43 protein-coding genes and 2 pseudogenes (2 of these 45 cut by a window edge) are annotated in these 57,671 nt (G+C 63.6%); 35 read left to right on the forward strand and 10 right to left on the reverse strand.

Annotated elements, in window-relative coordinates:
- The 3 genes and pseudogenes from IEX78_RS00850 to IEX78_RS00855 form a co-directional block, all read left to right on the forward strand.
- Nucleotides 1–9,687 (forward strand): annotated as a pseudogene (locus IEX78_RS00850) (non-ribosomal peptide synthetase); its annotated part reaches 10,974 nt to the left of the window's first position; the annotation flags it as partial.
- Nucleotides 9,661–10,512: a thioesterase domain-containing protein gene (locus tag IEX78_RS24835; RefSeq protein ID WP_444543785.1), complete on the forward strand. Its 852-nt coding sequence runs from the start codon at nucleotides 9,661–9,663 to the stop codon at nucleotides 10,510–10,512. The pseudogene IEX78_RS00850 and the gene IEX78_RS24835, both read left to right, overlap by 27 nt.
- Nucleotides 10,509–11,285: an FkbM family methyltransferase gene (locus IEX78_RS00855; protein ID WP_188826780.1), complete on the forward strand. Its 777-nt coding sequence runs from the start codon at nucleotides 10,509–10,511 to the stop codon at nucleotides 11,283–11,285. Before IEX78_RS24835 ends, IEX78_RS00855 begins: the two co-directional genes overlap by 4 nt.
- Before the next feature lie 15 nt (nucleotides 11,286–11,300).
- Here the strand turns inward: IEX78_RS00855 and IEX78_RS00860 are convergent, their stop codons facing one another.
- The 3 genes from IEX78_RS00860 to IEX78_RS00870 form a co-directional block, all read right to left on the reverse strand.
- Nucleotides 11,301–12,962, reverse strand: coding sequence for a substrate-binding domain-containing protein (locus IEX78_RS00860; RefSeq protein WP_188826781.1), 1,662 nt, complete (start codon nucleotides 12,960–12,962; stop codon nucleotides 11,301–11,303).
- Between the two features lie 102 nt (nucleotides 12,963–13,064).
- Nucleotides 13,065–13,310 carry a WhiB family transcriptional regulator gene (locus tag IEX78_RS00865; protein WP_188826782.1) on the reverse strand — a complete coding sequence of 82 codons (246 nt, stop codon included), beginning with the start codon at nucleotides 13,308–13,310 and terminating at the stop codon, nucleotides 13,065–13,067.
- The gene (locus IEX78_RS00870) at nucleotides 13,307–13,837 is read right to left on the reverse strand and encodes an HNH endonuclease (protein ID WP_229683619.1); all 531 of its coding nucleotides are present in this window, start codon (nucleotides 13,835–13,837) and stop codon (nucleotides 13,307–13,309) included. The genes IEX78_RS00865 and IEX78_RS00870 overlap by 4 nt, the downstream gene beginning before the upstream one ends.
- Nucleotides 13,838–14,205: 368 nt before the next feature.
- Here IEX78_RS00870 and IEX78_RS00875 point away from each other — a divergent pair, with 368 nt between their 5' ends.
- From IEX78_RS00875 to IEX78_RS00985, 23 genes and pseudogenes are all read left to right on the forward strand, one after another.
- Entirely contained in the window at nucleotides 14,206–16,383 is a 2,178-nt protein-coding gene (locus IEX78_RS00875) for a malate synthase G (protein WP_188826784.1), read from the forward strand.
- 957 nt (nucleotides 16,384–17,340) lie between these two features.
- Complete coding sequence (locus IEX78_RS00880) at nucleotides 17,341–17,667, forward strand: hypothetical protein (protein ID WP_188826785.1); 327 nt, start codon at nucleotides 17,341–17,343, stop codon at nucleotides 17,665–17,667.
- 398 nt (nucleotides 17,668–18,065) lie between these two features.
- Nucleotides 18,066–19,043, forward strand: coding sequence for a helix-turn-helix domain-containing protein (locus tag IEX78_RS24045; protein ID WP_229683620.1), 978 nt, complete (start codon nucleotides 18,066–18,068; stop codon nucleotides 19,041–19,043).
- A complete protein-coding gene (locus IEX78_RS00890) occupies nucleotides 19,043–19,606 on the forward strand; it encodes a DUF6036 family nucleotidyltransferase (protein WP_188826786.1) in 564 nt (187 codons plus the stop codon). Before IEX78_RS24045 ends, IEX78_RS00890 begins: the two co-directional genes overlap by 1 nt.
- A gap of 727 nt (nucleotides 19,607–20,333) precedes the next feature.
- A complete protein-coding gene (locus tag IEX78_RS00895) occupies nucleotides 20,334–20,690 on the forward strand; it encodes a hypothetical protein (RefSeq protein ID WP_188826787.1) in 357 nt (118 codons plus the stop codon).
- Between the two features lie 162 nt (nucleotides 20,691–20,852).
- On the forward strand, nucleotides 20,853–21,407 hold the full coding sequence (locus IEX78_RS00900) for a MarR family winged helix-turn-helix transcriptional regulator (protein ID WP_229683621.1): 555 nt from the start codon (nucleotides 20,853–20,855) through the stop codon (nucleotides 21,405–21,407).
- 295 nt (nucleotides 21,408–21,702) lie between these two features.
- A complete protein-coding gene (locus IEX78_RS00905) occupies nucleotides 21,703–22,674 on the forward strand; it encodes an ABC transporter substrate-binding protein (protein ID WP_188826788.1) in 972 nt (323 codons plus the stop codon).
- A 1-nt stretch (nucleotide 22,675) separates the two neighbouring features.
- Nucleotides 22,676–23,467 (forward strand): ABC transporter permease, encoded by a 792-nt coding sequence (locus IEX78_RS00910; protein ID WP_188826789.1) that lies wholly within the window; start codon nucleotides 22,676–22,678, stop codon nucleotides 23,465–23,467.
- Nucleotides 23,443–24,366 carry an ABC transporter permease gene (locus IEX78_RS00915; RefSeq protein WP_188826790.1) on the forward strand — a complete coding sequence of 308 codons (924 nt, stop codon included), beginning with the start codon at nucleotides 23,443–23,445 and terminating at the stop codon, nucleotides 24,364–24,366. Before IEX78_RS00910 ends, IEX78_RS00915 begins: the two co-directional genes overlap by 25 nt.
- The gene (locus tag IEX78_RS00920) at nucleotides 24,359–25,177 is read left to right on the forward strand and encodes an ABC transporter ATP-binding protein (protein ID WP_188826791.1); all 819 of its coding nucleotides are present in this window, start codon (nucleotides 24,359–24,361) and stop codon (nucleotides 25,175–25,177) included. The genes IEX78_RS00915 and IEX78_RS00920 overlap by 8 nt, the downstream gene beginning before the upstream one ends.
- On the forward strand, nucleotides 25,177–26,025 hold the full coding sequence (locus tag IEX78_RS00925; RefSeq protein WP_188826792.1) for an aspartate dehydrogenase domain-containing protein: 849 nt from the start codon (nucleotides 25,177–25,179) through the stop codon (nucleotides 26,023–26,025). The genes IEX78_RS00920 and IEX78_RS00925 overlap by 1 nt, the downstream gene beginning before the upstream one ends.
- A 237-nt stretch (nucleotides 26,026–26,262) precedes the next feature.
- A complete protein-coding gene (locus tag IEX78_RS00930) occupies nucleotides 26,263–27,810 on the forward strand; it encodes an aldehyde dehydrogenase (protein WP_188828150.1) in 1,548 nt (515 codons plus the stop codon).
- 14 nt (nucleotides 27,811–27,824) lie between these two features.
- Nucleotides 27,825–28,166 (forward strand): RidA family protein, encoded by a 342-nt coding sequence (locus IEX78_RS00935; RefSeq protein ID WP_188826793.1) that lies wholly within the window; start codon nucleotides 27,825–27,827, stop codon nucleotides 28,164–28,166.
- Between the two features lie 41 nt (nucleotides 28,167–28,207).
- Nucleotides 28,208–28,726, forward strand: a complete 519-nt coding sequence (locus IEX78_RS00940; RefSeq protein WP_188826794.1) for a cupin domain-containing protein — start codon at nucleotides 28,208–28,210, stop codon at nucleotides 28,724–28,726.
- A 136-nt stretch (nucleotides 28,727–28,862) separates the two neighbouring features.
- Nucleotides 28,863–29,846 carry a VOC family protein gene (locus IEX78_RS00945; RefSeq protein WP_188826795.1) on the forward strand — a complete coding sequence of 328 codons (984 nt, stop codon included), beginning with the start codon at nucleotides 28,863–28,865 and terminating at the stop codon, nucleotides 29,844–29,846.
- Between the two features lie 5 nt (nucleotides 29,847–29,851).
- Nucleotides 29,852–30,673 (forward strand): alpha/beta fold hydrolase, encoded by an 822-nt coding sequence (locus IEX78_RS00950; RefSeq protein ID WP_188828151.1) that lies wholly within the window; start codon nucleotides 29,852–29,854, stop codon nucleotides 30,671–30,673.
- Nucleotides 30,670–31,410, forward strand: a complete 741-nt coding sequence (locus IEX78_RS00955) for an SDR family oxidoreductase (protein WP_188826796.1) — start codon at nucleotides 30,670–30,672, stop codon at nucleotides 31,408–31,410. Before IEX78_RS00950 ends, IEX78_RS00955 begins: the two co-directional genes overlap by 4 nt.
- A 53-nt stretch (nucleotides 31,411–31,463) precedes the next feature.
- Nucleotides 31,464–32,252 carry an SDR family oxidoreductase gene (locus tag IEX78_RS00960; RefSeq protein ID WP_188826797.1) on the forward strand — a complete coding sequence of 263 codons (789 nt, stop codon included), beginning with the start codon at nucleotides 31,464–31,466 and terminating at the stop codon, nucleotides 32,250–32,252.
- A gap of 46 nt (nucleotides 32,253–32,298) precedes the next feature.
- Nucleotides 32,299–33,974: pseudogene (locus tag IEX78_RS00965) on the forward strand (thiamine pyrophosphate-binding protein).
- A gap of 4 nt (nucleotides 33,975–33,978) precedes the next feature.
- A complete protein-coding gene (locus IEX78_RS00970) occupies nucleotides 33,979–34,551 on the forward strand; it encodes an alpha/beta fold hydrolase (RefSeq protein WP_188826798.1) in 573 nt (190 codons plus the stop codon).
- 10 nt (nucleotides 34,552–34,561) lie between these two features.
- Nucleotides 34,562–34,789 (forward strand): recombinase-like helix-turn-helix domain-containing protein, encoded by a 228-nt coding sequence (locus tag IEX78_RS00975; protein WP_188826799.1) that lies wholly within the window; start codon nucleotides 34,562–34,564, stop codon nucleotides 34,787–34,789.
- 1 nt (nucleotide 34,790) lies between these two features.
- A complete protein-coding gene (locus tag IEX78_RS00980; protein ID WP_188826800.1) occupies nucleotides 34,791–35,867 on the forward strand; it encodes a Rieske 2Fe-2S domain-containing protein in 1,077 nt (358 codons plus the stop codon).
- Nucleotides 35,868–35,952: 85 nt separating this feature from the next.
- Nucleotides 35,953–37,083: an FAD-dependent monooxygenase gene (locus IEX78_RS00985; RefSeq protein ID WP_188826801.1), complete on the forward strand. Its 1,131-nt coding sequence runs from the start codon at nucleotides 35,953–35,955 to the stop codon at nucleotides 37,081–37,083.
- 370 nt (nucleotides 37,084–37,453) lie between these two features.
- Here IEX78_RS00985 and IEX78_RS00990 read toward each other — a convergent pair whose 3' ends face one another.
- Nucleotides 37,454–37,771 (reverse strand): hypothetical protein, encoded by a 318-nt coding sequence (locus tag IEX78_RS00990; protein WP_188826802.1) that lies wholly within the window; start codon nucleotides 37,769–37,771, stop codon nucleotides 37,454–37,456.
- A gap of 653 nt (nucleotides 37,772–38,424) precedes the next feature.
- On the opposite strand from IEX78_RS00990, the gene IEX78_RS00995 reads away from it, so the two are divergent.
- Nucleotides 38,425–38,778: a hypothetical protein gene (locus tag IEX78_RS00995; protein ID WP_188826803.1), complete on the forward strand. Its 354-nt coding sequence runs from the start codon at nucleotides 38,425–38,427 to the stop codon at nucleotides 38,776–38,778.
- Nucleotides 38,779–38,803: 25 nt separating this feature from the next.
- Here IEX78_RS00995 and IEX78_RS01000 read toward each other — a convergent pair whose 3' ends face one another.
- From IEX78_RS01000 to IEX78_RS01015, 4 genes are all read right to left on the reverse strand, one after another.
- Nucleotides 38,804–39,145, reverse strand: a complete 342-nt coding sequence (locus IEX78_RS01000) for a helix-turn-helix domain-containing protein (protein WP_188826804.1) — start codon at nucleotides 39,143–39,145, stop codon at nucleotides 38,804–38,806.
- A gap of 169 nt (nucleotides 39,146–39,314) precedes the next feature.
- The gene (gene metG, locus IEX78_RS01005) at nucleotides 39,315–41,048 is read right to left on the reverse strand and encodes a methionine--tRNA ligase (RefSeq protein WP_188826805.1); all 1,734 of its coding nucleotides are present in this window, start codon (nucleotides 41,046–41,048) and stop codon (nucleotides 39,315–39,317) included.
- Nucleotides 41,049–41,128: 80 nt separating this feature from the next.
- Entirely contained in the window at nucleotides 41,129–42,031 is a 903-nt protein-coding gene (locus tag IEX78_RS01010) for a YcaO-like family protein (RefSeq protein WP_188826806.1), read from the reverse strand.
- Nucleotides 42,032–42,038: 7 nt separating this feature from the next.
- Nucleotides 42,039–43,049: an aKG-HExxH-type peptide beta-hydroxylase gene (locus tag IEX78_RS01015; protein WP_188826807.1), complete on the reverse strand. Its 1,011-nt coding sequence runs from the start codon at nucleotides 43,047–43,049 to the stop codon at nucleotides 42,039–42,041.
- A 455-nt stretch (nucleotides 43,050–43,504) separates the two neighbouring features.
- On the opposite strand from IEX78_RS01015, the gene IEX78_RS01020 reads away from it, so the two are divergent.
- Entirely contained in the window at nucleotides 43,505–44,110 is a 606-nt protein-coding gene (locus tag IEX78_RS01020; protein ID WP_188826808.1) for a 2'-5' RNA ligase family protein, read from the forward strand.
- On the opposite strand, the gene IEX78_RS01025 is transcribed toward IEX78_RS01020, so the two are convergent.
- Nucleotides 44,067–45,392, reverse strand: a complete 1,326-nt coding sequence (locus IEX78_RS01025) for an NsdA family TPR-like regulatory protein (RefSeq protein WP_188826809.1) — start codon at nucleotides 45,390–45,392, stop codon at nucleotides 44,067–44,069. The genes IEX78_RS01020 and IEX78_RS01025 overlap by 44 nt on opposite strands.
- 499 nt (nucleotides 45,393–45,891) lie before the next feature.
- On the reverse strand, nucleotides 45,892–50,733 hold the full coding sequence (locus tag IEX78_RS01030; protein WP_188826810.1) for a DEAD/DEAH box helicase: 4,842 nt from the start codon (nucleotides 50,731–50,733) through the stop codon (nucleotides 45,892–45,894).
- Between the two features lie 486 nt (nucleotides 50,734–51,219).
- Here IEX78_RS01030 and IEX78_RS01035 point away from each other — a divergent pair, with 486 nt between their 5' ends.
- The 7 genes in view from IEX78_RS01035 to IEX78_RS01065 are tightly spaced (at most 5 nt apart) and all read left to right on the forward strand, a layout consistent with a single transcriptional unit that may run on beyond the window.
- Nucleotides 51,220–52,062: an MlaE family ABC transporter permease gene (locus IEX78_RS01035; protein WP_188826811.1), complete on the forward strand. Its 843-nt coding sequence runs from the start codon at nucleotides 51,220–51,222 to the stop codon at nucleotides 52,060–52,062.
- A 1-nt stretch (nucleotide 52,063) separates the two neighbouring features.
- Nucleotides 52,064–52,927 carry an ABC transporter permease gene (locus tag IEX78_RS01040; protein WP_188826812.1) on the forward strand — a complete coding sequence of 288 codons (864 nt, stop codon included), beginning with the start codon at nucleotides 52,064–52,066 and terminating at the stop codon, nucleotides 52,925–52,927.
- A gap of 5 nt (nucleotides 52,928–52,932) precedes the next feature.
- A complete protein-coding gene (locus tag IEX78_RS01045) occupies nucleotides 52,933–54,369 on the forward strand; it encodes an MlaD family protein (RefSeq protein WP_188826813.1) in 1,437 nt (478 codons plus the stop codon).
- On the forward strand, nucleotides 54,366–55,388 hold the full coding sequence (locus IEX78_RS01050) for an MCE family protein (RefSeq protein WP_188826814.1): 1,023 nt from the start codon (nucleotides 54,366–54,368) through the stop codon (nucleotides 55,386–55,388). The genes IEX78_RS01045 and IEX78_RS01050 overlap by 4 nt, the downstream gene beginning before the upstream one ends.
- Nucleotides 55,385–56,389, forward strand: coding sequence for an MCE family protein (locus IEX78_RS01055; RefSeq protein WP_188826815.1), 1,005 nt, complete (start codon nucleotides 55,385–55,387; stop codon nucleotides 56,387–56,389). The genes IEX78_RS01050 and IEX78_RS01055 overlap by 4 nt, the downstream gene beginning before the upstream one ends.
- Nucleotides 56,389–57,474 carry an MCE family protein gene (locus IEX78_RS01060; protein ID WP_188826816.1) on the forward strand — a complete coding sequence of 362 codons (1,086 nt, stop codon included), beginning with the start codon at nucleotides 56,389–56,391 and terminating at the stop codon, nucleotides 57,472–57,474. The genes IEX78_RS01055 and IEX78_RS01060 overlap by 1 nt, the downstream gene beginning before the upstream one ends.
- On the forward strand, nucleotides 57,471–57,671 hold the 5' end (the start) of the coding sequence (locus IEX78_RS01065) for an MCE family protein (protein ID WP_188826817.1). The gene runs 876 nt beyond the window's last position; 201 of the gene's 1,077 nt are visible here — the first part of the coding sequence; the start codon lies at nucleotides 57,471–57,473; the stop codon falls past the right edge of the window. The genes IEX78_RS01060 and IEX78_RS01065 overlap by 4 nt, the downstream gene beginning before the upstream one ends.

Below are 57,671 nucleotides of genomic sequence, written 5' to 3' on the forward strand. Positions count from 1 at the left end.
CACGTGCACTACGAGATGGACACCACGTCGCGGGTGTTGCAGGTGTCGGCGCCAGCGTTCGACGCGACGCTGATGGAGTCGCTGATGGCGCACACCGCGCGCGCGGCATTGGTGATCGCGCCGCCGGACGTGTACGCCGGGCAGCCGCTCGCGGATTTCCTTGCCGATCACCAGATTTCGCACGCGTTCCTCACGCCCGGGGTTGCGGCGACGGTGTCGCCCGCTGGGCTGGACGCGTTGCGGATGGTGACTGTCGGTGGTGAGGCGTTGCCCGCCGAACTGGTTGAGACGTGGGCTGGGCCCGCGCGTCGCTTCCACAATGTGTACGGGCCGAGTGAGGCGACGATCGCGGTGAGCATCAGCGCGCCGCTGCGGCCGGGCGACCCGATCACGATCGGCGCGCCGATGGTCGGGGTGCACGCGGCGGTGCTGGATCAGCGGATGCGACCGGTGCCCGTTGGGGTGGTTGGCGAGCTGTATGTGTCGGGCAAGCCGGTCGCGCGTGGGTATGTGAACCGGCCCGCGATCACGGCAGGCGCTTTTGTCGCGAATCCCTTTGGACCGCAGGGAAGTCGGATGTATCGCACGGGTGACCTCGTGCGGTGGACGCCGGAACACACGCTTGAGTACGTGGGGCGCGCCGATTTCCAGGTGAAGATTCGCGGGCAGCGGGTTGAGTTGGGTGAGATCGACGCGGCGTTGCTCGCGTGCCCGGGAGTGGTGCGCGCGGTGACGGTGAGTACGCGTGGGTCAGCTGGTCAACCGCTCTTGGCCGCGTATGTGGTTGCCGCCGACGGGGTTTCGGTCGATATAGCCGGAGTGCGTGAGCAGTTGGCGGCGCGGCTGCCCGAGCATATGGTGCCCGCGTCGGTGACGGTGCTTGATGCGTTGCCGATGTCGGCGACCGGCAAGATCGACCGACGCGCATTACCGGAACCTGTTGTGGACGAGGTTGTTTCGGTGGCGCCCGCCGAGACGGCCGACGAGGAAACGATCGCTGGCGTCTTCGCTGACGTGCTTGGCGTTGAGGTGGTCGGCGTTGATGAGTCCTTCTTCGCCCTGGGTGGCGACTCGATCATGTCGATTCAGTTGGCGTCGCGATTGAAGTCGGCGGGCATCGCGGTCACCGCACGCGACATTTTCGAACACCGCACGGTGCGTGGGTTGGCCGCGGTGGCGGCGGATGCGCGTCGCGTGAGCTTGGCTGAACTGCCTGGTGGGGGAGTGGGCGAAGTCGCGCCGACCCCGATCGTCGCGTGGTTCCTCGGCCGTGGCGGCGGCGACCGCTTCGCGCAGTCGGTATTGGTCGAATTGCCCGCCGACGCACCGGTTTCGCAGGTGGTGGAGACGGTACGCGCGGTGGTTGACCACCACGATGTGTTACGGGCGCGGGTTGCGTCGGGTGGGCTGGTTGTTGGGCCGGTGGGTTCGGTTGACGTGGACTCGCTGGTGACGACGCGGACGTTCTCGCGCGAAAATGCGCCGGGCACACCGGGTTTCGCAGCCGTGGCAGAGGAGGCGCTCGCGGCGGCGACTCAGCGGCTTGATCCGGCCGCTGGCGTGATGGTCCAGGTGGTTCGGCTGGTGCCGGAGGCTGCGGTCGGTTCTGGGCCGGGGAGTGCTGTGGTCGACGGGCTCGTCGGGGAGCTGTCCGCAGCGGCGGGTTCGCGGGCGGAAGGTCGCGCGCTGATCGTTGTTCATCACCTTGCGGTGGACGGCGTCTCATGGCGAATCCTGTTGCCGGACTTCGTCAGTGCGTGGCAGCAGCTTGTTGACGGGCAGACGGTTGAGTTGCCGCCGGTGGGGACGTCGATGCGGACCTGGGCCGACGCGCTGACTGCGGCGGTGCCATCAAGACGGGGCGAGGCCGAGTTCTGGGCGGCGATGGGGGAGCGGGCTGAGCCGCTGCTTGGGCGGGCCGAGTTCGACCCCGCGCTTGACGTGCAGGGGAGTGTCGCGCAGACGAGTCTGCGGTTGCCGGTCGCGTTGAGTACCACCCTGCTTGGCGAAATGGGGCGCGTGGTGCGCGGCACGGTGGACGACGCGTTGCTTGCCGGGCTGGTGCGGGCGCTTGGTCGGTGGCGGCGTGCGCATGGGCGCGGCGAACACGATGGCGCGCGGATTCTGCTCGAAAGTCATGGGCGCACCGAACAACTCGTTCCCGGCGCTGACCTTTCGCGCACGGTTGGGTGGTTCACGAGTGCGTACCCGGTTGACTTCACGGTCGGCCCTGATGGCGACGCGCGTGCTGCGGTGAAGGTCGTCAAAGAGCAGTTGCGTGCCGTGCCGGATAACGGCGTTGGCTACGGGATGTTGCGTTACCTCGATCCAGAATCTGACCTGGCCGGGGGTGTGCAGCCGCAGGTGAGTTTCAACAACCTGGGTCGTGCTGGCGTCGACTTGAGCGCGCTCAGTGGTGTCGCGTGGGTACCTGCGAGCGAGGAATTCGACCGCGAGGGCGCCTTCGACCCCGACATGCCCGCAGCCGCGCCGCTGACCGTCGACGTCAGCGTGGTCGACACCACCGACGGCCCGGCGATTTCGGGTCGCATCGGGTACGCGACCCGGCTCTTCGACGCTCAGGAGATCGAGGATTTCGCCGCCGAATGGACGCGGGCGCTTGTGGAGATCGTGGAAGTGGTTGAAGCGGAACAGGATTGGGGCCTAACCCCATCGGACGCCCCACTAGTCACGCTCACCACCACTGACCTTGAGATGTTCGCGGACCGCTACGGCCCCCTCGACGAAGTGTGGTCGCTTGCCCCACTACAAACGGGCTTGCTGTTCCACGCCGAACTGGCCGAGGGCGACCTGGACGTCTACACCGCGCAGTCGACAATGACGTTGACGGGCCCGCTAGACGCGCCCCGCTTGCGCCGCGCGGCCGAAGCATTGCTGCACCGCCACCCGAACCTGCGTGCGGCCTTCGCACGAACAGCTGAGGGAGGCTTGGCGCAGGTCGTCCCGGCTGAGGTTGACGTGCCGTGGCGCACGGTGAGGAGTCTGGACGGGGACGTGGCCGACGCTGCCGACGCGATCCTCGCTGCCGAGCGTTCCCTCCCGTTCGATCCCGCCGACGCCCCGCTCGTGCGGTTCGTGCTCGTTGAAACCGGTCCCGACGAGCATCAGTTGATCATCACCGCGCATCATCTCCTGCTCGACGGGTGGTCGCTTCCGCTCATGCTCCGCGACCTCGTCACGCTCTACGCCGTCGACGGTGCCGCTCTTCCGCCCGCGCCGTCCTACGGCGACTACCTCTCCTGGCTCGGGCAACGCGACCTCACCGCCGGAATCGAGTTGTGGCGCAACGAACTTGCTGACGTCGACGAACCCACGCTCATCGGGGCGACCGGCGTCGACACCACCGTCGACGTGCCCATCGACCTCGCCGTCGACCTGCCTGCCGACGTGACCGCCGCGCTCGTCGACCTGGCGCGAACCACCGGCGTGACGATGTCCACCATCGTCCAATTCGCTTGGGGTACGGTACTTTCCGCGCAACTGGGGCGCGACGAGGTGGTGTTCGGCGAAACCGTGTCGGGCAGGCCAGCCGACCTCGCCGGGGTGGAATCCATGATCGGCCTCTTCATCAACACGCTGCCCGCGCGAGTCCGGGTGCGGCCCGACCAAACCATCGCGCACGCGCTGCGCGAGCTCCAGCACGACAAGACGCGACTGCTCGAACACCATCACGTTGAACTGTCGAGCATCCTCGGCGCGCTCGGGCGCGGGCAGCTTTTCGACACGCTTGTCGCCTTCGAGTCCTACCCGGTCGACAGCACCGGCATGGGCGACACCGCCATCGACGGCGTGCGCGTGACCGACGTGACCGGCACCGATGCCGCGCACTTCCCCATCACCGTGCAGGCGCACCACACCGACACGCTGCACGTGCGCGTCCGCTACCAGCCGTCGCGCGTCGCCGAAGCGATCGCCGCCGGGATGGCTGACCGTGTTGAGCGAGTGTTGCGCGCCATCGCCAGCGACAGCACCAGCCGTGTCGGCGACCTCGACCTCCTGTCGCCCGCCGACCGCGCGGCGCTCGCCCCAGCACGTGGCCGTCGCGGCGAACCGGCGGAACCGTTGATCGACTTGCTGCGGCGAGGACTTGCGACGCGGCCCGACGGCATCGCGGTGACCGGCGGAGTTGATTCGCTCGCGTTCGCGGAATTGTCAACGCGCGCACGGCAACTCGCTGTGCACCTGCACACCAAGGGTGTCGTGACCGGCGACGTCGTCGGCGTCGTGATGCCTCGCTCAACCGAACTCATCACCGCGATCTGGGCGCTTGCCGAACTGGGCGCGGCCCCGGCGTTGCTCGACCCCCGCAACCCCGCCGAACGACTGGCGGTGATGCTCGCCGACAGCGGGGCAGAGCAGGTACTCACCGTGGCCGATGTCGTGCGGCAACTTTCGGCCGATTCCGCCGCAAACATGTCCGGCCTCAGCGAAGTTGGGGCTGCGGCCACCGTCTCCGGCTCAGGCGACGTCGGTGCGAACGCGACCGACATTGACGACGTCCCGGGCTCAGGCGGCGCCAGTGCGAACGCGACCGGCATTGACGACGTCCCCGGCTCAGGCGGCGTCAGTGCGAACGCGTCCGGCACTGACGTCCCCGGCTCAGGCGACGTCGGTGCGAACGCGACCGACACTGATGCGACCGGTGAGGCTTCGGCAGGCCCGCACACCGTAAGCGCGGCGCGGCGACGTACTGAGCAACGCGGGTTCGATTTCAGCGAGGTCGCCGCAGGTACGCACACTGTGAGCACCGCGGCACCCGACGGGCGCTGGTCCCTTACCGTGCTCGACGACCCCGCCACGGCCGTCGCCCTTGCCGCCCTTCAGCCAACCCCCGCCGACCTGCGCACGCGTGCGGTACACCCCACCGACATCGCCTACGTCATCTACACCTCCGGCACGACCGGGGCACCCAAGGGCGTCGCGGTCACCACCTCCGGGCTCGCGAATTTCGTCGCCGAGCAACGGGAACGGTACGCCGTGGTACCCGACTCGCGCGTACTCCAGTGCGCCGCACCAGGATTCGATGCCGTCATGCTCGAAATCCTCATGGCACATCCAAATTCGGCCGCGCTCGTGATTTCCCCACCGCAGGTGTACGCCGGTGCCGAACTCGAAGAGCTCATCACCGAACACGCCGTTACGCACGCGTTCCTCACCCCGACCGTGCTCGCGACGATGTCGCCCGACAACATCGCGGACCACCTCAACGTGCTCGTCGCCGGCGGCGAAGCCGTGTCGCCCGAACTCGCCACCACATGGGCACCGGGCCGCGCCCTGCACAACGGGTACGGGCCGACCGAAACCACGATCATGGTCGCCATCAGTGACGCGCTGTCGCCAACGGAACCGGTGACGCTCGGCGGACCGATTCGCGGCATGTCGGCGATGGTCCTCGACCACCGACTGCGCCCTGTGCCGCCCGGCGTCACCGGCGATCTGTACTTCAGCGGCAACCAACTCGCGCGCGGTTACCTTGGCAGGCCAGCGACCACCGCGACCGCGTTCGTCGCCAGCCCCTTCGACCCCGGCACCCGCATGTACCGCACCGGCGACCGCGCCCGCTGGACCGCCGACCACACCATCGACTACCAGGGTCGCGCCGACCACCAAACCAAAATCCGAGGTCAGCGCATCGAACTGGGCGAAATCGAAGTGGTGCTCGCCGACCTGGCAGGCGTGCGCCGCGCGGTGGTTGGCCTGCGCACCGACGACGTTGGCGTGGACCACCTGGTTGGTTACCTGGTTGCCGACGACACCCCGGCCAGCGTTACCCCGGCCGATATCCGCACCGCCGCACGACGTCGACTCCCCGCGCACATGGTTCCCGACGTCTGCGTCTTCGTCGATGACCTCCCGCTCACCACCACCGGAAAGCTCGACCGGGCCGCGCTGCCGACACCGGACTTCGTGACGGCCGACTACCGCGCTCCTGTCGGTCCAACCGAAGAAGCCGTCGCCACCATCTGTGCCGAAGTGCTTGGTACAGCGCGAACGGGCATGGGCGACAACTTCTTTGACCTAGGCGGCAATTCACTCACCGCGACGCGCCTCGCCGCCCGACTAGGCACTGTCCTTGGCGTTCGCGTCGCCGTCCGCGACATTTTCGAGAACCCGGTTCTGGCCGACCTTGCCGAAACCCTCAGCACCGCAACGCAACACGATCGCCCGCCGCTCACCCGGCGCACCACCGACGACCCCGTCCTGCTTTCGCCCGCGCAGCAGCGCATGTGGTTCCTCAATCAGCTCGATTCCTCGATCGGGGCCTACAACATTCCGCTCGTCATCCGCATGACCGGCAACCTCGACATCGACGCCCTGCAAACCGCGTGCGCGATGGTCGTTGAGCGGCACGAATCGCTGCGCACCAAGTTCCCCGTGATCGACGGCGTCCCGCATCAGGTGGTCGTCGACGCGACCGACGTGGTGCCAGCGTTGCGCCCAGTGGCTGTCGAAGAATCGGTGCTGCCCAAGGCAATTCAGGCGGTTGTCCACCAAAGTTTCCAGGTGACCGAAGCGCCGCCGATCCGCGCTGAACTCTTCGAACTCGGCCGCAACGACCACGTGCTCGTGATCGCGGTGCACCACATCTGCACCGACGGCCAGTCGATGGCGCCGCTGGCTCGCGACGTCGCTGCGGCCTATCACGCGGTCACCGCCGATCTCGACGCGCCCGCGTGGCCCGAGCTCACCGTCCACTATCCCGACTACGCCCTGTGGCAGCACGAGGTGCTCGGCAGCGAAGACGACCCGACGTCGCTGCTGTCCCGCCAGCTCGACTACTGGCGCGAAACGCTCAGCGATCTGCCTGAATTGCTAGAACTGCCAACCGATTTCCCGCGCCCAGCGGTGGCGTCGATGCGCGGCGCGACAAGCCCCTTCACGGTCGACGCCGCCCTACACGCCCGCATCGCCGAGCTTGCCGCGAGCACCGGAACCACCCCGTTCATGGTCGTGCACGCCGCGCTCACCGTCCTGCTGAGCAGGCTTGCCGCGACGACCGACGTCGCCGTTGGCACCCCGGTGTCCGGGCGTGGCGAGCGCGAACTCGACGACCTGATCGGGATGTTCGTCAACACCATCGTGCTGCGGACCGAGGTGCGCCCCGAGCAGTCGTTCACCGACCTGCTAGCCAAGGTTCGTGCCGCTGACCTGGGCGCACTCGCGCATATCGACGTGTCGTTCGAGCAGGTCGTCAACGCGATCAACCCGCCGCGTTCCACCGCGCACCTGCCGCTCTACCAGGTGAGTATCGACTACCAGAACCTCAGCGACGCGAAGCTGACCCTCGATGACCTCACGATCGAAGCCATCGAAAACGCGGTTGAACAGGCGCAATCGGACCTCAATGTGAAGCTGACCGAACAACTCGCCCCCGACGGCACCCCGCTCGGCCTGGACGGCTACCTCACCTACGCGACCGACCTGTTCGCCGAAGAGTCGATGCACCGCTTCGGCGCGGCCTTCGTGCGACTACTCGACCAGGTGACGGCGAACCCGGCCGCCCTCGTTGGCGACCTTGAGCTCCTCGATGCGCGGGAACGGGCGCTGATCGGCGAGGCGACGGTCGAGGTGGGCGCGGCCGTCCCCGAAGCGACGCTCGCCGACTTGTTCGCCGAGCAGGTCGCGCGGACGCCGCACGCGACGGCGGTCACGGACGGAACAAGCACCCTGACCTATGCCGAACTAGACAGTCGCGCAACGGAACTCGCAGCCGCCCTCATCAACGCGGGAGCGACCACGGAAACCCTTGTCGCCGTTGCGCTCTCGCGTTCGACGGACTTGGTAGTCGGCTTACTTGCCGTAGCCAAAACCGGCGCGGGTTACCTCCCCGTCGACGTCACCTACCCCGCAGACCGCCTCACCTACATCCTCAACGACGCGACCCCGGTTGCGCTGCTTGCCAATTCGTCGACCGTCAGCCAGGTACCCCACTTCGCCGGTCCGACAGTCCTGCTTGACAGGCTGGTCGGCCTAGTGAGCACATCGGACGCTCACACCTCCCCAGCACCCGACGCTCGGGGCAGCCGAGCAACCAGATCCGACGCTCTGTCCAGCCCAGTTCGCACTGCCGACGGACGGGGCAACCAGGTAACCGCAGCCGACGCTCCGGCCAGCCCAGCTCACGCAGCCGACGCTCGGGGCAGCCGAGTAACCCGATCCGACGCTCTGTCCAGCCCAGTTCGCACTGCCGACGGACGGGGCAACCAGGTAACCGCAGCCGACGCTCCGGCCAGCCCAGCTCACGCAGCCGACGATTGGGCGAGCCCAGCTTCCACCGGCCCGGCTGGCGTAGCCGGCGCTCAGGGCGGCCGGGTCGCAGCAGGCGGGCAGGCTGGCTCGACAACCGCTGCCCACCCCGACAATCTCGCCTACGTCATCTACACCTCCGGCTCAACCGGCCGCCCCAAAGGCGTCGCCGTCACCCATCGCGACGCCGTGACCCTCTTCACCCACACCGCTGAACGGTTCGATGTCGGCCCCGACGACGTGTGGACCCTGTTCCACTCCTACGCGTTCGACTTCGCGGTCTGGGAGATGTGGGGCGCGCTGCTGTCGGGCGGTCGACTCGTCGTTGTCGACTACCCAACCAGCCGCGACCCTGACGCGTTCGCCGAACTGGTGGCGAACGAAGGCGTCACGGTCCTAAGCCAAACCCCTTCCGCCTTCTACGGTTTCGTCGACGCGAACCGCCGCCGCGCCCGCGACGATCTGGCCCTGCGCTACGTCGTTTTCGGCGGCGAAGCACTCGACGCCACCCGCATCGCCGACTGGTTCGACGCCCCACCCGCCTCCGCTCCGCGACTGATCAACATGTACGGGATCACCGAAACGACCGTTCACGTGAGTTTCGCCGACGTCGATCGCGCGGGCACACACGGCATCGGTCGGCCGCTTCCCGGGCTGGCGGTCCACGTCCTCGACGAACGCCTCCACCCAGTCCCGGTTGGGGTGCGCGGCGACCTCTACGTCGGCGGCGACCAGCTCGCGCGCGGCTACCTCGACCAGGCCGCGCTCACGGCAGGCCGGTTCATCGCCGACCCGTTCGGCGCGCCCGGTGGCCGCCTCTACCGCACCGGCGACGTCGGGCGCTGGCGCCGCACGGCAGGCAACAAGCTCGAACTTGACTACCTCGGTCGCGCCGACGATCAGGTCCAATTGCGTGGATTCCGAATCGAATTGGGCGAGATTGAAGCCGCGCTACTCCGGCATCCGGGCGTCGCGCAGGCGGCGGCCACAGTGGTCCGGCACGCGCAAGACGTCGACCAACTCGTCGGTTACGTGGTCGCCGCCGACGGCACCGCGCTTGGCCCGAATGAGGTGCGCGAAACCGCAGCCGAGGTGCTCACCGGCTACATGGTCCCGTCGGCGGTCATGGTGCTGCCCACGATCCCGATGACGGTCAACGGCAAGCTGGACCGAAAGGCATTGCCAGCCCCCAGTTTTGAGACAGCGAAGAGCGAAACGGATGCGCCCCGAACACGTTCGGAGGCCCTCATCGCCGAAGTCTTCGCCACTACCCTCGGCGTCGCGCACGTCAACGGCACCGACGGCTTCTTTGACCTCGGGGGCAACTCCCTGCTCGCCACCCTCGCCGTCACCGAATTGCGTTCACGCGGAGTGGGTGTCGAGCTGCCGTGGATGTTCGACGACGCAACCCCGCGCGCCCTCGCCCAACGCGCCGACGACGCGACCGGCGCTTCGGGTCTGCAAGTACTGCTTCCACTCCGACCGGCAGGCGACGCGAGCCCGCTTTTCGCGATTCACCCAGCGGGCGGTCTCGCCTGGTTCTACGGCGGCCTCGTCGGCCACCTCGACCCAGCGCGACCCGTTTACGGCCTGCAAGACCCGCATGTTGTCGCGGGGGAGGAACTGGCGACGTCGATCGAAGAACTCGCCGACCGCTACGTCGCAGAAATCCGCGCGGTCCAACCGGAAGGGCCGTATCACCTGCTCGGCTGGTCGCTCGGCGGCGAAATCGCTCACGCCGTCGCGACCGCGCTCCAAGCCCAGGGCCAGCAGGTCGGCTTGCTCGCCATGATGGACGCGGCAGCCGGTGCCGCCGCGCCGGAGTCGACGAGCGAAGCGGGCCCCGGCGAGGTCATGGCCGACCTCCTCGGCGGCTGGCGTGAACTTTTCGAACTCGGCGACACCGTCACCGCGCGGACCTCTGACGAGGCGTGGCAGGTGATTCGCGGCCAAATCGCCAACACCGGCCTCTTCACCGCCGACCAACTCGACCGCGTGATGCGCAGTTTCGACACCGCGGGCACCATCGCCGAGCAATACCAACCACAGGTCTTCGACGGCGACCTCGTGTTCTTCACCGCGGGTAAGGACCGCCCCGACACCGCCGCGATCGCCGCAACCTGGACCCCGTTCATCAGCGGCACCGTGCACAACACCGTGCTCGACGCCCGACATCTCGAACTCACCCACCCGGCCGCGCTCGCCGAGATCGGCCCGATCATCGAAAGGTTCCTGACCTCATGACAACGGCAGCACAGCAGCTTCGCCTCGACGATGGTCGCTCGGTGGCCTGCATCAGCCCCGCCGAGGCGCGGATGCTGTGGAACGAGATGGTCGACGACGGGTTCTACCGGCAAGCGGCGGCCACGTTGCGACCCGGCGACGTCGCGCTCGACATCGGCGCCAACATCGGCCTGTCGGCGATGATGTTCGCCGACACCGCGCCGGGCGTTCGGGTGATCGCCGCCGAACCGGCCCCGCTCACTTACGACTGCCTGCACCGCAACATGTCCGCGCACGTGCCCGGCGGGTTGGCGCTCGAAGCCGCGATCGGCGCGGAACCGGGCGTGCTGCCGTTCACCGTGTACCCGCGCGCGACGGCGAACTCCAGCCTTTACGCCGACAAAGCCGCCGACGACGAAGCGACCAGGGTGTTTCTGCGCAACAGCGGCCTGCCCGACGACGCCATCACGATGATCACCGAGGGCCTGCATGATGGCGAGCAGATCGACGTCGAGGTCACGACCGTCTCCGCGCTCCTCGCCAAACACGACCCCACCGCCGAGGTCGGCGTACTGAAAATCGACGTGGAACGCGCCGAATTCGACGTGCTCATGGGCATCGACGACGCCGACTGGCCGCGTATCCGTTCCGTTGTCGCTGAAGTGCACGACCGCAACAACGGACTCGCCCGATTCTGCGACGTGCTCACCGCGCGCGGGTTCACCACACGCGCGCGGCAAGACCCGTCGTTGGCGGGCACTGAACTGCACGAGGTGTACGCCACGCGCGACTAACCGCGGCGGCTCAAGCTACGGCGTGGTCAGCGCGGTCGCGACGGCGGTGCCGAACGCGAGGTCGTTGGTTGTCGCGACCTTGGTGAGCGTCCCGCCGGTCTGCTGCGCGACCTGCGACAGCGTCTGCGGGGCGTTACCGCCGATCGCGATCACGTCGATGCGCACCGGCTTGCTCGGGTCGGCCGCTTTCGCGAGGTCAGCGAGTAGGGCCGCGCCGGTGAGGGTCGAATCGTCCTCGGGACCGTCGGTGATCAGCACGATCGAATTCGTGCGCCCCGGCGAATAGCCGGCGACGGCCGCCTTGTACGCGGCGAGCAAGCTCGGGTACGCCTGGTCCTGCGCGGTCTGGGTCGGCTTGATCGCGGTGAGCGCGCTGCCGACCGCGTTGCGCTGGGCATCGGTCAGCGGCGCGGTCGCGACGTCGGTCTTGTAAGGCGTTGTGCCGCTGAGGTTTTTGCCGAAACTCCACACGCCAAGGCCGAAGTCGGACGGCATTACCGTCAGGGTTGAGGTGAGCGCGCCGATGGTGTTGGCCATGCGCGTCATCGACCCTTCCTGCGTCGCCATCGACGACGAAACATCAAGCAGCACAGTCGCATTCACGCCCAGCACCGGATTCGCCAGCGTCGCTTGCACTTTCGTGAGTGCGGCCTTGCTCGGGTTGGTTGGCGCGGAACCGATCGCCGGTCCGAAGCCCTCCTGGGCGAATGCGGCGGCCTGTTCAGGCGCGCGCAGGAAGTCGATGAACCGCGACGCGATGAGGTTTTGCGTCTTGTCGACCCACGGCCCCGACAGCAGCGCGGCAGGGTAGTCGGCGAGCGGATTCGCCCCAACCGGTCGGTACGACGAAAGGCCAGCAGCCTGTTGCTGGGTCGTCGCGACGGCGTGAATCGCGTCGTTGGTCGGGTCGGCGGTGATGCCCGCGAGCGCGGTCAGCGCGTCGGTCGCGGCGGGCGCGGTGGCGGCCATCACCGAAATCGCGGCGACGACCTGCCCGGAGTTGGCGGCCGCGTCGCTGAGCGGCTCAGTGCCCGAAATCGCGCCGCCGATCGCGGCAGCGGCGACCGTCGTCGCGTCGCCAGCGGGCATCGCCATCTTCAACCCACCCCAGCCAGCAAGACCGAGGGAATCGAGGGTGCCCTGTTGCAACGAAGGCAACTCACCCCACCCGACTTTGTGCTGCTCAAGTGCCTGTTTCAGCGGTTCGGGAACGGCGAGCACGATCGGGCTAATCGCGATCGACGCGGGCGTTCCCTCAATAAGGCCAGGCGCGCGCACGAGTTCGATCGACCTGCTCGAATCGGCGATCCACAGTCCCGGCTTCGGGCCAAGCCCGGAGTCCCACGGCGTCGTGCCAGCGAGCGCGGCACCGACGGTGCTCGACGGGCGCGCGGTCACCTTCACCGACGCGCAGTGGTCGCGAATCTTCGGCTTGGTCGCGTTAAAGCGCTCAGCGGCAGCGCGAACGGGGCTGGCGATGGCGGGATCGACGGAAACGTCGAGCGAAGCGGGCCCTTCGACGCATTCAGCGGCGGCGGCAACATCGGTCGACGACGCCCGATCACTAAGCGCGAACCACGCGACGATGGCCGCGACAACCACGACAATCACCACCGCGGCGATAACCGGACCTTTGCTAATACTTCGAGATCTGGTCCCGTCGCGATGTGTACCCACGCGGTCAGTTTAGGGACAACGCGCAGCCGCGGTGCATAGTCCCCAATTTGACCGATAAGCGCAGGTGGCCCCGCATCGCAATGATGCGGGGCCACTGCGGATTTACTCCCGGATCACCCGGCCACGGTCGTATTCACGCCCGCCCCACACCCCCGACTGACCGGTGGTCGCCGCGTACTCCGTGCACCCGGCGAGCAACGGGCAATCCGCACAAATCGCCCGCGCGTAGGCGAAGTCCTCCGACGGATACGGGAACCACGCCTGATGGTTGGTGTCGCCACGGCAGGCAGCCTGGTGCCAGCGACCCGAATCGGAGAGGGTCAACAAGTCGGTAAGTGCCCTGGTCATGGCGCGTACTCCTTCCAAATGCGACGCTGCTTGCGGGCGAGCGGATCGGGGGCTTTCGGTTCCCACAGCAACCGCATCCCGGCCTCCTCGGGCGTGCGGTCAGCTTTGCCCGCGTTGCACGGCGCGCAGCAGGCGATGAGGTTGTTCCAGGTGTTCGGTCCACCACGGCTGCGTGGCCGAATGTGGTCGACGGTCTGTGCCCAGCTGTCGCAGTAACCGCAGCGGTGCCGGTCGCGGCGCAAAATCGCGGGCAACGTCGCGCGGCTGTCGTCGCCGATCGCGGCGACGTGCGCGAGGTAGACGTAGCGCACGAGTCGGATGGTGTCGGGCAACGCGATGGTCAGATGCTGCGAGCGAATCGGGAACGCGGGTGCGTGCTCGACAACGGTCTCGGCCGTGCCGCTCAACAGCAAGGTGACCGCGCGGTCAGCGCCGATCTCGTCGAGTGCCTCGTAGCTGGCGTTGAGCACGAGCACGCGGTTGCGTATCCAGGTGTCAGACGTGGGTGCGACAGCGGAAATGGGCATGGGGATCACCATGTTTCAAAGGGGAGTGTGCGAACGAGGGGAGAGGGGGTAGCAGTCAGGCTGCGAACAGGGAACCGGCCAGATAACCCTCCATGCGTGGGAGCTTGACTGACTGTCGTTGCATCGCAATAGTTTTCACGGGCCGATTCCTCCTCTCGGTACTGCTCGTCGCGGGCCGCCTAGTTGATCAACCGGCGTGAGAACATGGTGACAGAGCACCCGGGTCGCCGTCGCCCCATTTAATTCACGACCACCGGGAATGGTTATCGACCGCGCCGCGTTCCAACCCGCACGGCGGCGGCATGCCTACCCACGGTTAACATGACACTCGACTTTCCCACCCGGTTTTCACAAAAGTGAGGCAGTAGATGACAGAGCGGATTCAGGTCGGCGGGCTCCAGGTGGCGAGCGTTCTTCACGATTTCATCGAGAACGAAGCGCTCCCCGGCACCGGCGTAGACTCCGCCGCGTTCTGGGCTGGTGCTGAGCAGGTCATCAACGACCTCGCCCCGCGCAACCGCGCGCTGCTCGCCGAGCGCGACGAGATCCAGGGCAAGCTCGACGCCTGGCACGCCGAAAACCCGGGCACCGGTTACGACAAGGGCGCCTACAAGCAGTTCCTCACCGAAATCGGTTACCTGCGTCCCGAGCCCGCGCCGTTCCAGCTCGGCACCGGCAACGTCGACGCCGAGATCGCAACGACTGCCGGCCCGCAGCTTGTTGTCCCGGTGATGAACGCGCGCTTCGCGATCAACGCGGCCAACGCGCGCTGGGGTTCGCTCTACGACGCGCTTTACGGCACCGACGCCATCTCCGAAGCCAACGGCGCGGAGAAGGGCACCGGCTACAACCGCGTGCGCGGCGACAAGGTCATCGAGTGGGGTCGCAACTTCCTCGACGACGCGGTCACCCTGATCACCGGTTCACACATCGGTTCGTCGTACTACAAGATCGTCGACGGCGAACTTGAGGTCGGCCTCGAAGACGGCACCGACATCGGCCTCGCCGATCCGTCGCAGCTCGTCGGCTACATCGGCGACCCCGAAGCGCCCACGTCGATCCTGCTCAAGCACAACGGCCTGCACATCGAGATCCAGATCGATCCCGAGTCGCCGATCGGGTCCACCGACACCGCCGGTGTCAAGGACATCGTGCTTGAGTCCGCGCTCACCACGATCATGGACTTCGAAGACTCGGTCGCCGCTGTCGACGCCGACGACAAGGTCGTCTGCTACCGCAACTGGCTCGGCCTGATGAAGGGCGACCTGGCCGAAGAGGTCAGCAAGGGCGGCAAGACCTTCACCCGCACCATGAACCCCGACCGCGTTTACACCGCGCTCGACGGCTCTGAGCTGGTGCTGCACGGTCGTTCGCTGCTGTTCGTGCGCAACGTCGGCCACCTCATGACCTCCGACGCGATCATCGACGCCGAAGGCAACGAGGTGCCCGAGGGCATCATGGACGGCCTGATCACATCGCTGATCGCGGTGCACGCGCTCAACGGCAACACCCAGCGCGCCAACACCCGCACCGGTTCGGTTTACATCGTGAAGCCGAAGATGCACGGCCCCGACGAAGCCGCGTTCACCAACGAACTGTTCGGTCGCATCGAAGACGTGCTCGGCCTCACCCGCAACACGCTCAAGGTCGGCATCATGGACGAGGAACGCCGCACCACGGTGAACCTCGCCGCGTCGATCGAAGCCGCCAAGGACCGCGTGGTGTTCATCAACACCGGCTTCCTTGACCGCACCGGCGACGAAATCCACACGTCGATGGAGGCGGGCCCGATGGTTCGCAAGGCCGAGATGAAGACCCAGACGTGGATCACCTCCTACGAGGACTTCAACGTCGACACCGGTCTGTCGAAGGGTCTGCCCGGCAAGGCGCAGATCGGCAAGGGCATGTGGGCCATGCCCGACCTGATGGCCGCCATGCTTGAGCAGAAGATCGGCCACCCCAAGGCTGGCGCGAACACCGCATGGGTGCCGTCGCCGACCGCGGCGACCCTGCACGCCACCCACTACCACCTCGTCGACGTGTTCAAGCGTCAGGCCGAGCTGGCCAAGGGTGGCCCGCGCGCGACGGTCGACCAGATCCTGGAAATCCCGCTCGCTCAGTCCACGGATTGGACCGACGAGGAGAAGCGTCAGGAACTCGACAACAACTCCCAGGGCATCCTCGGCTACGTTGTCCGCTGGATCGACCACGGCGTCGGCTGCTCGAAGGTCCCCGACATCAACGACATCGGTTTGATGGAAGACCGTGCGACCCTTCGCATTTCGAGCCAGCTGGTGGCGAACTGGTTGCGCCACGGCATCGTTTCTGAGGCCGACGTGATCGCGAGCCTTGAGCGGATGGCCCCGGTGGTCGACCGCCAGAACGCGGGCGACCCGACCTACCGCCCACTGGCCCCGGACTTCGACAACAACATCGCGTTCCAGGCGGCGAAGGAACTGGTGTTGGAGGGGACGACGCAGCCGAACGGTTACACCGAGCCGATCTTGCACCGTCGTCGTCGCGAGTTTAAGGCCGCACAGAAGTAGTGATCTGCAGTGATTGAAAAGTAGCTTCTAGCAGTACTTTTCGGACGAGGGCCCGTTTCGGAGACATCCGAGGCGGGCCCTCCGTCGTCACCGGAAGTCACCCCGGATACCGGCGTGTCACGCTCAAAACGGTCACAAAAACGGTCACACATCGGGGCACTCGAACGTCGTCCGCGTTTAGCCGCGCGGGCCACGTCGATCAATGGTGACCGCGCGGCAGGTGTGCTCGGCGCCTGCAGCCGCAGGGCAGCGCCACGCACAAAAGCTGGGCAGAATCTCAACCGCTCCGACCAGGGCCTCAGTCCAACACGGCAGATACAGTGCCGGGCTCCATGTCATGACAAGATCCGCAACATCGACGAGATGAGGTGGGCCTTCGCTATCCACCGTCATAGCGTGCTCGCGCGAGTTCGCCAACTGAAGTTCTCTTGCTGAACTCGTCGCCCGCAGCTTCCGCACCTACCGCACTCGATCAAAATCCGGCACCGATGAATTCGGGTCGTCAATCGGCCAGACCGTAACAAATTCTGGAGCTTTGGCTCTTGATACCTCAATTCCTCGCCAGCACGATTCGCACCAGAGAAGATAGGACCCCAACCGCGTCTGCGGAAAACCGATAAACTTATACGCGAGAGTGGACGCGCTGCAGGACTCACACGACAGCCCTTCAGTGGAACCACTATCTATTATGGCAACCAAACACCTCACCCAGCGATCTCTCGCGCGTATCTTCATTTTGGCTTCACTCCAAGGTGGTAATCCCAGAACTGATGCTCTACATTACACGCCGCCTTTTCCCATGGCATCGCTCCAGCCTTGGCCGTGGGCTTTCGCCCAAATGCCCGATACGGATGGATATGTCGATCTGCGGGGAGGCTCCATCATCGCGATCTTTAAAAGGACTTAAATTCGCTGCCATACCTATATACAATGTATCCAAATCCACATCAGATGTAGGTGATCTCACTGGAACTTGAAAAAGAATTGCGAATGGTGCTAGAGACCATGGTCCCGGACACGTTTTATGTTTGGCCCGATATTGCCCGGGACCTATTGAGTTCGCCACGGATTCAGGAGTTACATCCGGGCCTCCGGGCGAGGGCGGAGGCTCAGTATTTAGATATGCTGCGGATACGAGCGATGACTGTTGATGATTATGACAGCATGACGGAGGTATTCTTTAAAAACGAAGATGATCTGTACGAATTTCTGGAGCAAGCGTACCACTATATCTTCATTGATCATCAGTGCGATGATCCGCCTTACCCTGAGAAGGCCTGGTAATCGAGAACTGCAGGATCAGAAGATCGATCAGGGCAGAATGCCTCGCATTTCATAGTTAGGACGCATTTCATAGTTAGGATGATCGGAATGGCGACCGCAGCTGGCCTGGCTCGGTCCCGTTAGAGCCTGCGACTTCTCCGAATACCGGCAGCTCGCCATCTCCGGCAGGGCCTGTTGATGCTTCGGGAGTGACGCGGAAGTCTAGGATTTGGGACCCGTTGCCCCAGGTAGCGATTACCTGAACGTGTGAAATTTGGGACACAAAGTTGTCCGCTCCGGGAAATTCCACTGATAGCAACTTTCGAAGAATTGACTCTTCGTGAGTACTCAGAGGACGTGGGACTATTTGTGCTCTGCTCAGTTCTTCAACCGATGCTGAAGGACTCGGGCGTCATGTTTTGACCGCGCGGTTCTTCCTGCCGGGTGAGGACGAGCAGTCCGCGCCGGAATGGTTCTATCTCGATAAACCGACCGTCGTGTTGGAGACAATCGACAAGACCGGCGTCACCGGGCCCACCGGTACGCTCATGGACGGCATCACGTCGGGGTTCGAGGAATTCGCGGACGACAGCACCACGCCGGTGCGGTACCCGAACTTCGATTCGACGAGCGAATACGAAGCGGTCTACGGCACCCCAGGAAGTTTCGGCACGTTCCGAAATCCGTGTTGTGCGGCGACGGCCGACGGGATTGTCGAACGGATGGGTGTTGTCCCACAGCATCTGGTGCGCCGCACCGGTTTCGGCGAGGTCGCCCAACAGTCACAAGATTCGAGGTACTCGGCGGCCGCCCGCAGGAGGTGGTACCAGCAGATTTCTGTCGCGACTCCCTATAGTTCCCCATGCTATAATTTTCTCATGTCGGAACGACGGGACGTGCTGCACCAAGTGATGCGCGATACTGGGACCAACCAGTCCGCGTTGTCGCGCATGAGTGGGGTGCGGCAGTCGAGCATCAGTCAGTTCCTTTCGCGCAAAACCAATTTGAGCGATGAGCAGCTGGACCGCTTGCTTTCGTGCATGGGCTTTCGCCTTGAAGTCGTGCGGAGACCCGTGCCGGCCGAGTTGACGCGGTCGGAAATGCGTTCATGGCGGTTGCATCGTCAACTTGCCACCCACCTGAACCGGACCACGCTAGCTTGCGCGCGAGCACGCATCGAGCAGAATCTTGCTCGTCTACGCGCTGGCATTGTTGGTGAGCCACATGTCCGGAACCTTGCCGAATGGGAATTGTTGCTTGCGCGTGAGGATGTGCCGGGTCTGCACCGCGTGCTCACCGGGCTCGACCGCCATGCGATCGAAATGCGGGAAGTTTCCCCGCTTGCTGGCTTGCTGCCGCAGGACGAGCGGGCTGCTGTGCTGCGGGAGGCGAGCTGATGCGTCGCGACCAGTTGGAACACGCTATTCGGACGGCATGTCAGATTATTGGTCACCCAGCGGTGATCGTGGTTGGCTCGCAGTCGATCCTGGGGACATTTGACGAAGAACGACTGCCTGCGGACGCAACGATGTCCCTTGAGGTCGACATTCTGCCGATCGCTGATAGCAACTCTGAGGTCGCGCGTCTCGCAGATGCAATCGAGGGCGTCGCGGGGGAGTTTTCGCCTTTCGAGGAGATGCACGGGTTCAGCATCGACGGCGTTGACATGCTTACCTCAGCCCTGCCTGCAGGGTGGCGTGACCGGTTAGTCAAAGTCTCTAACGCGAACACCGCCGCCCCTTCAGGCGAGCCGCAATTCACCGGCTGGTGCCTTGATAAGGAAGACCTCTGCGTTGCGAAGCTATGCGCGCTGCGTGAGAAGGACCAGAATTTCGTTGACGCGCTATTGCGGGCCAACCTCGTCGAAACGAAGTTGATCGAGCAAAGATTACACACCGTCGATGAGAGGTTTCGATCGAACGCGCTGCGGGCCATTGAATGGCTTTCCGCATTTGCCTAGGGCTCAGACCGTGGCCTTTCTTCGGCCGCCGACGGTTCTTGAGGTGCGGCATGGTTTAAGGCTGCGCGGAAGTACGGTTGCTTGGATCTGAAAGCGCGCTTGCAGCAGTGCTTTTCGTCCTTCGCCGTCGCCGGGACCGCTTCAGGCATCAAAGGTCACACAGTGGGAGGACACTCGCCTCAGTCGGTGGGCAGCGCGCGTGGCGCGGTCGATGGCGGGTGTGGGCCGCGTTCGTGCTGGGCATGTGCCTGCTGATTTCGCTCGAATCGTCTGGGTGCAATCGTGCCGTCAACCGTGCGTGGATCGGATGATGGTTCCCGACGTCGAGGAGTCGACCAGCGTGGAATTGAATGGAATTCCGTGGTGTCCAGGTGACATTTCGTGATGTCGGCGGATTTCGGTGGAACCTGGCGCTGGGATCACCCGTAAGTCGTTGAGCAGCAGTAGACATCGCCTCACCGGTGGTAATCTCAGGCAGCTGACCGGTGATGGCGGAGTAGTTCTTTAGGCTGTGGTCGGCCACGCTCGCCAGCCTGGTCACACAGTTGCTGTGTGAAGGCGCTGCCTAACCAATGCGCTGCCGACAGAGGGGCTTTCGGCGTCGCTCACGGAAGGTGTCAACCTCACCACCGGGGACGAAATGCTGTTACATGGACAACAAGCCGAAGCAGGGACTGAATAGGCTGACTGCTGGTGTATGACGTCGTTTGCGAGATTGTGGGACAGTGTGTCTGAGAGACGGAAAACTGAAGCTGAACGGGCGGCATACTGGAACGACGCACAATTCGTCGTTGTCGATACGGGCATCGTTAAGTACGGGTGCCGGATGATCGGCCGTGGCAGGTGGGCGGCGCTGGAAGTCGGTGGCGTCAACCACGGCATCGTCTGGACTGACGACGACACCAACCTTGGAGTCACCAGTCAGATCGGAACCGACAGTGCCGGGCACCGTCTCGCCATTGCCCGTACCCGAGCGATGGCCGCAGCGAAGATCCCCACCAGTACCGCGTTCGACCAGATGGTGCAGGATTACCACGCGGAAACGATCTACATGGGTTTACTCGAAGACCTATACGCCAGCTAAACCCCTTCCGACCAGGCATCCCACACTCGCGGCAACGTGTTGTCGCTTGCTGCGATCGGGCTGTGCGGCGAGACGAATCGCCGCAGGTCCGCGGCGGTCGACTGGCAGAAACGATCGTGCGGTACCTTTGCGCAAAGGTAAGTTCGGCGACAGGGATGGGTTGTGGGACAAGCGGTGACGGAAAACTCGGACGGTGTCGGTGAGATTATCCGGCAATGGGCCGTGGCTCGGCCCGAACTTGACGTCTCTGCGCTAGAGATCTTCGGGCGAATGCATCGCAGCTTTCTGCTCTATCGATCGCGGATTAACGGTGTGTTCGAGCAATTCGGTACCAACGAAGCGGGCTTCGACGTCCTCGCGTGTCTACGTCGCGCCGAGCCGGGGTTCCGACGAACGGCGGGTGAATTGGCCCAGCAGACGCTTGTGACAACGGGTGGGCTGACGCTGCGGGTTAATCGGCTGGAGGAAGCAGGGCTGGTTATCCGGGAACGCGACTCAGAGGACAATAGGGTCGTATATGTGAGCCTGTCGGATGCGGGGCGCGACCTCGTTGACCGAGTCGCCGATGTGCATTTCGCCGAGCTCACGCGAATGCTTGAGGGCCTCGGGCCTGCACAGAAGGTTCAGCTGGCCGGGCTCCTCACGGTATTGGAGGGGTCGCTACGAATGACTGAGCTGCCTACTGAACAGACCGCCACGGCAGATCGCACCGCCTGAGTATTAGCTCTGCACGCTCCCGGATCTCACGATCTGGGAGCGTTTGTCGTTTGCGGGGAAAACTTTCTCAAGCGCGATGTGCGTCATATCACAACTTGACGCCGGTAGTGACCTGCGTCTCTTATCTCGGCTGATGCATTCCGGGGGAGTTAACCACCCGTTAATCATCGAATTTGTCGCTGCCCGGCGTTGACCTCTTAGCGGTAAGGAAGTACAAATCTCTTACAGCCAAGATGTTTTGGAACCCGCGGTAGAACCAGCGCGGTAGCCACCATCGTCCCGACAGGAGACGTTCATGACCACAATCCGCCTCGCGGTCGCAGCCTTGTTGGCCGGCTCTGCCTTGGTTCTGAGCTCGTGTAGTGGTCCGGGGGAGCGCCCCGCCGCAGCGACCGACGGGAAGCTTGAGAAGACCGAAGTTTCGGTGGGCGTTCTCCCGCTGTCTGACTATGCGGCTGTGTATTGGGCAGACGAAAAGGGCTTCTTCAAGAAGGAGGGCCTGACGGTGAAACTTGAGCCAATTCAGGGCGGGCCCATCGGCATCCAGAAGGTCGCATCGGGAGAACTTGACTTCAGCATCGGCAATTCGATCTCCGCAGCGATCGCACAGTCCCGCAAGACACCGATCACGATCGTCGCCCACACGTCCTCGCTCGGTGACCGCAGTGGAATCCTGTACGTCAAACCCAGCTCGCCGGTGACTTCGCTCGCCGATATTGACGGCAAGACCGTCGGCGTGAACACCACCAATAACATCGGCGATGTCACCATCGCCAACCTCGCGAAGACGCAGGGCGTCGATGTCAAGCCTCGCTACGTTGAGGTGCCATTCCCCGAGATGCTGCCGGGAGTACAGGCCGGGTCGATCGATGTCGGATACGCGCCCGAGCCGTTCTCCTCAGCCGCGCGGAACGCCGGTATGCGTGAGATCGCGGATCTCACGACGGGGCCCAATAACGCACTGCCCGCATCGATCTTCGTCGCGGGTGACCGCTTTGTGGACGCGAATCCAGACACCACCGCCGCGTTCGCGCGTGCGATCTATGCGGCAGGAGCCGATATCGCTGCCAACGAAGCAGATTTCCGCAGCTGGCTGCCAGGTGTCGCGAAGGTACCTGCGGAAGTGGCTCGGTCGATGTCTCTGCCGATCTTCGCGTCGAAAATGGATCCATCTAAAATGCAGGCCGTCGCCGATATGCTCGCGGCCCAGGGTCGAATCCCCAAGGGCTTCGACGTAACCTCGCATCTCATCACGCTTGAGCACTGAGATGAGTCTGCTCAGCGAGCCGCTTGGCCAGAACCAGCGAATCGCCTACGGAGTCGCCGGAGTGATCGGGACTTGCGCGCTGGCCGAAACGGTCATCCGGACCGGATTGATCTCGACGCCAGGGCTGCCAGTTCCGAGTCGGGTGCTGGTTAAAGCCGGAGCACTGATGGGCGATCACGTCTTCTGGCGCGATATCGGGTTCACGCTCCGAGAATGGATGCTCGGCCTGCTGATCGCGACCGTAGCTGGGATGGTGCTTGGCGGCCTGATGGGCGCGTTTGCAAAGGCGTTCTTGGCCTTCGAACTCCCGGTTGAGGTCTTTCGAGTCCTGCCCTCGGTCGCGTTTGGCCCGGTCCTTGTGCTGCTGTTGGGTTCGGGAATGATGCCGCTCTCGATCACGGTGGCGCTTGCCTGTATGTGGCCCATCCTGCTGAACACCCTGTATGGAGTCCGCGCCACCGATGCCACCGCGGTCCAGACGGCCCGTACGTTCGGACTGTCCAGTCTCGCGATCCTGCGCCGAATAAAGATTCCTAGCGCACTCCCCTTCGCGTTCACAGGAATCCGCACCGCCGCATCGATCGGACTCATCGTCGCCGTCAGCGCGGAACTGCTGATAGGCAACGGGCAGGGGATCGGCGGGTACATCCTGCTCAACAGCGCGAACGCGACCAACCTCGACACGGTGTACGCCGCGACGCTGGTGGCCGGGGTCCTTGGCCTGATAGTGAGCACAATCTTCAGCTCGCTCGACAACAAGGTGTTCGCATGGAAGAAGGGACTGGCCCAGTGATGGTCGCATCGACCGAGGGCACACTACCCGCCGCGTCGGTCCTGCCCTCGGGGCGTAAAGCTGGCGCCGTCACCGCGGCCGCGAGTCTCCGCGATTCGCTTGCTCGCAGGTTAGGAAACACGGGCATCCGCCTGCTGGTTCCAGCGCTGATACTCATCGGCTGGTGGGCCCTGTCTCAGTCGGAGGTCGGGTCACTGATCGTCGCACCGCCACTTGAAGCCGTTCAACGGGTATTTACCGACTTTTTCAGCGGCGACGTTAGCCGCTTGTTTCTCGGCAACGCGACCTTCGACCATCTCTTCCCGAGCATCTACCGTGCGATGGCGGGACTTCTGTTGGCCGTGGTGATCGGCATTGTGATCGGCGTCGCGCTCGGTGTCGTTCCTGTACTCACCGCGCTGTTCCAACCGCTCATCCACCTCGGGCGGTCGCTGCCGAGCCCGGCCTTGCTCGGGGTGTTCTTCTTCCTGTTCGGGACTGGAGACAGTCCGAAGATCTTCCTGATCGCGTTTTCCGTGATCTGGCCGATTCTGTTCAACACCATCGACGGTGTCCAGAGCGTCGGAGCCGGCCGGATGCAGGCGGCAGCGGTTTTCAAGATTCCTCGCCGCAAGGTCTTGACGAGCATCATCCTTCCCGGAGCGGGGCCGAAGATCTTCGCCGGTGTGCGAACCGCGATGTCGCTGTCGCTCATCATCATGATCATCTCCGAGCTGCAGAAGTCCGAGAACGGTCTGGGATATCTGTTGATCCGTACACAGCGCGACTTCGACTACACGGGATTCTGGTCGGTCTTGATCGTGCTGGCCGTCCTCGGCGTCGCACTCAACTCCATCTTCGTGTTCGCCGAACGGCGGGCGCTGGCCTGGCACCGAGGAGTGACTCAGCAAAATGACTAGTAAAGGTATGGCGACAGCGTCGGCGGAGCTGGTCCTCACCGGTATCTCGAAGTCCTATGGATCCAATGTCGCGATCCGTGACATAACCGCTTGCGCCCCGGCTGGCAAGGTTAGCGTGATCGTTGGACCTTCAGGCTGCGGCAAGTCGACCCTCCTGCGGGTGATCAGCGGTCTCGATGTACCGACCAGAGGGGCGGCGACTTTCGACGGACAGCAAGTTTCCGGCGTACCCGATGGCCTAGCAATGGTGTTTCAGGACTACGCGCGCTCGCTGTTCCCGTGGATGCGGGTGGACAAGAATATCGCCTTTCCACTCGGTCATCTGCCGCGGCACGAGCGCGCCGCGAGGGTGCAGGAAGCCATCGACGCGGTCGGACTGTCGGGCAAGGAGAAGCTCTATCCATGGCAGATGTCGGGCGGGATGCAGCAGCGCGTCGCGATCGCCCGGGCGTTGGCCAGCCACCCGAAGCTGCTCCTGATGGACGAGCCATACGCTTCGGTCGACGCCCAGACCCGCGCCGAGCTAGAGGATTTGCTCCTGACGATCCAGTCACGGCTCGGGATAACCGTCCTGGTCGTCACACACGATATCGACGAGAGTGTCTATCTCGCCGACCACATCATCGTGCTGTCTAAGTCGCCGAGCATCGTTGCCGAAACGATCGAGGTCGACTTGCCGCGGCCGCGTGATCACATCACCACTAAGACGGATCCGCGATTCGTCGAGATCCGTTCGCACGTGACCAGATTGCTGCGTGGTGGGGCGGTTGCTCCCGATGCGCCCAGTCCTGCAGTGAGCAAGGCGCCCTGATGCGAGCCACCATTCACGGATCCGGAGGCATCGCGGCAAGCCGTACGGCCGACGGCAGGATTCCGGCGCGTGTGTGCGTGCTCGGTTACGGAAGTATCGGCACGGTAGTTGCCGACCGGCTCAGCCGTGGCGCTGTGCCTGGCGCCGAGTTGGTCGGAATCGTCCATCGATCGCGGGTGGGGGACCTGCTTGCGCCGTCGCTGTCGCTCGCAGAAGCGCTTGAAATCGCTGATGTGGTAGTCGAATGTGCCTCGCAAGAGGCGGTATGGGAGGTCGGCCAGCGAGTGGTCGACGCGGGCTGTGATCTGCTGGTCTCGTCAGTGGGCGCGCTGTCGGATCCGGACTTCGCCCAGCGAATTGCTGGCGGTGGTCCGGGGCGGGTCGTGTGTACGCACGGCGCGGTCGGCGGCCTCGATCTACTCGCCGCAGCCCGCGACGCAGCGCCTTTCGACCACGTGCTCGTCAGGTCGACGAAGTCGCCAGCATCGCTGGTGCAGTCGTGGATGGACGCCCCGCAGCGAGAACGGATCAGCAGCACGGCGGCGCGCTTGTGCGTCTTCGCGGGGAGCCCGGCCGAAGCGGCGCGACTCTTTCCGAAGTCGCTCAACGTTGCTGCAGCAGTCAGTTTCGCGGTGCGTGACTGGGATACGGTGTCGGTGGAGTTGTACGCCGATCCGGATGCGGAGATGACCTGCCACGAGATTGAGGCTTCGGGTCCGATTGGCCGATACTCGATCAAGATCGAAAATCTGCCGAGTGCGGCTAATCCGCGTTCCAGCGCGGTGGTGCCGTACTCGATCCTGCGGACGTTGGCGCACCTGACCAGCTACCCAAACCTCATCGCCTGATTGCTAGTTCGGCGTCGAATATCCGAAATGCCCAGCACGGGCCAGAGACAACTAGTTAACGCAGACCCCTTGACGGTAATTATCTTTTAGCTCAGACTCTTTGGGCAGAGGGATCTTCGCCGGAGGTATTCGGAGCGCACGCCGCGCCGGACAGTGCTGCTACAGACGGAAAGGATGAAGACTCCGATGGACATGCACAGCAGCATCAATTCCCGCTCGCCGCAGGCAATGCGCGGCATGGGTGCGTTCGGGTCGGAGACAGCGCCTGCCGATGCCGCAGCTATTGAGCGAGCGCGGGGCGCCACCCCGGTCTCTGATACGACCGACGAGATCTTCGTGTCAGGCCGATGGGTCCGCGGTACCGGCACGGTCATCGACTCAGTCGACCCGGCTACAGGACGTGTCTTCGCCCGCTTGCACGGCGCAACCGAAGGCGACGTCGACACGGCCGTCGACGGTGGCCTGCGGGCTATAGCGAGCTCAGGTTGGGCTGAGCTGATGCCACACGACCGTGCCGCAATACTGCATCGGATCGGCACGGCCATCGACGCTAACGCCGACCGCATCGCCGCGCTGCAAACGGTCGATACCGGAAAGACGTTGGCCGAGACTCGCGCGCTCGCGCACAGCGCCGCAGGCACTTTCCGGTTCATGGCGTCCGCTTTGGAGACCATGGAGGAGGCCATCACTCCTCGGCGCGGTTCGTTCCTGTCCTTCGCCACCTACGAGCCGATCGGCGTTGTCGGCGTCATTACCCCCTGGAACTCGCCGATCGCCTCGGATGCGCAGAAGATCGCGCCTGCGCTCGCAGCAGGAAATGCCGTCGTTGCCAAGCCGCCGGTGTGGGCCCCCTGGGTCACGCTGTTGCTGGCGCGGCTGGCGGAGGAAGCAGGCTTACCGGCTGGTTTGTTGTCTGTGCTGCCGGGACCGGGTCGGACTGTCGGTGACGCGCTCGCCCGGCACCCGGGTATCGGCAAAATCTCGTTCACCGGTGGTACCGAAACCGGTCGTGTGCTTGCACATATCGCCGCAGAGAAGTTGATGCCGATCACGCTCGAACTTGGCGGCAAATCGCCCACCATCGTTTTCGCCGACGCTGACCTCGATCAGGCGCTTGCCGGTGTCCTGTTCGGCATCTTCTCCTCGTCCGGCCAGAGTTGCATCGCGGGCTCCCGAATCTTCGTGCAGCGCACGGTCTATGACGAGTTCGTCGACCGTCTCGTCGCGGCGACCTCGGCGCTACGGGTAGGACCAGGCACCGACCCGGGAACCCAGGTAGCACCCATGGTCACGCGCCAACACCGCGACGGGGTGGCGGCGATGGTCGACGAGGCGGTGCACGCGGGAGCGACGGCGCTGTGCGGCGGCGCGATCCCCGCGGATCCCGCACTCGCCGAAGGCGCGTACTACTTGCCCACGGTACTCACCGGTGTCGGCAACAGTGCGCGGATCTGCCAGGAAGAAGTCTTCGGACCGGTAGCGGTCGTGCTCCCTTTCGACGATGAGAGCGACGTCGTCGCCCAAGCCGACGACACCGTCTTCGGTCTGGCCTGTGGAGTCTGGACCTCGGACTACCGACGCGCCTGGCGTACGGCCCGCGCCGTGCAGGCCGGAACGGTGTGGATCAACACCTACAAGCAGTTCAGTATCTCGACTCCGTTCAGCGGGCTCAAGGACAGCGGTCTCGGCACCGAGAAGGGCCGAGATGGAATTCGGTCCTACATGAACCAGAAGAGCATCTACCTCGACATGTCTGGGCAGCCATTGCCCTGGGCCGGTCTGTGAGAAGGAATCACCTCATGAGCGCTCACCCCTACAGCCCGGCTTTCATCGTCGCAGACTTCGGATTCGTCTCTGGCGCACTGTCAGTCGACGAATCGGGGGCCGCGGTGCATGGTCGCAGGACAGCCCTCGAAGCTGCGATGGCCCGCCTCAGTGAGCGGCTCTCGACCATCGACATGACGCTTGAAAACGTCGTGAAGACCACGTATTTCGTCACCGACGTCACCTTGAGAGACGAGGCAAACCGGCATTACGAGGCGGTGTTTGCCGAACCACGTCCGGCCCGCTCGTTCGTCGAGGTCGCGGCGTTGCCCTACGGCGCCACGGTCGAGATCGAGGCCATCGCCCACCGCGGCTAGCCCACCAGAACACAACCAATACCCCTAGAGGAAGGCACACCATGTCCAGCACCGAAAACGCTGGCGTCGATCTCGACGCTCTGATCGACTCCTGCATCGCCTCCGCCGAAACCCGCTACGAGGACTGGGACACGCTCGGATTCCAGGCTGCAAAGGGCGGCGACCGCTTCAAGCGTGCACAGATCCGCTACATCGGCTCAGGGGCCACCGGCAACCACGACACCGACAACAACATCATTGCGGCCGACCACTTCACCTTCTCCAACATGCGACTCCCCGCAGGGGCGGTCGGCCCCGAGCACACCCATCACGACGTCGAAGAGGTCTTCTACGTCCTTGAGGGTGAAATCGAGGTCGCCGTCCACGATGTCGAGGACGGGACAAAGAAAGCGGTGCGCACGCTCGGCTACCGCGACCTGATCCGCGTACCCGCGGGGGTACCGCGCAGCCTCGCGAACGTCTCCGACGCCGACGCGCTGTTCTGCGTCATCATCGGCACTCCCAAGCCGCAACTGCCCACCTATCCGCCGAGCTCGGAGATGTTCGGTGTCACGCGCTGACGTCGATCACCGCGATTTCCTGCTCTCGCCCGAGGAATAGCAGACGGGCGACACCATGTCCGTCTGTGTCTCACGATGCCGCTGCGCCGCGCTCGTCCTCGACCTTTAATTAACAACCTCGACAGAAAGGTCGATCATGCGGTTCCCCGAAGCACCGATCTGTAGCGTTCGCGCGTTGCGGTCGGTATCGGTCACGGTGCCCGATCCTGCTCTCTCGCGCGACTTTTATCACGAAGCATGGGGTTTGAGCACCGTCGACGAAGACGGCGACACTTTCTGGCTACGTGCCACGGGCACCGAGCACCACGTACTGCAGCTGCGCGCAGGCAAAAGCAACGCATTGGACCGGATCTCGTTCGCGCTCGCGACACCGCGCGAGGTCGACGACGCAGCCCGTGTACTGCAAAAGCTCGGCATCCCGCTTCTGCGCGAGCCGGGCCGACTCGACGACGCGGGCGGCGGCTACGGTCTGCAACTCCTCGATCCAGAGGGACGCTGCCTGGAACTATCCGCCGACACGTTCGCCGTTTCGGCGCAGGAGCCCGCAGGTCGGCGGGCAGTTCCCCGCAAGCTTGCCCATATCGTGCTCAACACCACCGATATCGACCGCACTGCGGACTTCTACACTCTGGTGCTTGGCATGCGGATCTCGGACTGGTCCGAACACCAGATGGCTTTCCTGCGGTGCAACTCCGACCATCACGTCATTGCCTTGAATCAGGCGGACTTCCCATCGATCAACCATGTGGCCTACGAGATGGAGAGTCTCGACCATTTCATGCGCGGCCTCGGCAACCTGAAGCGCAGCGGCATTGTCCCGCAGTGGGGGCCGGGCCGACACGGGCCAGGCGATAACACCTTCTCTTACTTCACCGACCCGGCTGGCCTGGTGTGCGAGTACACCTCCGAGGTAGCCCAGATCGATGAGGACCGGTGGCTGTGTCGGACGTGGAAACGCACGCCCGAACTCTCCGACCAGTGGGGGACGGCGGGGCCGCCGACAGTTGCTGTTCGGACCGCGATGGCGGGTGTGCCTGACCTCGGGCACCGTAACCGGGTTACCGCTGGAATCGACCATTACTTCTACGGTGGCGGGGATGTCCCCGCGGCGCAGCCGTGACAGCGATGGCCGGGTCGCCCGACCATGCGACCAGGTGGGTTTCAACACGGGGAATCGCACTTGAAGTTCGTGGCGCGGGCGATCCGGTCCTACTCCTGCACGGTATCGGCGGAAGCGCCGCAGCCTGCGGTGCGCTAGCTGAGGTGCTGAGCACGCGCGGCTACCGCACCTACTGCTGGGACGCGCCCGGATACGGCCGGTCTGCCGATCCGACTGTGAGCGCTAACGGAGCCGCCGAGAACTATGACCATGCCGTGGTGGTTGCGGATCTGATCACCAAGTTGGGCGCCGAGCCCGTACATCTGGTCGGCACGTCATGGGGCGGGGTGATTGCGACCGTGGTCGCCGCCGCGAATCCGACGTTGGTCCGTTCGCTCGTCTTGGCCGACAGCACCCGCGGCTCTGCGGTGAACGAGGAGCGTGTGCGGGCGATGCGGGAACGAATCGGTGAACTGCGCGAGCTCGGTGGACCCGCGTTTGCGGCGGCGAGAGCGAAACGCCTGGTTTCTGCTTCCTGCGAGGTCGAAGTCGCGCGGGCCGTGGAATCGGAAATGGCACGAGTGCGCCTGCCCGGCTACAGTGCCGCCGCCGAATTCATGGCCCGCACCGACACCGGGGGCCGCTTGGCCGCCGTGTCGGCGCCCACGCTGGTGCTGGTCGGAGCCGAAGACGTCATCACCGGGGTAGACGAATCCAGGCTGCTAGCCGACGCGATTCCTGGGGCGAGCTTCGGGCTGATCCTGGGTGCAGGCCACGCGGCCGTGCAGGAGAAGCCTGTCGAGACGGCCGCGCACATCCTGCGTTTCTGGAAGACACTGGACGAATGAGCAGGCTCGTTGTTGTTACGGGGGCTGGTCGCGGGCTGGGTTTCACGATTGCCGAGCGGCTCGCTACTGCGGGTGACCGCGTCGTCATCGCGGAGATGCGCCCCGAGCTGGCAGATGCTGCACAGAAGTCGTTGCGGGACAAGGGATGTGACGTCACCTCGGTGGTCACCGATATCGCCAATCGTGATTCGGTGATGGCCCTCGCGAGCAGGGTGGAGGAGCTGGGCGGCGCGGACGCGCTGGTCAACAACGCGGCACTGGCCGACGGTGTCGGGGGCGATGCGTTTTGGGAACTCGATGAAGCGTTCTTCCAGAAGGTGATGACTGTCAACGCATTTGGTACCTGGTTGGTCAGTAAGCATCTGTTCGCCCAGCTGGTTCGCGACGGCAATGGCGCGATCGTCAATATCGCGTCTGACGCCGCCCTCTACGGCTTGCCTCGGCTCGTGCACTACGTCGGCTCCAAGGGCGCAGTCGTCGCGATGACCCGCACGATGGCGCGTGACGGTGGCCCGCACGGGCTGCGGGTCAATGCCGTCGCACCTGGCTTGACCCGGGTCGAGGCGACAGCAACAGTTCCGGCATCACGGTTTCAGCTTTATGCCGACAACCGGGCCCTGGTAGGCGAACAAATCCCCGGCGATGTCGCGGGACCCGTGCAGTTTCTGCTCTCGGACGCGGCGCGCTATCTGACCGGCCAGACCGTGGTCGTCGACGGCGGATTCGTCATGAACTGACCGTCGCTCTGCTGCTTCCCGAAACCCCTTCCCGCGCAAGGAGATCAACCTCGATGGATCTGCAACTCACTGACCGCACTGTCGTTGTCACCGGTGCCAGCTCCGGTGTTGGACTGGCGACGACGCGGATGCTGCTCGCCGAGGGTGCCCGGATTGCCGCCTGTGCGCGCGATCTAGATCGGTTGCGCGCCGCGATCGAGACGATCGACGGGGTCGATCCCGATAAGGTCCATCTCCGTGCCTGCGATGTGACCGACCGTGACGAGGTCGAGTCGTTCATCGGCAGCACCATGCAGCGTTTCGCCGGTATCGAAGGGTTGGTCTGTAACGCTGGGCGCTCGTTGATGTCATCTCTGTCGGAGACAACCGACGAGCAGATACGCGCGGAATTCGACCTGAAGATCTTCGGATCCTGGAACCTAGTGCGCGCGGCAAGGAGACCCCTTGCGGCCGCGGACTGCGGCGCCGTCGTCAACGTCAACGCGATTCTTTCGCGCCAGCCGGAGCCTCGGCTGGCCGTCACCTCGGCCGCACGCGCCGCGTTGCTCAACCTGACCCACTCCATGGCCGAAGATCTCGCTGCGGACGGGACCCGCGTCAACTCGGTACTGCTCGGGCTCGTCGACACCGGCCAGTGGCGCCGCCGCTTCGAGACCTCGGGAACCGCACTCGATTACGACGCGTGGAGCGCGCAGATCGCCGCCGACAGCGGTATCGCCCTCGGCCGATTCGGCACCGCCGAGGAAGTTGCGTTCCACATCGTCACGTTGCTTTCGCCACTGAGCGGCTACACCACTGGCACGAGCATCGACGTCGGCGGCGGCGTCGGCCGCTACATCTGACTGTCAGGCCTTCCGCCGGCCCCATCTTTCGCTGAGAGGACACCCCATGACGACCACCGATAGCCCCGGCACGAAGGAGCCCACCGGGGGCGACGTGCTCGTCGCGGTAATGCGCAGGCACGGCATCGATACCGCCTTCGGGGTGATCAGTATCCACAATCTGCCCCTCGTCGAAGCGGTGGCACGAGAGCTGAACTTCGTAGCGGTGCGCCACGAAGCGGCCGCAGTCAACGCGGCCGACGGGTACGCGCGCGCGACCGGAAAGATCGGTGTCGCGATCACTAGCACCGGCACCGGCGCGGGCAACGCCGCAGGCTCTATGCTCGAAGCGCTCACTGCGGGAGCCGGGTGCTGCACGTCACCGGTCAAATCGAAAGCGAGTACCTCGGCGGTGGAGGGTCGACGCGCGGTGTCATCCACGAGGTGCCTAAACAACTGCAGATGCTCGATGCCGTCTCCGGGTATGCGGCAACTATTAACCGCGCCGAAGACGTCGAAGCGGATTTGGAAACCGCTATCGCTCACATTCTTGCCGCTCCGCAAGGGCCCGCCAGTGTCGAATGGCCGTCGGACCTCCAGTATTTGGCACGTCCTGACGACCAACGCGAATACGACCTGCCGACCCTTGAAGCGCCGGTACCGGACAGCCAAGAGATCGCTGAGGCAGTCACGTTGCTATCGGCGGCCAAGCGGCCCCTGTTGTGGGTGGGTGGGGGAGCGGCGGGAGCGAAGGCCGAGCTGACGGCTGTGCTGCGCACCCTCGGCGCTGGCCTGTTGACCAGTAATTCGGGGCGGGCGATCGTGCCAGAGGACGACCCGCTAGTCATTGGGAACTTCGCAACGACGCCGGAGGTTGCGGCGCTACTCGCCGATGCCGATCTGCTGCTGTCGATCGGCACACACTTTCGCTCCAACGAAACCAAGAGTTACCACCTGCGGTTACCGGAGGTGCAAATCCAGATCGATGTGGACGCGGCGGCGATCGGCCGTGTCTACCCAGCGAAAGTCGGCATCGTGGGAGACGCTGCGGCGACGTTGCGTGCGATCAACGAAAGCTTGACGCGGACATCAGTGGATCCGGGATGGTCAAGCCGAGTAACTGACACCAGGGTGGCAGTCCGCGCGGCGCTTACGGCCTACATCGGCGGCTATGCGGAGATCTGTGAAGCAATGCGGTCGGTGCTGCCGCGCGAGTCCGTAGTGGCACGCGATGTGACCATCCCGTCCAGCCAGTGGGGCAACCGACTGCTCCCCTTCTACGAACGCGAGACCAACATCTTCCCCCTCGGCGGCGGCATCGGCCAAGGGCTGGCCATGGGGCTCGGTGCCGCGCTCGGCCGACCTGAAGTGCCGACCGCCGTGATCGCCGGAGACGGTGGCCTCGCCGTCCATCTCGGCGAACTCGCCTCGCTTGCAGGCAGCGGCGCCTGGTGCGTCGTGGTGATCTTCAACGACGGCGGATACGGAGTCCTACGGAACATGCAGGCGGCCAATGGGTTTGACCGGGCAGGGGTCGACCTGTTCACCCCGCGGTTCGACCTGCTCGCGGCCGCGCTCGACATTCCCTACGCCCTTGTCCAGGGCCCGGGCCGTTTCGAGGATGCGTTCGCGGACGCGGTGGCGACGCGCGGTCCGGCGATTGTCGAAGTCGACGTCGCTGCCGTCGAACCGCGGCCCGGCCCGTTTACGCCACCCGTGCACATCCCGGTCGGAAACCGTTGATCCGATGACCGGTGACGAATGGGCCGGTGCAGTCCCGGCGCAACCGCTGCTATGCCTGCACACCGGAGAAGATCCAGCACACTCGTTCGCGGGCCAGGTCGACGCGCTTGGCGCGATCTCGTTCGCCGTCCGCGCAGTCCCTTCGACTGACGCGCAGTCCGTCGAGGCATGGGTTGACGAGGTCGCCTTAGCCGTAACAGCTCTGGGCCACGACCGCGTGCACCTGCTAGCGACGGGCGCAAGCTCTTTTGGTGCACTCGTACTTGCTGGCCGTTGCCCCGCGCTCATTACCAGCCTTGTGCTCGGCGACCCCGAGATCGAACCGGAAATCCCCGGCTACGCCGAACTTTTGGCGCACGTGGCCGTCCCGACTCTGGTGGTAGCTGCAGCCCCCGACGCGCACACCGAGTTCGGACATGCCCAGAGAATCGCCGGCGGAATCGACAACGGCCTGTTCGTGATCATCGACGGCGGCAAAGTCCCCGTCCACCGCGAATGCGCCGCTTCATTCAACGAATGGATCACCGCATTCACCGTTATCGCCGAGGGTCTCGACGCCGTGGCATCGGGACGATAGGAGAAAGCCAATGCCTGACAACGCCGCGCACTACCTCGAACCGCACCAAACACACCCCGGACCGATCAGCCCCTACGAGGCCAAGCTGTCCGGTTCGATTATGGAGATTTTCGGACAGGGCACCCACGACCTGCCCGGGCTGATCGCGGGACTGAACGAGCTGGGTCTGCACGCCCCCGACGGGCAGGCATGGAACGAGGACAATTTCCGCGCCGAGATGCGACGACTGGGAGCCTGAGATGAGCACTGCCACCCCGACCTCAGGCGGCGGTCAGAAGAAACGCGCCGTCGGCGTCCGCAGGGACCTGACCGCCGCCGATATCGCCGCAACCGGCTTGCGCGACCGTTGGTATCCGATCCTGCCGTCTCGCATGGTGAAGCCTGGGGAATCCAAGAAGGTCACCCGGTTGTCGGTCGACTGGGTACTGTTCCGGGATCCGCAGGGCACCGTCTACATGCTTGAGGACCGCTGTCCGCATCGCAGCGCGCCGTTGTCGGTCGGTCAACATCTCGGCGACCGGCTCGCGTGCAGGTATCACGGCGTCCAGGTCGACGGCACCGGAACCGTCGTTGCCGTGCCTGGCATGCCGGGTTGCGCGCTTGAAGGTAAGAAAGCGACAGTGTCTTTGCAGGTCGTTGAGGCCGTCGACACCATCTTCGCGTTCGTCCCGTTGACCCCAGATTCGCGGCCGACACCGTTTGTTCTGCCGGACCGCTTCACCGACGAGGCTGTCTCCTGGTTCCCGAACTTCGCCGAATGGGCCGGGCCTTGGCGCTTCTATATGGACAACGTCCTCGATCCGATGCATGGTGCGTTCTTGCACCGCGATTCGCATTCGATGTCGGGCGGCGGCATCTCGGCGCGCTTCCGAATCCGCGAAACCGACCGTGGTTTCTTCTTCGAAAAGACCGATCAGGTCGGCGTGAACTTCGACTGGGTCGAGTATGTGCGCGGGTCCATGGACTACGTCGACTTGGAAATTCCCTACGCCCCGAATGCCGGACCTGGCGGTGTATTCGGCATCGTCGGCATGGCCACGCCGATCGACGAGGGCAATTCCGCGGTTTTCCACTGGCGCACCCGCCGGGTCGACGGCTGGGAGCGTGAGGTGTGGCGCTTCCTTTACCGCACTCGGCTCGAAGCCCGACACTGGCAGGTTCTTGAACAGGACCGCGAGGTGCTTGAGGCGCTCGCAGCCGACGCTGATCACCAGGAACACCTGTACCAGCACGATCTGGGTGTTTCGCGTATCCGCCGTATTTACCGAGCCGACGCGAGCAAGCAGGCGGCGATCCTGGCGGGCGAATCGGCATGAGCCGGAGTCGTTGGGTCACGAAGGCGTAGCTGATTCACCGCTGGTGGGTCGGATTCATAGGTTCGAAGGTTCGAGGGAAGAGATCATGAGCAAGGCATCCAGCGTAGCCATCTGCGGTGCGGGTATCGGCGGGCTCACCGCAGCCCTCGCGCTCCGCAAGGTCGGTATCGACGCGCGCGTTTTCGAGCGGACCAGCCGATTCGCCCGGGTCGGCGCCGACATCAATCTGACCCCGAATGCGGTCCGCGCCCTCGACGGGCTCGGTGTGGGGGCAGCGCTGCGGGCTTCAGCGGCCCGTCCGCAGTTCCGGATTAGCCGAACCTGGGATACGGGCGAGGAGACTTCGCGACTCGAAATGGGATCGTCGGCGGAGGCTCGCTACGGTTCTCCGCAGCTCACCATGCACCGGGGCGACCTCATGTCTGCCCTTGAAGCGGCGCTGCCACGGGAAAACGTCTCGCTGGGTCGCCCGGTTGTCGACGTCAAGGACGGGGCAATCCACTTCGCTGATGGCGACATTCATTGCTCCGATGTGATTATCGGCGCGGACGGGATCCATTCGGCTGTCCGTACCGCGCTGTTTGGCCCAGAACGGCCCACCTTCACCGGTGTTGTGGCATTTCGGGCGGTGGTTCCGGCGGAGGCGGTCGCGTCCGTGCCGAATCTGGACTGCTTCACCAAATGGTGGGGACCGGACGCGGCGACGCAGATCGTGACGTTCCCGCTGCGCCAGGGCAAGGACATCTTTATCTTCGCCACCTGCGCGCAGGACGAATGGACCGAAGAGTCGTGGACAACGCCCGGCAGTGCCGACGAACTGCGCGGTCTGTACCGCGACTTTCACCCTGAGGCTCGCGCCCTGCTAGACGCCTGCGGCACCGTACTGAAATCCGCTCTGTACGTGCGTGATCCACTGCCCGCGTGGACCGAGGGCTCAGCCGCACTTCTTGGCGACGCGTGTCATCCGATGATGCCGTTCATGGCCCAGGGCGCAGGACAGGCGATAGAAGACGCGGTAGTGCTGGCCCGCTGCTTGGGCTCGAACGATTATGCCAACCCCGCTGACGCCCTCGCCGCGTACGCGAACACACGGATGGACCGCACCGCACAGATCCAGCGTGGTTCTCGGTCCAACGAATGGCTGAAAACGGCGGGCAACGGTGACTGGGTGTACGAGTACGACGCCTGGACCGCGCCGTTGGGAAGTGTTGCGTAGCACTGATATTCGACGAGCACGACCTTGCGGCGGAAGCGGAAGATGCTGTCGTGCAATAGGTTTGCTGAGAGAGGCTACCGTTCGTGTGGCCTGCCGAGAACTTGCTCGGCCGAAGTGGAATCCGCGCCCACGCTCACGGCGAACGGATGACGAGATCGCCCTCGGTCCAGCGGTATCCGCACGCCGGACCGCGAAGTTCCCAGACTCGCTTGCCGAGCGACCGTGACAGCGGCATCCCGAGTTCGGTGCGCTCCTCTGCGAGGAGCCCGACGGCCTTAGCGGGTCGCGAACTGGTTGGAATGGGTGGGATCAGCTACAGGATTGCCGCGTCATTGGTGGCGACTTGTCTCGCCCGTGGCTCATAGGGATCTCACGTCACCCAAGGCATCGGGTGCGGGAAGAACAGCGCGCCCGGCTGGCTAGGGCCCCACTTGCGTTCGGCCTCTTGGAGTGCCGGGGTCCGAATCGCGGGTTGGTAGACCTCGGCCAGGTGCAGCGCCCAGTTGTTCAAAATGCGAGGGATGAGCCTCGGGTCGTGCTCGGCGGCAAAGTTCACACAGGACTGCATGATCGAATCGACCGCGTTGGCTGCGGTATCGGGATCGCCACTGCTCAGTGAGTGCAGATGGGCTTCAATTAGGCGGTAGACGAGCAAATCGCCCGGTGATGCTTGAGCGCGCTCAAGCATAAGAATGCCGATGTGAGTCTTGTCGGTCTCGCTGGTCCAGATACGGAACGCGGCGGCTGTTGCGTTTGTCCAAAACCGCGGTGAGCAGTATGCCTAACACGGCTTTGGCCGCGATCATTCCGTCTACTCTGCCGCTGGCGAGCTGGCCTTCAAGGATGGCGCGGTCGGCTGGCCTGCAGCGAGCAGGGCGTCAGCGGTGGGACCCTCCGTATGCATGGGCCCCACGATAGCGGTGAACGGTGGCGGTAATAGCGCTTACCGTTCGAATATCACTGCCGTGCACCAGGTTTAGCCGCGGATCAGTTGGGCCCGCCAGCGACAATCGACGGCCTACTACGCGGTGTAGCTACCGGCGCGCAGCAAGGTGGCTCCCATCGCGATGCCGCCGAATCCCGCACCGATCACGACGACGCTCGGCAACTGTGATGCGGCAGAACTGTGCGTCATGCGCGGGGGCCTTTCCGGGAATACGGCGAGCCGAGGGAACCAATGATAACGATGGAGGCTCGTTATGCAGGAAATATGCACGGCTGCACGGCATCTCGACGGGAAGTCAGCGGTCCCGGTGCCAGTGTGCTGTGCGGAGCGCGGCCGCGCGGGGCGTGGCAATACAGTACGGACGACGACGCGAATCCCGTTGGAGGACAACGACGATGCCTGGCGGTAACGAACCCGCAGTGCGCTACTTCGCACTGATCGATGACGAGAGGGGCTACCTCGATGGCGTGCGTGCACGTCGGATTACTGGCCTCGTGCGCCGCACCGACACCCGCACGGTACCCACCGACGAAGCGCTCGGCGCCGACTTCACATGGCGTCCTACCGACTATCTCCGACGCTACAACCCCCGAACGGATGGGCCGCACGAGGAGATTTCCGTTGAGTCGGCCGAGCAATTCATAGCGAGTTGGCGTGCCTCGTCGGCGGAGCGCGCGACGAACAGGTCAGCCGCAGGAAGCCTTCCCGACCCGGCTGCCCCGGGTTCCGTCGATCGATCGGCCGATTGAACAGCCGGTGCCGCAGCTCTTGAGCTCAGGCGGCGTCGGTGTGGTGGCTGGTGAACGTGACCTTGGTTTCCTCGGCGTCGAGGGCGATGTTGAGCGTAGCGTCGAGCGCCGTGGCGAGTTTCGCGAGCAGGGGCAGGGTGGGCACAGTGTCGGAGCCCTCGATACGTGAGATTTTGGCTTGGGTGAGCCCCGCTCGTTCGCCGAGTTCGACTTGGGTGAGGCCGAGTTCGGTGCGTCGGTCGTACACGGCTTGAGCAAGCGCCATGGAGAGTTGGATCTCGCGGCGGGCTTCGGTGACGTCGGCGGGTTCGGTGTAGCTCTCGGTAAGTTGGCGTTCTCGCAGGGTCTTCCATCGGTTGTGGCTCATCTGTCCAGTTCTCCTCTCTCGATCGTGCGGACGAACTCTTGGTGAGCGGGGGCTTGGCAGGTTTGTTGAGCCGCTGAACCTCGGCTCAACGTTGTTGCCCGACGGTGTGTAGCAACGATGGAGACCAGCTCGCTCGGGCGGTGTGGGGTCGGGTCGCGCCCCACGCTGCTCAGCGGAGGCAGCTCTCCGCATCCGGTCCGAATTGAGATCGCCACGCTGCCACGTTGTCGTCGGAAATCTTGCGGAACAGGACGCCCGGCACCGTGAACTTGGTTCCCGCTGGCAACCAGTCAAGTCGTTGAACGGCTTTCTCGTCGGGGAACTGATTGTCCATTGGTTCCGCGACAGGAGTTCCCCATATCGCGCGCAGCGCTAAAGCGGTTGTCGGAATAAAGGGCTCGGAAATCATTCCGAACAGGTAGATCAGGTTGGCCGCGGTGCGCAGAGTAAGGGCCGCTGCGTCCTCATCGGTCTTAACCTGAACCCAGGGGGCTTTGTCGTTGACATACTCGTTGCCCAGACTCCACATCGTGCGTAGCACGTGAGCTGCCTTGCGGAATTGTGTTGCCGTGAGGCAGCTTTCGTACTCGCGCAGCATTTCCTGCAGCTGGCCGCCTAATTCCCGTTCGGCCTCACCAGGCTCGTGTCCTGCGGGCAGCTGATCACCAAAACGCTTGTGCGAGAAGGTAAGGACGCGATTCACGAAGTTGCCCAATACGTCGGCCAAGTCCTTGTTCACCTGCGCGGCGAACAGCTCCCAGGTGAAGCTAACGTCGTCGGACTCGGGCGCATTCGCCAAGAGGAAGTAACGCCAGTAGTCGGCTGGCAGCAGGTCGAGCGCATCCCGCATGAAAATGCCGATGTGTTGTGATGTCGAGAATTTGCCACCGTAGTACGTCAACCAACTAAAGGATTTGACGTTGCCGACCATGGTCCACGGCTCGCGTGTTCCCAGAATTGTTGCCGGGAACATGACGGTATGGAACGGAACGTTGTCCTTGCCCATGAACTCCGTGTGATACACCGAGTCGGCATCGTGCCACCACGACTTCCAGTCCCGCGCCGCCGGTTCGGCATCGCTCCATTCCTTGGTCGCCGCCAGGTACCCGATCGGTGCGTCGAACCAGACGTAGAAAACCTTGCCGTCTGCGGCGAGTTCGGGCCACGTGTCGTCAGGGACGGGTACGCCCCACTCCAGGTCCCGCGTAATCGCCCGGTCGCGCAGACCCTCCGCGATCCATTTCCTTGCGATGGAGGTGGCCAGGTGTGGCCAAGCGTCCCCGGCAAGGTTGATCCAACCCTCGACCTCGTCCTGCAGCTTCGACTGAAGCAAATACAGATGTTTGGTCTCGCGCACTTCGAGCGCCGTGGACCCACTGACTGCGGAGCGCGGTTCGATCAGGTCAGTGGGATCCAGTAGCCGCGTGCAGTTTTCGCATTGGTCGCCACGCGCCCGGTCGTATCCGCAATGCGGACACGTGCCCACGATGTATCGATCGGGCAGGAATCTGTCGTCGGCAATGGAGAAGACCTGCCGGGTCGACCGTTCCTCGATAAACCCGTTGGCGTGCAATGTCCGCGCGAATTGCTGGGTCAGTTCCGCATTCTGCGCTGAGGAGGTACGACCGAAGTGATCGAACGACAAACCAAACTCGTCATACATGGATTTCTGCATATCGTGCGCCTCGGCGCAGAATTCGGCCGGAGATTGATCGGCCTCCTTGGCCGCCAACTCCGCAGGCGTGCCGTGTTCGTCCGTGGCACAAATGAAGAGCACATCCTCGCCGCGCGCGCGTAGATAGCGGGCGTAGGCGTCGGCGGGGAGCATCGAGCCGATCAGGTTCCCCAGGTGCTTGACGCCGTTAATGTAGGGCAGGGCACTCGTGATCAGGTGCCTAGTCATCCTGGCAGTCCCCTCGTGGATGGTGGTGGAGTGGCCGCCATGCTACCTGCGGCGGATTGCGGTCGGTGCTGGGTCCGCAGCTAGCAGAACGGATCTCGGACGATATCGGTGTTCGCGGCGCGGTAATCCGAGACCAACGCGAAATCCCCAGTCGGGACCCAACTCCGAACAAGGCATCCAACGCTGGTTTGGACAAGTTGTTCCCTAGCAAGCCTGCTCGGTACGGCGATCGCGCGCATGCCGCCTTCTCCCGTACTTCCAACCTTGGATTGCAAGTGCCGGAAACGGTCTTTACTCAGCGCTCCGCGAAGTGACCTGTGACGCTCCCGCGACTGGGGCCGGACATAGGGAGACTGAGAGTCGTTCAGTTGCGAATCGTGCATGACCGCAGCCTCTTCCCACGCATGCTCGGCCGCTTCGTTCATAGTTTCGCGAATTGCAGAACCGACAACGAATATCTCGTTGCGTTTGTCATAAATTGACGACAGAACAAAGTGGCCCAATTCGACCTGCCGCACAGTTGTGTAGAGCGCCGTTTCCACGTTTGGGGCGCTCCAGCGTGGGGAAGATTCCAATGGCTGAATGCGTAGGTCGTCGTACCATATACGCCCGAGGATATGACGCTCCATCAGTTCGAAGGTCGCATGTGCACGAGCTTGCGATGAATCGGGATGAAATGCGAGTCCAGTGGCGTCACGACCGATCAGGCTCTCGATCGCGGCAGCAGTGCTGGGAGCGACACTCTCGCGGAAGGATGCCTCAGCCCACGACATTTTGAGCCAGGCGGTGAGTAGGCGTTCGAAGAGCTCTGACCGTGCTCTCTGCCAGGCCGCCTCGGGTTCCTCGCCGCACGAAAATCCGACTACCGGTCGACTCTGGCCGCTGTGGGTCACGCGAATCCCGGCTTTAACGCCCCACAGGTTTGGGTCGGCCTGGCAACGTCGCGCAAAGTACCGAACCGGAATCTCTGCAAGTTCCGGCAAACCCCGACTATCCGATTGCATCTTCGACCAGTCGTGCACAGGAATCCATGACCGCTCGCCCTGCGACGGTGAGTTCGGCGTTCCCCATGACAGTCGCGTGCCCCTTGCGGAACCGTTCTAGTTGGATATCTCTAAGTCGATCGCACCTTTCCGATGGAACTTGCTTGGCAACCCGCGCTAACACCCGCACGATTCGGCTGAGAACGAAAGTCGCGTGATATATGCCGTAGAGCGGACGCTTGTCCTTTCGGATCGGTGCATCGTGCACGCTGGTAAACCCGTTGCTGATCAATCTGTCGACATTCATCATCGAGTGAAGCGCCAGGTGCGAAGTTTCGTGAGTGATGTGATCCAAAAAGTACAGCGGGCCTTGCTCGTACTCGGACTCGTCTGGTACGCGGAGCAATATCTGGCCGAATGCCTTGACGCTGGTTACGCCGCGTGCGTGAGTTCCCGTGAAAAGGCGCAACTCGGCACCGTACTGACCGAGCTCGCCGAACAGTTCCGGATCCACGTCTTGCATCACGGTTAAGCCCTCCTCGAACCATCGGCGCGCCCGCCGATATTCGGCGGAACGTGCTGGCAGGACCTGTGCCAACTGCCCATCGCCGTCAGCGGGCAGTTCGCGAACGATGGTCTCGATCAAGGATCCGTCGAGTGCGTCGCCCACGATGTTTCCTGCAGTGAGGCGCGAAGGCGCTGAACCGCTTCCCTTTTCGATCGCACCGATGAGTCGACTAAGAGCCGACCCAACCGCAGGGGCATTTTGATTTTGCAGTCCGTTTCGCACATCGTGGTGAATCACGTAAAGCAACGGCGAGAGCTTGGCAGTCGGGTCGACCACCGGAAGTATGGCTTCGACGCGTTCTGCGGCTACGGGAAACACCTTGGCCGCAATCGTGGTGTATTTAGCTAAATCGGAGAGCAACTGTTCGTTCATTCGGGTGCGCAGAACCGCAGACCGCGATGCGTCCGGAACCGCCGAGAACAAGTTTTCAATTTCAGGTTTCGTGAGCATAGCCCCGGACGCCTCGCTTTCTTCTAGCTTGACTGCATGGTGTGCTGAACTTCCGCGATGTAGCTGTCATCGATCGAGTCAATTTCGAATTCCATCGTTCCCTCCTCCCTGCTGTGGAGTTGGCCGTCCTAGTCGAACGGGCGTTGGTTTCCATCGTGGCCTGCGAAAGGTGCGGAAGGAATCGCGCAACGTAGGCGTAGCGTGGGCGTACCGTAGGCGGAACCAGGTCAGGGCAGGCGGTGAGAGGGCGCCCGACGGCGTCTGCTGCCGGTCCGTGGGAAAGCTGCGCTAGACGTGGATACGATTGCTGCACCCAGCCAGGCACGCGACGGAGAGTCTTGACGAGCATGACGTTTCCCCCCAGGTATCCACACGCTGTCGACCAAGCCGAGGAAATAAGAAGAAACGATTGGGAGGCTTTTTCCTCGCTACATGAGATGGGGGACCATTGGGTGATGAAGCCCTGGCCAAAGGGTGCGTCGGCCTATTATTGGTATTTGACCTTCGAGAATGATTCTCTCGCGGCTGCCGCCAATGCGTGCCAAGTGGCGCTGGAGGAATTTGACCTTCGTCCAGTGCCAACTGGGTGCCTACATATGACGTTGCTTCGGGTTGGACCGCCTGATGTGGTCAGCAATTCTATGTTGGAACGTATCATCACGAATGCGGCCGAGGAATTAGGGTCGACCTACCAGTTCCAGCTCGATGTCGGTCCGCTGACCGGTTCGGCCGGTGCGATCCGGTTCTCCGTAACACCGTGGTCTCCGGTTCTTGATTTGGTTGAGCAGCTCCGTCGCGCTCAAGGAATCGTTCTGAACACCAATTCAGCGAAGCCGCAGAAAGATCTTCGCCCGCATATCGGCATCGCGTATAGTTCGGCGCGCCAGCCGATAACCAAAATTCGTGAAACAGTCTCGGAACTTAGGACATTGGCGCCAGTCCCAACGGTCGTCAACGCAGTCAAGCTGGTGCGGTTGTGGCGCACTGAGACCGCATACGAGTGGGAAGAACAGGCGTCTATCCCGCTACGGCGAGCCGGTCCTGGACGACCGCCGCATTAGCCTTCGACCATGATCGCAATTGTTCGGTGTATTCGGAAACCGCTGCGGTATCTGCAGTCGCGACACTCGAAGCCAGGTCGTGCGCGCGCTGCCACACCGAGCGAATTGGTTGTTCTCGGCAGGCGGTGAGTGCTTCCATTCCTAGCTTCATCGCATGTTCGACCTCTCTGTTCGTTTGGTTAGCAAACGCGGTCGCGACGTCGAGGCGGACGAGGGCCTGGCTCCATACAGAATCTGAGGTATCGACCAACTCGGAGACGAGCTGTCCATAATCCAGCGTTTGCTGAAATTCCCCGGCTGACAAATGTGCGGTGGCAGCGTTTGCCATTACTCGTGCGGCGCCGTACGGCTCGAATGACAGCGCCGGGGTGAGTCCCGATGGAGCGTCGCAAGTTTCGCCGAGTTTCACGGCGTCCGCGACGGCCCGCTTCACGCCCTCCGAATCACCAATCTTTCCCAGGGCGCGTGCCAGACCATTCGAATAGAGCCGAATGGCTTCCCGGCTTCCGTCCGCTACCCGAATTCCCTCTCGGGCGGCGTCAACGGCCCGAGAATATTCGCCCTGATAATAATAGGCGAAGCTCTCTGTCCCGCGTGTCCACGCCATTAACTGCTGGTCACCGGTGAATTTGGCGAGACCGACGGTTTCCTGGATGTACACCTCGGCGTGTCTGAATCGCCCGACGTTTACTGCCATGTAGGCGAGAGCACCCGAAGTCTGGCCCGCAATTCGGTAAAGTCGCGCTAGGTGATCGGGATGACGGCACTGCTGAACGAGTTCGTCTGTCTGATGGCGTAGGGCGAGTACGTCAGGAACAAGCTGAGCGGGCCCTTCGAGTTCATATCGGGACAGAAGGTCACGCAGAGCAATGTCTAATGCGATAAGCACGGGCTCCTCTACGTTCCCATTGCTGAGCTTTCGCATCCGTTCGATAATCCCTGCCGGACGCTCGAAGGAATGAACTTCGCCAAAACCGTTGGGGGCGGCGGCCTTTCGATGCCGACTGGCGTTTTTGCCATTCGACGCGCGCCACATGGATTCACCAGCGGCGACGATCTCGTCGAAGCGCGCCCTGACGTGCTCGTCAGCGTGAAGTCGCAAGGTGACGTCAAGTAGTTGCTGCGTCCTGGCGCGCAGAGGCGTCGACCCGAGCCCGCTGCGCCAACGACTCACCGTCGTCACCTCGACGCCGAGTTTGTCAGCGAATTGGCGCACAGATAATCGCATCGCTTCTTGCAGCGCAACCGCTTCGAAGCCGGTCCATGCTCGCGCTTGTGGCATCTGGCCCCCGCATCGACTTGGACGTAAAGGTTTCCGCCAATCGTATGTGTAACGCCGCATGGCTGTTGCTAATTCGAGCTCCCCGCGCTTCATATGCAGGCTTGACCTCAGTGGTCCGCGCGCAGCGGTCTAATGACCGCACGCCCAGCAAGAACGCTGCGACACCGAGCGCTCCAACTGCGGTTCCGGACCTAAACAGCGTTCCTTCGCGGAGCGGTGCCGCAGCCTCGCCGAGGGCGCCCGTAGCAACTCGGCCGCTTTGCCTGCGGCGACCGGTTGCAGACCTGGTGTGGTTGTTCCAGCGCTGCGAGACCGTGCCCCCTCTGTCTCGCAGCGCTACTCAGCCCGAATTTGTGATCGGCAACCTCACATCGGGACCAACGAACTACCGGTTCGTAGGGCCGCTAGTTCTCCATTGGGTGGAACGTCTGCACCCTGTTCGACTTGCGCACGAAGCGCTCCTTGGCACGGCGGGTGCACCGATCGCGTTGTGTCATCCTTATGCTTTCCATGCCCAGCCGTCGACAGATTCGAGTCGTTCGATGCGGTCGGTGGAGAGAGCATTGTTCGTGTACCTCGTTCGTTGGGTCGCTACCCAAGTGCCGAGGCGGAAACCGGTCTGGTCGACATACGATTGAGGGATGAGGGCGTGGCCGTGCGCTGCCGTGTAGGCAAGCAGCCGAGCGAAGCCCTCGGCCCACCTGTCGCTGAGCGCGGCCCAACTCCAGCCAGGTACAGCTTCCTCAATACGCTTCATTCGGGCGGCGGAGAGTGCGCCCCGGGCGCGTGCTGCACGCTGGTTGGATGCCCAGTTTCCGAGCGGGTATCCATCGACGATGCAGTCGCGGGGTATGCGCGCGTGGCCGTGCTGATCGACGAACGCGATCAGCTGGGCCAGTCCCTGCTGCCAGCTTTCGGCGTTAGCATCCCAAGCCCAGCCCGTCAGAGAGTTGAGTCGCTCGTACCTCTCGATCGAGAGGCTGTCCTTGGCGCGAGCGGTGCGCTGTGTCTTGCACCATCCGCCGAGTCGGTAACCGTCGACCTCGTAGGCTCTAGGCACGCGCGCGTGGCCGTGCTTTTCAACGTACGTGGTGAGGTGCTGGAATCCCTGTTCCCACCGGTCGGTGTGGGGATCCCAGCTCCAGCCTGGTACGGACTGTTCTATCCGACGCACTCGTGCAGCATCGAGGATGCCTTTGGTGTATCGGCTGCGTTGGGTCGCTACCCACGTCCCGAGTCGAAAGCCGGTCTGGTCGACGTGGTCCTGGTGCACGAGGGCGTGGCCGTGTTCGGTTACGTAATCAATAAGGCGAGCGAGGCTAGCCTCCCACTGGTCCGCGAGGGTGTCCCAGCTCCACCCCGCTAGTTCTTCAAGCCGTTGGATCTGTTCGTCGGGAATTCGTCCACTGGCGTACCTGGCGCGCTGCGTGAGGACCCACTGCCCGACAGGGAAGTCTCCGGCCAGGCATTCGCTGGGGACGCGAGCGTGGCCATTCTCTTCCGCAAAGATGGTGAGCACAGCAAACCCGTGTTCCCACTGATCGGCGACTGGGTTCCACGTCCAACCAGGCAACGTCGTCAGTCGCCGTTGCCTGTCGGTGGAAAGGCTGCCCGTGGACTGTGCGCGACGTTGTACTCCCACCCACTGCCCAAGCCGGAATTTGTCCTCTGATTGGAATGCGTCCGGCACTCGGGCATGGCCGTGTTGGTCGACATAGGCAGTCAGGTGCCGGAATCCCTGCCCCCACTGGTCTGCAACGGCATCCCACGTCCAGTCCCGCAGCGCCTCCAACCGGCGCCGTCTCTCGGCAGACAGATTCCGGTTACGGCGCTGAACTTTGCACCATTGCCCGAGCCGGTACCCGGCGTGGTCGACGTGACCACTAGAGACGCGAGCGTGGCCGTGTTGGTCTACGTAGGCAGTCAGGTGCCGGAATCCCTGCTCCCACTGGTCAATTCGGATATCCCATACCCAACCGGGAAGATGGTTGAGGCGCCGCTCCTGATCCACGGGCAGGGTACCTCTGGCACGTCGATTACGTTGTGTAGCGGCCCAACTTCCCAGCGGGAATCCCGATTCGTCCACATACGACTTGGGAACCTGTGCGTGCCTATGCTCGCCAACGAAGCCGGTCAGCTGCACGAAGCCAGCCTCCCATCGGTCACTCGCCGGGTCCCACGACCACATCGGCAGCGCTTCCAGTCGCGCTGCTCGACCAGCGGCGAGCCGTCCTTTGCTGAAGGAGGAGCGTTGCACCCCGACCCACTGCCCCAAGCGGGATCCATTCACCGTGTATGGCCGGGGGACCGCAGCGTGACCGTTGGCCTGGGCATACTCCTCTAGCAGACGAAAGCTGTCTTCCCACGAATCAGCGTATGGGTCCCAGGTCCAGCCCGGCATAGTGTTCAGTCGTTCGATCTTGTCTACAGCCAAGGTTGCGGCAGAGTACTTGTCGCGTTGTTTGGCAACCCAGTTGCCGAGGCGGTCGTGCCCGACGGTGTAGCCCTTCGGAACGCGGGTGTGGCCGTGTTCTTTGGCGTAGTTCCCGAGCAGTGTGAACGCCTGTTCCCACGGGTCGATCGCTGTCCAGCCGGGCAACGTTGTGAGTCGTTTGGCTCGGTCAGCGGACAAAGTTCCCTTCGCGAGACTGTGGCGCTGATTACTGAGCCAACTCCCGAGGCGATGACCGTCTAAGACGTAGGTCTGCGGAACACGAGGATGCCCGTGCTTATCGACATAGGTCACGAGTAGCGCGAAGAACTTATCCCACTGGTCCGCATCAGGGGTCCAGGTCCAGCCTCGCAGAGCCTGCAGGCGATCGGCTCGGACTGGTTCGAGAATCCCCTTGTTGTATCTGCTGCGCTGAATCTGGACCCAGCCGCCGAGACCGCATCCGTCGACTGTGTAGTCCTTGGGCACACGAGAATGCTCGTGTGCTTCGGTAAATCCCACAAGGTGCTCGAACCTGGCTTCCCACTGGTCAGAGCGAGGATCCCACGACCACCCCGGCAGGTTCCTGAGACGCGCTTCACGGTCGGGTAGCCCGCGGCCAGCGGCATAATTCGTGCGCTGGATCGTCACCCATGTACCGAGCTTGTACTCGTCAACAGTGAAGGACTGTGGGACTCGAGCGTGGCCGTGTTCGCTGACGAAAGTGACCAGTCGCGCGAATCCCTCTTCCCACTGGGCAGTGAGCGCATCCCAGGTCCAGCCCGGGACTGCATCGAGTCGTTGCACGCGTGCAACGGTAAGTCGACCCGTGGCGCGCTTGTGCCGCTGAGTAGCCACCCAAGATCCGAGAGCGTGGCCGTCGGTCGTGTAGGTTGCGGGAACCAGCGCGTGTCCCTCGCGTTCGATGAATTGCTCAAGCAACGCCAGCCAGAGCTCCCATGTGGAGGTCGTCTTCTCGACCAGACGTACGTTGAACGCCTCAGCGAACTCGCCGGAGACAGTCGTGGGCAGATCGACAACGATCTTGCTGGGAAGTTGGATCGATCCGGGCCCGCTTCGTTTGCCGAGCTCGTGTCGCAGGTGATCGAGAGTCTCGGCCAGCGTGTCGTCGTGGGAACGAAGAGCCTGGATTACATTCCACACAGGTTTGAAGCTGGATTCGTTGAGAGTGGTTTCCGGGTCTTGTTCGGAGTCAACGAACACAGGGATGACGATCGTGCCGAGCGTCTTGTCCTCAACACGTCGGATCGCGCGACCGACTGCCTGCACGATGTCGACCTCAGACTGTCGAGGGTCGATGAATGCAACTCCGTCGAGGGCTGGAACATCGATGCCCTCGTTGAGACACCGAGCGTTCGTCATCAGTGCCCTGTCGCAGTCGTAAAGATCAGACAGCTTCTGGAGCAATGCATGACGCTTGCCGGTCGACATATCGCCAGAGGCGTGTGCAGCCCACACTTTCCCTGTCGGTCGTTGTTCCGGCGGCATCCAATCGATGACTGCAGGAAGATTCGCAGCGAATTCGCGCGCACGATTGACCCGAGAATGGAAACTGATGGTGCGACGCAAGTCGTAGCGGTGCATGGCCTTCGCCAGACCGATCTGGCTGGCAAGTGTGCGAGCATCCGTAACCTTGACCCCATCGGTCGTAACGAAGCGCCCGTGTTCGGCCCAGGACCGGTATGTGGCATTGTCGACACCTACGACAACAACGCGATAGTCGGTCAGCAAACCATCGGAAATCGCTTCGGAAAACCCGAGCCGGTGGAACACCGGACCGAACTTCGCGTGATCGTCCATCGAGGCGATCTCGAACTCGGCCTCGTGGCCCTCTCGCACAACGCCGCCTGTGAAGAAACGCGGGGTTGCGGTCATGAACAGGCGCCGCCGTGCCCGGATAAGTCCATCGTCGAGGACCGTCGCGAACTCCGTAGATGACCGCCCAGCACAACGATGCGCCTCATCCGCGACAGCGAGGTCGAACGCTGGCACACCGGCAAGCTCCAGAGCCTTGGCAACCTGTGGCGAGGATTGATACGTCGTAAATACGACGCGGCGCCCAGAGCCTCGTAGGAACGCCGCGATCTCTGCCGGTTCGGTCGTCACCGGGCGTCCGAGATCGCTGACTGTCGTTGCTGCCGTGTCCCGGCTGACGACAGTGTCATCTGAGCAAACAGCTAATGAGGCAAACTCTGACGAGCTGTTGGCAGCCCACTCCCGGAGGGTTTGGGCCAGTAACGCAAGCGATGGCACCAAGACAAGGGCTCGCTCCGTGCCGAGTTCGTCGGCGATGAACACACTCGTGAGGGTCTTGCCTGTACCGCAAGCCATGATGAGTTGGCCGCGATCACCACCTTCGTTGAACGCGTTCAATACGGCATCGATCGCAGACCGTTGGTGCGGCCGAGGCCGCTTACCTGCTACGGGACGGGCGTGCAGGTGGTCGGGCGAGGTCGGCCAGTCGAGCCGCGATGCTTCGAGATCCCCACGAAGCAGGACGGCAGACTGCTTCTCCTGAGCATCGAGCGTGCGTTTGGCGGTGGCTCCCAGCTGATTGGTCGTGGCGATAAGCAGTCTGAATGAGAAGACCGAGCGGGCTGACTCGGAGATGAAGGTGTCGATATCGCGTTTGGTGATTGAGGTCGTCTCGGAGTACGCCTTGGCCTGGATTGCCCAAAGCTTGCCATCGCGGCCTTTCGCGACCAGATCAATCCCGGCGTCGCTACCCCACCTGTCGGGCCAATCGTCCCAAAGCCACACTTGTTCAAGTTCGCTGGCGTAGGACGGATCGTGGGTCAAAAACCACTGGCAGATCCGTTCGAACTGAGTTCCCCGGCGGACTGTGTTATCGGGGTCCAATTGCTCTAGAAGCTCGGTCAGTGATGGCACGCGGCGGATCTCCTTCTGTTGAGGCACGGAACACTGCAGACGAGGCGCTCCGCCGCGAAGGTTAGCGAGGGGGTCTGACAAGCCGCCCGGTTTGCGACGCAATGGATTTCGTGGCACGGGCGTCGCCGTCGACAGTAGGGACTACCGTTTGGCTGGATGACGACGCGCGGTGCTGGCGGACGCTCCTCAAGGTGGCCATACCACGGTAAAGGCCGACATCGTGAATAACACGGGTGCATAGAGCAGCCGCGAAACGCGTGTGCGTGCCGAGTCCTTCGTTGCAACGACGGCGCGTCGTGCATGAAATATGCACGACGGCACAGCATCTCGTCGGGGAATTTCTACGGCTCTTTGTTTCCAAAACCCACGAGTAACCCCCAACCTCTGCGTTATGTTACCGAGGATTCTCATCGCAGACGAGTATCGGGCAGCGGGTCGCCGGGCACGTGGGGCTAGTCGCTGACCGGCAGGAAGGGTCGGTGCGGCGTGAGCCAATCCCGATCGGCAGAGGTTCACCAGATCGTCAACGTCGCTTCCGGGCTGTGGCGGCGCCATCCCCAACAATCCATTGAGACGCTCGGCAGGCAAGTCCTGCTTGCCCGCGTCGCCATCGCGGCGCTGGTCGAATCGCTTGTGCGGCGGCGGTTTCCGTTCACCGAGTTCATCAAACAGTGCGCGTTTATGGCGAACGTGTCGGCGCTGCCGACCATTTTCGTCGCGATCCCGGTCGCGGTTGTTGTCTCGTTGCAGATCGGCGCGCTCGTCAATCAAGTCGGCGCGACCACCTTCATTGGGGCGGTCGCCGGGCTCGGCATCATCCGCCAAGGCGCGCCGCTCGTCACGTCCCTCATGATCGCAGGCGCGGTCGGTTCGGCGATCTGCGCCGACCTTGGTTCGCGCACGATCAGGGAGGAAGTCGACGCGATGCGGGTGATGGGGGTCGACCCGGTCCGCCGACTCGTCGCCCCACGCATTGCCGCCGCGGTGCTGGTCAGCATGCTGTTGTGCGGGTTCATCGTGTTCGTCGGCTTCGCGACCGCGTACCTCTTCAACGTCTACGCCCAGCACGGCACGCCGGGGTCGTTCATCAGCTCGTTCGCGTCGTTCGCTGTCGCGAGCGACCTCATCGTCGCGCTGGTCAAGGCCGCGATCTTCGGCCTGCTCACCGCGATCATCGCCTGCGACATGGGCCTGCACACCAAAGGCGGACCCGGCGGGGTCGCGAACGCGGTGAACTCGGCGGTGGTCACGTCGGCGCTAATGTTGTTCGCTACCAACATCATTGTCACGCAGCTCTACAACATCTTCTTTCCATCGAAGGTGGCCTGACATGGCCGCCGAATACACCCGGCCCGCGCTACGTCCGGTCCGCGTGATCGCGGCGGCGACGAGCGGCCCGTGGCGCGCCAATCAGCGGCTCGGGCACCAGGCCATCGTGTTCTTCCAAGCGCTGCTCGCGGTGCCGTTCACACTGCGCCACTACCGCAAAGAAGTCGGTCGGCTTATCGCCGATGTGGGGTGGGGCAACGGGTCGCTCATCGTCGGCGGCGGCACGGTTGGCGTGGTGATCGTGCTCTGCGCGTTCGGCGGCATCACCGTCGGTGTTGAGTCCTACACCGCGCTGAACATGCTGACGATGGGCCCGCTGACCGGCGCGATCTCCGGTTTCGCCACCACACGCGAGATCGCGCCGATCCTCGGCACTCTCGCGTTCGCCATCCAATCGGGCTGCCGATTCACCGCGCAACTTGGGTCGATGCGCATCGCCGAAGAAATCGACGCGCTCGAATCCATCGCGATCCGCCCGCTGCCCTACCTGGTGACCACCCGCATGATCGCCGCGACCGTCACGATCGTCCCGCTCTACACCGTTGGGCTCGCGGTCGCTTACCTGTCAACCAAGGTCGCCGTGCTTGTGCTCGGCGGCACCACCGTTGGCACCTACGACCACTATTTCTTCCAGTTTCTGATCGGGGGCGACGTGTTCTTCTCCCTGCTCAAAGTGGTGATCTTCGTGCTGATCGCCGCGTTCATCCAGTGCTACTACGGCTTCACCGCGACCGGCGGTCCCGAAGGGGTCGGCGTGGCGGCGGGGCGCGCGATCAAGATGGTCATCGTCGTGATGGTGTTCACGAATCTTTTTCTCACGCTTGCCATTTGGGGAATTGATCCGGGCATTCGGATTTCGGGGTAAGTCGCATGATTTTGGATCTCAGTGGACGCGGGCCAAGGCCGTATCAGCTCGCCCTCGCTGGCATCGCGGTGATCACGACCCTGGTCACGGCGCTGTATTTGCTGGCGTTGCGCTACAACGGCGAGTTCGATGCGAAGGTCGTCGTCGCGGCCGACCTCACCAGCACCGGCGACGGACTCCCCGCGCGCGCCGACGTGAAATACCGTGGCATGCTCGTCGGCGCGGTGAGCTCGGTCGACATGGCGGCGAAGGGCGCGCGCCAGCATGCGACATTCGAACTCAAACCCGTTGCTGCCGCGACGATTCCGGACACCGTCACCGTTCGGGTGGTGCCCGACAACATCTTCGGCGTTTCCTCAATCCAACTCGTTGACAACGGTGAATCGCCCCGCCACCTACGTGACGGGGTGACCCTGCGCGAAGACACCAGCGCCGCGACGATTCAACTCCAAACCACCTTGACCACCCTGCGTGATGTCCTCGACAAAATCCAGCCCGAAAAGCTCGGTCGCGTTCTCGCCACATTGGCCGCCGCCCTTGATCCCAGCGCGCGCGTTCCCGGGTCGACGGTCGACCGACTCGACACCTGGCTCACCACCATCCACCACACCCCGGGCATTGGTGATCTGCTCGGCGACTTCGGTAAGGCCGCGACTGCGTTGAGCCAGTCGGCGCCGGAACTGGTTGGGGTGCTGAGTGACTCGGTGACGACGGCGCGCACGCTCACCGAAAAGCGCGCGCAACTGGTTGCGCTGCTTACGCAGGGGACATCGACTATCGATGCGGTCAACGCCCTGTTCGCCGCGAACCCGAATTCAGGCAAGGAGTTGACGGCGGGATTGGATGTATTGCTTGGCGGGATCGCGAAAGACCCTGGGACCCTGCGGTCGACAGCGGTGAACCTCAACGCGTCGCTGCGAAAACTGCAGCAGGTCTTCAACTTTGGTCCGCACAAGCAGATGACGTGGCGGATGGACGTGAGTTTCACGCCGTTCCAGCAGTACACAGCGAAGGATTGCCCGAGTTACGGAGCGCAGGTTGGACCGCGCTGTGGTGGGCCGAGCATCCCGGAAGTTGCGCCACCGCAAGAGTTTCCGGTGCAGCAGTTGCCTCAGCGGCTTGACGCTGCGGGACCATTGCCGACCGCGCCGGTGCCGCCCATCCCTGGTATCCCCACCCCCGCGCTGCCGTCGATTCCCAGCTTGCCGACCATCCCCGGCCTCCCCACGATCCCCGGCCTTCCGCTAATCCCGGGCATCACCGCCCCCGCCGCCGCGCAAGACCCCGCACCCACCGCGACGCAGCCCACCCGACTAACCGGCGTCGCCGCCATATCCGCACTCGTCGGCGGCCGACCAACCGTCACCCAACTGCTCCTGCTCGGCTCAGTCCTAGGCGCCACGCCCATCGTCCCGGACGTCGAAGGCGGTGTCGCACAATGAAATCCGCCAAAGCACTCATCGGCTTCACCCTCTTCGCCGTAGTCGCCACCGTCCTGACCTACACCATCTGGTCAACCCTCCAACGCACCGTCCCCGGCCCAACCGCCACTTACTCGGCCGTCTTCACCGACGTCCTCGGCCTAAGAGTTGGCGACGACGTGCGCATGGCAGGCGTCCGGGTCGGGCGCGTCGACAAAATCGACTTCACCACCGACTACGCCGCACAGGTCGACTTCCATATCCAAGATCGCCAGCACCTCACGACCACAACCAAAGCCCTTGTGCGCTACCAGAATTTGATCGGTCAGCGCTATGTCGCTCTAGCACCCGGCGCGACTGCGGGCACGGTCATTCCCCCCGGCACCCAGATCCCCCTCGAACGCACCGAACCGTCCTTCGACGTGTCAACGCTGCTCTCCGGGTTCGAGCCACTGTTCAGCGTGCTGCAACCCGACCAAATCAACTCACTGTCCGAGACGCTGATCCAGGCGTTGCAGGGCAACGACATCTCGCTCGCCGCACTGATCACCCAGGCCGCGCAGCTCGCATCAACCTTCGGTGAGCGCGACCAAATCATCGGCGATGTGCTGAGCAACCTCAGTGTGGTGATGGCCGGATTAGCAAGGCGCAGCGGCGAATTGGAGACCCTGATCACGCAAACGCGCAGCTTGATGGACGGCCTCTACGCCCAGGGTCACGAGCTTGGCCGTTCCGTGGAACGAATAGCGGGAACGACCGACGCGCTGGTCTCGTTGATCGGCACCGTCAAGCCCAGCATCGACGCCGCGCAAACCAACGCGACATCCGGAGTGCTGATGCTGCTCTACAACGGGGCCATGCTCGACCGCGCCGCCGTCGAATTACCGGACGTGCTCAACGGGATCGCCCGCTTCACCAGCTACGGCGCCTACGGCAACGCCTACTTCTGCAGGCTCGACATTTCACTCTGGGGCGTGCTGCTGCCCGAGGGCCTGTTCTCCCAAGTCGGTGGCAACGCGCAGTCAGGAGTGTGTCGATGATCGGGCCACAATTCCTTCGCGACAACCGCCATCTGCGGCTCGGTCTCACCGCTGGCCTCGCCGTGGCGCTGCTGCTCGGCGGCTCAACTCTGTTGTCCCAGTTGCGATTAGGTGATCGCACCATTCACGCTGAGTTCGCGCAGTCGGCCGGAATCAGGGCGGGCGCGTCGGTCGACATCGCCGGCATCGAAGTTGGCGCGGTCCAGTCGGTCAAGCTCGTCAACGACCGCGTCGACCTGTCCTTGCGCATCCGCCGCGACATCAAGCTGGGCCCCGACGCACGCGCGGCCATCAAACTATCGACCATCCTCGGCCGACTACACATTGACTTGCAGCCTGGCAAGGGAAAAGGCTTGCCCGGCAATAGGATTGCGCTCGCCAACACCTCGGTTCCCTACAATCTCAGCAAGGTCATCCAGGACCCGAAATACAGCTCCTCATTCGAGCGAATCGAGCGCATCGACCCAACCAAATTGCGCGGCGCACTCGACGTGCTCAACAAACAGCTCGGCGACTCGCCCGCGATGGCCGTTCAAGCCCTCAACAGCATCGGCGCGCTGGCCCAGGTGATCAACAGCAGGCGCGACGAGGTCGACACGCTGCTCAAGAGTATGGATCAGGTCGCCCAACTCGCCTCGGACAACCGCAACAGCGTGCTCGTCCTGCTCACTAGGGGAGAAGCGATCGGGGCCGCGGTGCAAAAACGGCAAACGCTGCTGACTCAGCTACTCAACAATGTCGCGGAAATGTCAAAACTGCTGCGCGACATGGGCATTGATAACAATGACCAGCTCGGCCCGCTAATCCACAATCTCAACACGATGGCCGACGGGCTCACCAAAAACAAGGCGAACCTCGACCGACTCTACGAAATCGCACCAGTCACCATGCGGCAGTTCAACAACGTGGTTGGCAACGGCCCCTACGGCGACGTGTGGGCGCCGTGGATCTTCCCCGACAACTGGCTATGTTTCGCCCAAGCTGTGCAGGGGTGCAAGTGATGACGATGCGTCGGAAAAGCAAGCTCGCCGCCGTCTGTTTCACGGTGCTCACGATCGCCAGCTGCGCGCTGCTACCAAGCAGCATCGCGGGGCTCGGCGACCGCAAAACGATCACCGCCGACTTCGAGAATGTCGCGGGAATGTATGCGGGGAACGAGGTTTCGGTGCTCGGCGTCCCAGTTGGCGTCGTCGATTCGGTTACCCCGCGCGGTGGTTATGTCGAAGTGGTGATGTCGATCGACAGCGGCGTCCGCGTCCCCGCCGACGCGATGGCGGCGCTGGTCTCGCCACAGCTCATCACCAACCGGCACGTTGAGCTAGCCCCGGCCTACTCCGGCTCTGGTCCCGAACTTGCCGACGGTGCGCATATTCCGTTGGCACGCACCAGAACTCCCGTCGAACTCGACCGCATCCTCGCCACCTTCGACCAACTCGGCCAAGCGCTCAAAGGCGACAGGGCGTCCGGGCCGATGGCGAGCCGAGTGCTGTTCCCGCTGCTAGACGGCAACGGTGACCGACTGCGCACCATCCTCGACCAGTTGTCCGGCGCGTTCGAAGTGACGCTGGCGAACAAAGACCAAATCTCCAACACGGTCATCAAACTCGGCGAAATCACCCAGGTGATCGCCGAAAACGACCAAACCGTGCGCGATTTCAGCGGACGGCTCACCGAACTCATCGCGCTGTTCGCGCAACAGTCACCCGGACTGCAAGCGGTGCTCGCCCAACTTGAGACCTTCGTCGCCAATACCTCGGCCGTTGTCGGGCAAAACCAGGACCAACTCGCGGGCGCGATCACCAAGTTCATCGCGATTGCCACCCAAATGCGTTCCAACGCACGCAATCTCACCGAGATCGTCGACGTTGGTCCGCTGCTGTTCCAGAACGTCGACAACGCGATGAGCCGCGACCGGCAAGCGCTGCGCCTGCATGGACTCCTCGATAAGGCCGTGCTCGACGGCGAGGCGCTTTCGCTTTTCTGCGAGCGAGTTCAACTGAGACTCGACGGGTGTCGCACCGGCAAAATCGCCGACATGGGACCGGATTTCGGGCTCACCGCAGCACTGTTGGGACTGACGAAATGAAACTTCGCGCGGTGCTCGCCGCTGCCTTGATCAGCAGTTCCTGCTCGATGAGCGTGGCCGAATTGCCGATGCCCGAGCCTGGCATCGGCGGACCCGGCTACCCCCTGCACGCCACCTTCCGTGACGCGCTCAACCTGCCCGACCGCGCGCACGTGAAGATCGGCGGCACCGACATCGGGGTGGTCACCGCCATCTCG

Origin of the sequence: Nocardia camponoti, assembly GCF_014646135.1 — a bacterium.
GTDB classification, from domain to species: domain Bacteria; phylum Actinomycetota; class Actinomycetes; order Mycobacteriales; family Mycobacteriaceae; genus Nocardia; species Nocardia camponoti.

Excerpts from the sequence above, each read along its gene's own strand:
- IEX78_RS00945 (WP_188826795.1), top strand. The coding sequence starts at position 28,863 with ATGCGGTTCCCCGAAGCACCGATCTGTAGCGTTCGCGCGTTGCGGTCG.
- IEX78_RS00985 (WP_188826801.1), top strand. The coding sequence starts at position 35,953 with ATGAGCAAGGCATCCAGCGTAGCCATCTGCGGTGCGGGTATCGGCGGG.
- IEX78_RS00975 (WP_188826799.1), top strand. The coding sequence starts at position 34,562 with ATGCCTGACAACGCCGCGCACTACCTCGAACCGCACCAAACACACCCC.
- IEX78_RS00915 (WP_188826790.1), top strand. The coding sequence starts at position 23,443 with ATGGAAGAAGGGACTGGCCCAGTGATGGTCGCATCGACCGAGGGCACA.
- IEX78_RS00980 (WP_188826800.1), top strand. The coding sequence starts at position 34,791 with ATGAGCACTGCCACCCCGACCTCAGGCGGCGGTCAGAAGAAACGCGCC.
- IEX78_RS00890 (WP_188826786.1), top strand. The coding sequence starts at position 19,043 with ATGCGTCGCGACCAGTTGGAACACGCTATTCGGACGGCATGTCAGATT.
- IEX78_RS00935 (WP_188826793.1), top strand. The coding sequence starts at position 27,825 with ATGAGCGCTCACCCCTACAGCCCGGCTTTCATCGTCGCAGACTTCGGA.
- IEX78_RS01025 (WP_188826809.1), bottom strand. The coding sequence starts at position 45,392 with ATGCCACAAGCGCGAGCATGGACCGGCTTCGAAGCGGTTGCGCTGCAA.
- IEX78_RS01000 (WP_188826804.1), bottom strand. The coding sequence starts at position 39,145 with ATGAGCCACAACCGATGGAAGACCCTGCGAGAACGCCAACTTACCGAG.
- IEX78_RS01040 (WP_188826812.1), top strand. The coding sequence starts at position 52,064 with ATGGCCGCCGAATACACCCGGCCCGCGCTACGTCCGGTCCGCGTGATC.
- IEX78_RS24835 (WP_444543785.1), top strand. The coding sequence starts at position 9,661 with ATGTTCGACGACGCAACCCCGCGCGCCCTCGCCCAACGCGCCGACGAC.
- IEX78_RS00925 (WP_188826792.1), top strand. The coding sequence starts at position 25,177 with ATGCGAGCCACCATTCACGGATCCGGAGGCATCGCGGCAAGCCGTACG.
- IEX78_RS01050 (WP_188826814.1), top strand. The coding sequence starts at position 54,366 with ATGAAATCCGCCAAAGCACTCATCGGCTTCACCCTCTTCGCCGTAGTC.
- IEX78_RS01045 (WP_188826813.1), top strand. The coding sequence starts at position 52,933 with ATGATTTTGGATCTCAGTGGACGCGGGCCAAGGCCGTATCAGCTCGCC.
- IEX78_RS01015 (WP_188826807.1), bottom strand. The coding sequence starts at position 43,049 with ATGCTCACGAAACCTGAAATTGAAAACTTGTTCTCGGCGGTTCCGGAC.
- IEX78_RS00865 (WP_188826782.1), bottom strand. The coding sequence starts at position 13,310 with ATGACCAGGGCACTTACCGACTTGTTGACCCTCTCCGATTCGGGTCGC.
- IEX78_RS00905 (WP_188826788.1), top strand. The coding sequence starts at position 21,703 with ATGACCACAATCCGCCTCGCGGTCGCAGCCTTGTTGGCCGGCTCTGCC.
- IEX78_RS00970 (WP_188826798.1), top strand. The coding sequence starts at position 33,979 with ATGACCGGTGACGAATGGGCCGGTGCAGTCCCGGCGCAACCGCTGCTA.
- IEX78_RS00930 (WP_188828150.1), top strand. The coding sequence starts at position 26,263 with ATGGGTGCGTTCGGGTCGGAGACAGCGCCTGCCGATGCCGCAGCTATT.
- metG (WP_188826805.1), bottom strand. The coding sequence starts at position 41,048 with ATGACTAGGCACCTGATCACGAGTGCCCTGCCCTACATTAACGGCGTC.
- IEX78_RS00855 (WP_188826780.1), top strand. The coding sequence starts at position 10,509 with ATGACAACGGCAGCACAGCAGCTTCGCCTCGACGATGGTCGCTCGGTG.
- IEX78_RS00940 (WP_188826794.1), top strand. The coding sequence starts at position 28,208 with ATGTCCAGCACCGAAAACGCTGGCGTCGATCTCGACGCTCTGATCGAC.
- IEX78_RS00870 (WP_229683619.1), bottom strand. The coding sequence starts at position 13,837 with ATGCCCATTTCCGCTGTCGCACCCACGTCTGACACCTGGATACGCAAC.
- IEX78_RS01060 (WP_188826816.1), top strand. The coding sequence starts at position 56,389 with ATGACGATGCGTCGGAAAAGCAAGCTCGCCGCCGTCTGTTTCACGGTG.
- IEX78_RS00920 (WP_188826791.1), top strand. The coding sequence starts at position 24,359 with ATGACTAGTAAAGGTATGGCGACAGCGTCGGCGGAGCTGGTCCTCACC.
- IEX78_RS01020 (WP_188826808.1), top strand. The coding sequence starts at position 43,505 with ATGAAGCCCTGGCCAAAGGGTGCGTCGGCCTATTATTGGTATTTGACC.
- IEX78_RS00995 (WP_188826803.1), top strand. The coding sequence starts at position 38,425 with ATGCCTGGCGGTAACGAACCCGCAGTGCGCTACTTCGCACTGATCGAT.
- IEX78_RS00910 (WP_188826789.1), top strand. The coding sequence starts at position 22,676 with ATGAGTCTGCTCAGCGAGCCGCTTGGCCAGAACCAGCGAATCGCCTAC.
- IEX78_RS00960 (WP_188826797.1), top strand. The coding sequence starts at position 31,464 with ATGGATCTGCAACTCACTGACCGCACTGTCGTTGTCACCGGTGCCAGC.
- IEX78_RS00990 (WP_188826802.1), bottom strand. The coding sequence starts at position 37,771 with ATGCTTGAGCGCGCTCAAGCATCACCGGGCGATTTGCTCGTCTACCGC.
- IEX78_RS00955 (WP_188826796.1), top strand. The coding sequence starts at position 30,670 with ATGAGCAGGCTCGTTGTTGTTACGGGGGCTGGTCGCGGGCTGGGTTTC.
- IEX78_RS00950 (WP_188828151.1), top strand. The coding sequence starts at position 29,852 with ATGGCCGGGTCGCCCGACCATGCGACCAGGTGGGTTTCAACACGGGGA.
- IEX78_RS01055 (WP_188826815.1), top strand. The coding sequence starts at position 55,385 with ATGATCGGGCCACAATTCCTTCGCGACAACCGCCATCTGCGGCTCGGT.
- IEX78_RS00875 (WP_188826784.1), top strand. The coding sequence starts at position 14,206 with ATGACAGAGCGGATTCAGGTCGGCGGGCTCCAGGTGGCGAGCGTTCTT.